Source organism: Pseudomonas sp. PME37.24/025 (genome assembly GCF_055556615.1).
The window spans coordinates 56,710-114,380 of record NZ_JBVHNK010000003.1; the positions used below are offsets into that span (position 1 = coordinate 56,710).

The window sequence follows — 57,671 nt, forward strand, 5'->3', positions numbered from 1 at the left end:
TGAGAACCCGGTGAATCGCAGCCCCCGCAGACTTAGGGATTTTCAGTGTTCTGAGCACACGATCCCAGTCATCAAGCGCCGCGAGGGTTTGGTCGATGTATTCATCAGGCTTGAGGTACTTGTAATCCTTGCACAGATCTCTGATGACCTTTCGTGTCGGTTTACCATGACCTGAAAATGCAGTGGAGTGCTCGCCCATCCCATCGGAAAAAGTAAGGTCGTACGCTGGAGACAGCGTCCAGGCTCCCTGCCCGTTTTTGTCCTGAGGTTCGTGATACAGAAACGCAAAGTTTTTGGTGTGATCGTCGTAGTTGTGGAACACCGCATTGAAGATCATGAGTCTTGCCATTTTCTCAACCTCGGCAGCGCTTTTCGTCAGTGCGCTTGTCAGCTTGAGTATCTGGCTGTAATCCATCGTCGGCGCCCGGAAGTCTGCGTAGACCAACGCTGAGAGGGTAATCATATGAATCTTGCGATCGCCATCACGATCGAAACGTTTGGCTGCGAAGAATCGCTCAAATCCTCCCTGACGCATCTGCACCTCTAGCAGTTCCGTATGCGCCATATTCACCCCAGCCTTTCTGGCCATCACTGCATACGCTTGCTCGATACCGCCAGTCTCCAAAGGCTCACTCAGAGCCCTGAACTTCACAAGCCAGTGAGCGTATCCAGGTGGAAGCCGGCCAAAAGCTGAAGTCGCAGCCTCAAGATCGTGTGACAGTGCGGCGATTGCTTTGGGGCGAGCACCACCGGGGGAGCCACCCGCCAAGCGTAACCCCTTGAGCACTCCTGGGGTGTCTCCTTGTTGTACCTCGACAGATGCCTCGAATAGGCGAGCAAGATTCACTGACTCGGCGGCGACCTTTTCTGTTTTGGGATGGTACTCAAAGATTCCCATAGCTCGATCACCTATGTAGGCCAGCCGATCTAGCGGACTGAGCGTCAGCGAGGTGCCAGCTCCAAAGGTCGCGTCGAAGAATCTATCCATCAGCAGAAGCCCCCAGCCGTCCGGCAAGGAATCTGCAAATGGGCCATGCAGGCCCTTGAACAAACGACTTTCACGAGCGAGTTGTGGCTTGTCATCGAATGTCATTGTCAGGGGAGAAAGGTCGAACCCCTTGGCCAGCCATTCTTTGTCGTACACAAAATAGATGCCTTTCCCCTCGACACGGCTCAATTCGCCAACCATTACACCATTGGCGGTGACGGTGAGCGATTCGGTGGGCTTGAACCTGGGGATAGGCGAGCTCATTTGGTGCCTCGTTTACGCTTAAGATTTTTTAGCTCGTCGATTGAGCCTGGATGCGAGGGTTTGAAAAGACTCATCACCGGCGTTAGCTCATCGAGCGCCGTGGCCAAGAGAATCATGGACTCAAGGGTAATCGAGCCTGAATGTTCGAACCGCTTGATGGAGGACTCAGACACTCCTGATTGCTCAGCCAAGGTTTTGCGAGAAAGGTTTTTGGACAAGCGTAACGATTCGGCATTTTTCCCCAATTCGCGTGCGATTTCCGCCGGGCTGTACAAAAAATGCATAAGCGACATAGCTTTCTCCGATCACACTATTGGTCATAGCTGATCCATTATGATCAATAACATCAAACAAAGGATCTATTCTGACCAATTGCATCAATAACAATATATGTAAATTACTATATTAATGGTCATATTTGACCAATTAACGTCAATAAACAACAATAAAAGGTCAAATGCGACCAATAGCATTGAAATATCTGGTCAGCTTATTTAGACGCGAAAGGTGCCCGAACCACAACCGAAGAAAGAGCTCGGAGGCGATCAAGAGTGGTGATCATGAATCTGCCCTCCATCAGGTCATAGCTCCTGACGAGTACGAACAAGCGAGAGGCAATGTCAGGCAGCTTGCCGCGACAGTGCCAGGTCGACAAGCGCCCTGAATCTCAGCGACGGGTAATCAGCCCTTGGCGAGCCACGCGAGTCAGTTGCCTGATCACTTCCGGCGCATCCTCGGCGTTGGGTGCCAGAATCACCGCCAGATCGAAACTGTCGTTGGCAAACCGTGCCAGTGACTCGCCGTCGTCGACAAACTGAATCAGGAAGGCAGCAGGCCCGCCGGTGCGACGTGGCCAGCCATCGAGGTAACGCAGAAGCGTCGGCTGATGTTTGCCGCCAAGCAGGATTTTTGGATTGCGCTGGGAGAGGTGTGCCGTGATCGGCGCGGGGCGTACAACGGGGCTTAATGCATTCATTGTGTCGTGTCTCTGCCTCAAAAGTCTGCATGGCAGGTGAGAGGCAACACCGAACCAGCGCTTTAGCGGTATTTCGAAGCCTGTTTCAAGCTTCTATCGGCAACTGAATGAGTCACCTGGCGCCCCGCAAGTAGCTGTTTAAATCGGCGCATGAGCAGCATCCTAGAGAAGCTGACCGGACAGTGTCAAGAATCACCAGCAACAAAAAAGGCCTGCACGGTGCAGGCCTTTTTGTTGAACCAGAGCGGTCAGTTGGTGATGGCGCGGTCGACCGATAGCTTGCCTGCACCTTCGATCAGCACCGCGAGGCTGCCACCAAGCAAAGCCAGGGCGAACTCATAACCGTTGTTAGCCATGAACAGACCGTTGCTGATGTGCACCGTGAAAATAGCCACCAGCGAGAGGAAGGTCAGCCCCAGCGCTGCCGGACGGGCCAGCAGACCGATGATCAGCGCCAGACCGCCGAAGAACTCGGTACCACCCGCCAGGATCGCCATCAGGTGACCAGGTGCCAGCCCGATGCTTTCCATGTACTGCGCGGTGCCGGCAATGCCGTAGCCGCCGAATGCACCGAAGAGTTTCTGTGAGCCGTGGGCCGCGAAGATGATGCCGACGAAAATGCGCAGAATCGTCAGACCGTAGCCCGCGCGAGTGAACAGTACCTTGTTGATCAGTGTGCTCATGCTGTGTTCATCCATTGTGAGTGTGTGTTGGTTGGCCGCTATATTAATCAGTAAAACTCATGTTAAAAGCGCAAAAAACGCACCATAACAATCAGCTTAGTCGATCATTTCCGCGAGACCACTTTTTGCCCCTGAGGCTCCAACGACTCCCGCTCCCGATCGAACGCCAAATAATACTTGTTCACGCTATTAACATAGCTGACAGCCCCCATTCCCACCTGCTCCATGGCGATGCGCTCGACCTGGAAAAACCACTGATTAGGATTCAAGCCGCGTCGTCGGGCTTCGGCGCGCATGCCTTGAACCCGCTCCGGTCCCATGTTGTAGGCCGCCAGCACAAACGCCATGCGCTCGCGCTCGTTGAGTTTGGGGCTGGCAAAAAACTTGCGGCGGATCATCGCCAGGTACTTGGCGCCGGCCTGCACATTGGCGTCGAGGTTTTGAATATTATTCACGCCAACCCGTTGGGCGGCAGACGGGGTAATTTGCATCAGGCCGGTGGGGCCACTGCCACTTCTGGCGCTGGGTTGCAGCGCCGACTCCTTGAAGGCCAGCGCCGCCAGATTCAGCCAGTCCATGCCTTGGGCTTCAGCGTGTTTCTGCAATACCGGGCGAAGTTTTTCCAGACGCTGCCGATCGGCCTTGGCCAAGGGATAGTGCACTTGATACAGGCGTCGATAGATCCGCAGGAACGCTGCATCCTGATCCGACGGTTTCTTGTAGGTAGTCAAGAAACGATCGATGCTCGAACGCAGCATCGAGGCGTCGCGGCGCACGAACCAGTATTCCTCGCCTGGCTCGCTGATAAGGACCTGACGATCGAAACGCAATTTTGGCAGGATCTTGCCCCAGCGTTCGGCAATCGGTTGCTCGACAATCGTCAGATGAAAGATCCCGCCCTGGACCATTTCCAGCACGTCCTCGACTGCCAGGCTTGGATCGACCCACTCGATCTTCACCGGAGGCAGTTTGTGCAGCGCGAGCTTCTGATTGATCTGACTGACCGCATCCCCGGCGGCACTGCCGGTGGGCAATGCCAGGGTTTTGCCTGAGAGTTGTTCGAGATGGGTGTAACGTCGTTCGCCTTTGATCCCCACCAGCAGCAACGGCACATCGCTGGCAATCGGTTGACTGGTGCTGACCGCGAGGCCCGATTGCGGATCAAGTAATTCCCCCGGCGCAACCAGATCACCCTCCCCGCGCTGTAACGCGCCGAGCAGTTGATCCTTGGCTTTGGGAATGATCTTGAGGGTGATTTCCTGGCCGTCACGGGCATGGCCGTTGAGGTATTGTTCGAAAGCGCGCAGGCGGTGATATTCGACGCCGATGGCCTGGCCCTGGACTTCGCCGGAGCTATTGCGGCTCTGGTTGACCAACACCCGCAACACGCGGCTGCTGCGAATCTCTGCCAGGTCGCGGACCTTGGCCGCCGGTACGGCTTGCAACGGCCCGGCCAGACGCGCAACCGCCGGCATAGGCAGCAGCAACGAGCAACACAGCAGCAACAAAACCGAGGGACGAATCATCCACTCTCCGGAAAGAATACTGGCCGACCTCATGGGTGATTTCATGACGTCGAGCGACAGAAACAGAGCGCGTGAAGCGCTGATAAAGTGCGTGAGAGTGGCACAGTGATGGCAAATCTACCAACCCAACCTGTCTCGCGGCCTCAACAGACAGCTTTAACTCGTTGTAGTTCTTGGTTTTTCTTATAAATCTACAGCTCTGATATGCTTTCCGGCCTTTGGTCCGAGGTAGCACCATGCAACTCATCGATATCGGCGTCAACCTGACCAACCCCAGTTTCGCCGACAAACACCAGGCTGTACTCGACCGTGCCTATGCTGCCGGGGTCTGCCAACTGGTGCTCACCGGGACCAGCGTCGAGGGCAGTGAACAGGCTCTGGAGCTGTGCCAGCAACTGGACGAAAGCGCTCAGCGGCTGTTCGCTACGGCCGGTATTCACCCGCACTCGGCCAGCGACTGGAACGCCGACAGTGCTCAGCGTCTACGCAGTTTGCTCAAGGAGCCGAATGTGGTGGCCGTGGGTGAATGCGGCCTCGATTTCAATCGTGATTTCTCGCCCCGCCCGCAACAGGAAAAAGTTCTCGAAGAACATCTGGCGATGGCGGTCGAGCTGCAATTGCCGGTGTTCCTGCATGAGCGCGATGCCAGCCAACGATTGCTGGAGATCCTGCGTGACTATCGTGACCAGTTACCGGCCGCCGTGGTGCACTGCTTCACCGGTGAAAAAAAGGCGTTGTTCAGCTACCTCGATCTGGATTTGCACATCGGCATCACTGGCTGGATCTGCGATGAACGCCGGGGCACGCACCTGCATCCGTTGGTCAAAGAGATTAAACGCGGGCGCTTGATGCTGGAGAGCGATGCGCCGTATCTGCTGCCCCGCAGTCTGCGCCCAAAGCCGAAGAATGGTCGCAACGAGCCGGCGTATCTGACTGAAGTGTTGCGTGAGGTGGCGTTGCATCGTGGGGAGACAGAGGAAGATTTGGCTGCTCACAGCACGGCTTGCGCACGAGCATTTTTCGGTCTGCCCTCAATCCCCCAATAACCACAAATCCCCTGTGGGAGCGAGCCTTTGTGGCGAGGGAGCTTGCTCCCGTTGGGTCGCGAAACGGCCCCAAAAAATGGGACTGCTGCGCAGTCCAACGGGAGCAAGCTCCCTCGCCACAAAGGCCTGCTCCCACAGGTTGGCGGTGGTGCCCGTTGATCCACATCAAGATTCGACGTCCTGAATAGCGGCACAATGCTGGCACCTTGCCAAAACTGTTTCCGCTATCAGAGAAGACCTCCATGGGTGCCTGGCTTAGCAACATCTCGCTGAAATACAAATTCTGGGCGGTCAACGCCGTCGCCTTCGTCACCACCCTGTTGCTGGTGCTATACGCCGTGCAGCTTGAACAACAGGCCCGCAGCCATGCCGCCCAGGCGTCGACCCAAGCCCAGGTACGGTTGCTCAATGCCTGGCCTGTCGGGCAGCCGCTGCCCAAGGCCGAGAACCTGCTGACCTTCAATCGCGGGCAGGCGCCGTTGCTGAATGGGCAACCGCTGCTGGAGCTGACCGATACCAACGGTTGGGTCGAAATCAACACCATGCCGCTGTTCGGTGAGAACCCATTGATGGGCGCCGAGGTATTCACTCGCCCTGACGGTCAACAGATCGCGGTGATTGCTTATGGCCCGAGCCTGAGCCAAGTGTTCGGCGAACGCTTCACCCACTACGCGGTAGCGGTGTTCATCCTGATGCTGGCGATGCTCGGTGCGTCGCAACTGTTGATCTGCTTCCTGCTCAGCCAACTCAACACGTTGAAAGACGTGATGCTCCACGTCGAGAAAACCGGTGACCTGTCGGCCCGTGTCCCGCTGGCCTGCAAGGATGAAGTCGGGCAGATGGCCAACGCCTTCAACGCCATGCAGGCCGGTTACCAGCGGGTAGTCAACACTGTCGCCAGCACTGCCCGGCAACTGGATGTCGGCGCCGCGCGGCTGGCGTCGAGCATGAACGAGGTGCGTCACGGCATGCTCGGTCAACAAAGCGAAACCGATCAGGCCGCCACGGCGATCAACGAAATGACTGCCACGGTCCATCACATCGCCCAACACGCCGGCGCCACCCGCGACCTCTCGCAAACCGCCGACACCTTGGCCGGCAGTGGCCAGGAAGTGGTCACTCGGGTGCAGAAGTCGATTGGCGGGTTGTCCACTGGCGTGCAGCAAACGGCCGAGATGATTCAGCGTCTGGCCGAGGACAGCCAGAAGATCAATGGCGTGGTCAGCGTGATCCATAGCATCGCCGAACAGACCAACCTGCTGGCCCTTAACGCCGCCATCGAAGCAGCCCGGGCCGGTGAAATGGGCCGTGGGTTTGCAGTGGTCGCCGATGAAGTGCGTAACCTGGCCAAACGCGTCCAGACGTCCACCGACGAGATCACCACCATGGTTTCAGCGCTGCAGGCCGGCACTCGGGACGCTGTGGACTTCATGCAGGAGAGCTCGTACAAGGCGGACGACTGCATGCAACAGGCTCAGGAAGCCAGCGTGGCCCTGGCCGAAATCACCACTGCGGTGGCGCAGATGCGTGAAAGCAACACGCAGATCGCAGTGGCGGCCGAGCAGCAGAGTCATGTGGCGGAGGAGATGAATCGGGCGGTGGTGAGCATTCGCGACGTGACTGAAAACACCGTGCAGCAGACCGTGAATTCGGCGATTACCAGCAATGAGCTGGCGATGTTGGCGGGGGAATTGAGCAAGGCCATCGGGCAGCTGAAACTGTGACGGCCCCATCGCGGGCAAGCCCGCTCCCACAGGATTAGCGCTATTTTAAAATTTGCGCATTACCTGTGGGAGCAGGCTTGCCCGCGAAGGCGTCAGACCGAGCAACATCAATCCTGACCATCACACCTATTGCGCCGATAGCCAGCCTTGATTCGCCGACGGCCCGCGCCAAGCCTATTCTTTATTCAAACGCCTCAACGAATCAAAGGATATGCATCATGGGCAAACGTCATCCCAACCTTCCCGCCTGGCAATGGCGAGCGTACCCGCATAATCACCAGCACCCGACCAATCTGGTGTTGCACCTGATTGCCGTGCCGCTGTTCATCGTGGCGTTTTTGCTGATGGTCTCGGGGGTGTTCAGCCTGGATCTGGCGAGCATCGCGATCGGTATCATCGGCCTGCTCGCCGCCCTTGGCTTGCAGCGTCAAGGTCACCGCCTGGAGGCGCAAGCATCCGAGCCGTTCAGTGATCGCAAAGATGCGGTATCACGCCTGATGGTCGAGCAGTTCCTGACCTTCCCACGGTTTTTCTTCAGTGGCGGCTGGTGGCGCGCCTGGCGTGAACGCCACCGTCGTCGTCACTGATCAGGCGAAAATCGTTACAGTCTGCCGGCTCATGGCGATCAACTGACCGTCTTCGCTCCACAGTTTTGCGGCTGCGTGCCCGTAGCCGCCAGCGGCATACTCGATTTCCACCAGGTACTTGCACCAGTCCAGCGTGCTCAACGCGAGCAACGGCTGGACGAATTCGATGGTCCAGGTCAGCGTGCTGCCTGCCGCCGGTTTCTTCAGATGCGACAACAAGGACGGCGGCCAGGCGTCGACCAGCGCCAGAATATGCGCCTCGTTGACCACCTCGTCCTTCATCTCTCCACGCAAGCGCACCCAACCACCCATATCGCGGGAGGTGTTGCCGGTGAACGGCAGGCCGCCGATGCTCCAGCGCATTGCCAAGTGACGCATGAATTCCGGGGTCACCCCTTTGATATAGGGCATTTCCTGGCAGTCGTCCCAGTGCTTCATCTCAGGCGCGGCGTTAGCCGTGACCGCCACTTCGGAAGGTCGCGAGGCACCAAAGCTGCCCTGGACCAACGTCACCACTTGGCCCTTCTGCATTGCCCGGCCCAGTACCTGGCTGACGGCTTTGCCTTCGCGCAAAACATCGACTTCAAAGCTGACCGGCACATCAGGCTCGACCGGGCCGACAAAGGTGATTGCCAGTGAACGCACCGGACGATCCGCCGGGACTTTTGCGCGCATGGCTTCGTATTGCAAGGCGGCTATCAGACCACCAAAACTCGCCCGCCCCTGACCCCATTCGGCCGGAATGGACAGCTCCTGCGGCTGGCTGCGGACAGCGTCAAGCAGATCGGAAAAGTGCATGGAAACCTCAGAGGCCGGAAAATGGATGGAACGATCTTAACCAGCCCGTAAAGCCGACACAGCGCTTATTCCGGCCAAAATCACTGACAGATGAGCCGTGCCAACATTGAACACACAAACTAATGTGGGAGCGGGCTTGCTCGCGAAAGCGGTCTGACATTCAACATTTTGATTGAATGTTATGCCCTCTTCGCGAGCAAGCCCGCTCCCACATTTGATCTTTGGGGTTTTCAGGATTTGAAGCAGGCGGCGCTGAGCTTATCGAGCACGCGGTCGGCGCGCGCTTCGGCCTTGGCCAAGGTGGTTTTCCAGACCGCGACACACGGCTGCAAATCGGGTTCTTCTTTGGCGCGGGCCAGCCACTGCCAGCTGTCGTGCCAATCGCCCAAAGCAGCCTGCGCCGATTTCAGTCTGGGCAGGGCCGCGTCCGGCAAACGATCCAGTTCAGGGTAGGCTTCAATGCCATAGCGCACGCGCTTGATCAGCAGACGCAGGCGATGGCGGTCATGGGCTGGGTCATGCAAGGCCTGGTCGAGTTTCTTCCATTGTTTGCCCAGGCGTTTTTCGATGCGTTTGCGCAAACCCTTGAGCAAGCCCTGACGCTGGGAAGCCCGCAGGAAACGCGGAAAGGCGTCGAGGATCATCAGCATCTGCGCCACTTCCGGGCTCGCCGCCACGAGGGGATAAGCCTCGGCCATCCGCGCCATGCGCCGGTGCGCGGCCTCGGGTTGATCGTGCTGGAGCAGGTACGCCGCCAGCACTTCGCGATCGCGCAACGGTGTGGTCAGGTCACCGACCCGGGACGCCGCTGCTTCCAGTTGCTCGACCCCGGGCAAACCGCGCAAGGGCCGCAGCAGGCTGCGCAAACGGCGCACGGTGGTGCGCAGATCGTGCAGCGCTTCAGAATCGGTGCGGGCACTCAAGCGTGCCTGACAGGCGAGCAGGCGCACGTCCAGGCCCAGAATATGAGCCACCAACCGATCAACCATGGTTTTCTCCGTAAACAACGCCAAGCTTCAGGCAGTAAGCCAAAAACCGGCACGACGCATTTGTCGCTTGCTGCTTACAGACTGTAGCTGCTTCTATCGGCCCGCGCGGGATTCACGAATGTAGAAGCGCGCCTTCTCGGCCTTCTTGGTACAGCCCTCGTATGCTTCGAACTGCTGCTGGGTCTTGGCACCGGTCAACAACGACAGCGCCTTGGAGTAGCTGACGGTCCCGGCAAAGCCCTCGACCTTGGCCAGGTCCAGTTCATGCCAGGCGGCATCGAGCTGGCTACCGCAGCTGTCACGGTAAGCGGTTTTACCGGCACAACCGGCGAGTGCCAAGGCAATCAACGGCACACAGATCCAGACTTTCATCACTCACACCTCAAAGATAGGTAAACATGCATGCACGTAAGACGGTCTGGCGCGTGAAAAGTGCCTTGGGCCGCAGTGGAAACCCGCCGTGGAAATCACAGCGCCCGCGAGAATACCCATTCGCCATCCCGGAGTGTCAAAAAACGACGCACTGGCCTCGCCGAACGACCATTGCGATTGAAGCTTGCCCCTCGATAGGTGCATTGTTGAACCTTGTCAGAGAGGTCGATTCATGAAAAAGCGTGTCGCACTGGTGTTGGGCTCGGGGGGCGCCCGGGGCTACGCCCATATCGGCGTCATTGAAGAGATCGAACGGCGCGGCTACGACATCGCCTGCATCGCCGGTTGCTCCATGGGCGCGGTGGTCGGCGGGATCTATGCCGCCGGTAAACTCAAGGATTATCGCGACTGGATCGAGAGCCTGGATTACCTCGACGTCTTGCGTCTGGTGGACGTCAGCTTTCGCCTGGGCGCGATTCGCGGGGAAAAGGTCTTCGGGCAGATCCGCAAGATCGTCGGCGAAATCAACATCGAAGACTTGCGCATTCCCTACACAGCCGTGGCCACGGACCTGACCAACCAGCAGGAAATCTGGTTCCAGGAAGGCTGCCTGCACCAGGCCATGCGTGCCTCGGCAGCGATCCCCAGCCTGTTCACGCCGGTGATGCAGGGCAATCGAATGCTGGTGGACGGCGGTATCCTCAACCCTTTGCCGATCGTGCCGGTGGTGTCGAGCCATTGCGACCTGATCATCGCGGTCAACCTCAACTCCACCAACCAGCGTCACTATCAACTGCCGGTGATCCAGCGCCCGGCCGCGTTCAAGACCCGCTTCGACAGTTTGATCAACTCGCTGGGCTCGAAATTGCCCTTCCGCCGCACACAGGCCGAACAATTGCTGCTGCTGGAAAAGGAAGCGTTGATGGCAGAAGGGGCCGAGATTAATCCGTGGATCGAGTCCGCCGCGCCGGAAGGCCAGCAACCGGCGGCGGCCCCGGAAAGCAACGGCGCACCGAAATCCGCCACCGGGTCGTTCATCATCGACAACGTGGGGCCGGCGTCTTTACTGGACCTGATCAACCAGAGTTTCGAGGTGATGCAGACGTCATTGGCGCAGTACAAGATTGCCGGGTATCCGCCGGATATCTTGATCAACGTGCCTAAGCGGGTGTGTCGGTTTTTCGAGTTCTACAAAGCGCCGGAGTTGATCGCGCTGGGGCGCGAGATCGCGCGGGATACGCTGGATCGGTATGAGAATGAGCGGGAATCTTGAGGTTCTCGGATGAATGAAAGGGCCTCATCGCGGGCAAGCCCGCTCCCACAGAGTTTTGTGGCGGTCACATGATCTGTGAACACCCGGAGCACTGTGGGAGCGGGCTTGCCCGCGATGGCGCAGGATCAGGCACCACAGAAACTAAAGGCTGCCCTCACTCAACAACCGATACCCAACCCCCGCCTCGGTGACGATGAACCGTGGTTGAGTCGGATCATCCGCCAGTTTCTGCCGCAAGTGCCCCACCACTATTCGCAGATAGTGGCTGTCTTCGGTGTGAGTCGGGCCCCAGATGTCCTTAAGCAGTTGCTGCTGGGTGATGACCCGCCCCGGATGCCGCGCCAGTTGCGCCAGTACCGCATATTCCTTGCGCGTCAGCGCCACTTCGGCGCCGTCCAATAGCACCCGGCGATACGCCAGGTCCACGGTGAGCGGACCGAAACTGAGCGCCGCTTCCTGAGCTTCACCGGTCGGCGCCTGACGCAGCAACGCGCGTACTCGGGCCAGAAACTCCTGGATGCCGAACGGCTTGGTCACGTAGTCGTTGGCGCCGCCATCCAGGGCTTGGACTTTCTGCCCTTCGCTGGCGCGCACCGAGAGCACCAGTACCGGCACCGTCGACCACTCGCGAAACTCGCGCAGCACCTGCTGGCCGTCCATGTCTGGCAGGCCGAGGTCGAGCACCAGCAGGTCGGGTTTGTTCAATGCGGCCTGGGCCAGGCCTTCCGTGCCGGTGCCGGCCTCCAGCACTTTGTAGCCTTGGGAAACGAGGCTGATGCGCAGGAATTTGCGGATCTGCGGTTCATCATCGATGACCAAAATGGTCGCGGTCTGGCTCATGAATTCACATCAACACAAAGAAGTGGCAAGAGAGTAGCGCAGGCGAGATCAGGCTTCACTGTCCAATCCCGGCTGAGTCTGCAACGGCAGGTGCAGCGTGATGCAGGTGCCGCGCCCTTCGATGCCATCGGCGACGCTGATCCGCCCGCCATGGGCACCGACCATGCCCTGACAGATCGCCAGCCCCAGCCCGGTGCCCTGCCCGCCGCGATCGCCGCGAGCGGCGGTGTAGAACATGTCGAAAACCTTCGCCCGCTCCTCCTCCGGAATCCCCGGCCCCTCATCGCTCACCGAAAAAAACAGCTCACTGTCAGTGGCCCCGGCACGCAATTCAAGACGCCCGCGGGGCGGTGAGAAACGCGCAGCGTTTTCCAGCACGTTGACCAGTGCTTGCTCGATCAACGCGGCATGCACGTAAAGCAACGGCAGTTCGGCCGGCACTTCGGTAATGACTTGCAACGACGCCAGCACCGCACGCAGACGGTTGATTGAACTGCCGACGATGTCTGCTGGCGACACCCAGTCCCGCGCCAGCTTCAGGGCGCCGTGGCCGAGGCGAGTCATGTCCAGCAGGTTTTGAATGTAACGATCCAGCCGTTCGGCTTCATCGCGAGTGCCTTCGAGCAGTTCGCGGCGGTCCTCCAACGGAATCGCCTCTCCCAGCGCCAACAGGCTGTCGATGCTGCCGCGCATGGAGGTCAGCGGCGTGCGCAAATCGTGGGACACCGAGGCCAACAGCGCACTGCGCAGTTGCTCGGTTTCACCATGCAAGCGTGCCGCCTCAAGGTCATCGGCCAGTTGCGCACGGGCCAACGCCTGGGCCAAAGGCTGGCTCAGCGCAGTCAGCAAGCGCCGACGCTGGCCACTCAGGCTCTGACCTTCTTTGGCGCATACGCCGAGCAGTGCCAACGGGCCATCGTCCACCGACAACGGCCACCACCACCAGCGCCCGAACGGCAAGGTGCCGGTGCCCGCGCCGGCCGGTTGGTCGTGTTGCCAGGCCCAATCGGCGGCGGCGCGCTCGGTTTCGGAGAACTCCAGTGGGCCGCCGGTTTCAACTTTCCAGCCGCTCTGGCCATCGCGATTGAGCAGGCACAGTTTCAGGTCGGTCCAGCCATTGAGGTGCTGCGCCGCGGCGCTGACCACGGCCTGACGGTCGGTGGCGGCGGTGAGTTTGCGCGACAGGTCGAGCAGTTCGCTGGTTTCTTCCTGGGTGTCGCGCAACGCCTGCAGTTGTCGCCGTTGCTGTGCCGCCAGGTTGCCGGTGAGAGCCGCCATCAGCAGAAAGAACAGTAAGGTCAGCACGTCTTCTTCACGCTGGATACTGAAAGAGAAATTCGGCGGAATGAACAGAAAGTCATAGGTCAGAAACGACAGCGCCGCGCAGGCCAATGCCGGGCCGAGGCTGCTGCGCACCGCCACCAACAACACTGCGGCGAGGAACACCAGCGAAATGTTGGGCAGCGGCAAGACGCTCGACACCGCCCAGGCCAAGGCACTGGCAAGCACTGTCGCCAGCAGCGCCAACGCGTAGTCGAACCAGACCAGCGACTGCGCCGAGCGTTGGCGCGGTTGATGCTGTTGGTGATCGCTGTCGAGCACGTTGATTTCCAGCCCGCGAGCATCGCGCAGCAAACGAGACGCCAGACCGCCGCCGAACAACCGTCGACGCAAACGCTGGCGCGACTGGCCCACCAACACCAGACTGGCGCGTCGTTCAGCGGCGTGCTGGATCAACGTTTTCGCCACCTCACCGGCGCGCAGCAACACCACTTCACCACCGAGGCGTTCGGCCAGTTGCTGAGCGCTTTGCAGGCGCAGGCGCGATTGCTCGTCGCGCACACGACCGTTGTCCACATGCACCAGGCTCCACGGCAGATGCCGGCGCTGGGCGACGCGACTGGCGTGACGCACCAGACGCTCGGCCTGAGCATCGCCATCGACGCCCACCAGCAAACGACCGCGCACGGCCGGTGCGGCCTGCCCCAGCTGGCGATACCCCTGGGCCAGATCGTCATCGACCTGAGCGGCTGCGGTTTGCATCGCCAGTTCGCGCAGGGCGGTGAGGTTGGTCTGGGTGAAGAACGCATCGATGGCCGCCCGCGCCTGCTCCGGCACGTAGACCTTGCCGTCGCGCAGACGCTCCAGCAACTCGCGCGGCGGCAGGTCGATCAGCAGCAGTTCGTAGGCTTCTTGCAGCACCCAGTCAGGCAGGGTTTCACGCACCTGTACGCCAGTGATGCCACGTACCTGATCATTGAGACTTTCCAGATGCTGGACGTTGACCGTGGTGAACACGTCGATGCCGGCGGCCAGCAATTCCTGGATGTCTTGCCAGCGTTTGGTGTGACGACTGCCGGGGGCATTGCTGTGGGCCAGTTCGTCCACCAGCACCAGTTTTGGCTTGGCTTTGATCAGACCGTCGAGGTCCATTTCTTCGAGCATCACGCCGCGGTATTCCGAGCGCACCAACGGCTGCTGCGGCAAGCCAGCCAGTAGCGCTTCGGTTTCGGCGCGACCGTGGGTTTCGACCACCCCGGCCATGACCTTCACGCCTTGGCGCAGTTGAGTGTGGGCGGCCTGCAGCATGGCGTAGGTCTTGCCCACTCCCGGCGCTGCGCCAAGGAACACCTTGAGCCGGCCACGGCCATCGCGGGGCAGGTCTGCTAACAGCGCGTCGGCGCGGCCGGAGTCACTCATGCTTGAAGTTCTCTCTCATTCTGATGTTGATGCAGTGACTGTCAGGGCCTCTTCGCGGGCAAGCCCGCTCCCACAGGGATCGATGGTGGTCACAAATTTTGTATCCCTCCTCGCCTCCTGTGGGAGCGGGCTTGCCCGCGATTGGCCGCGCCACCGATCTACAGTTTTTCCAGCGCCATATTCAGCGCCAACACATTCACCACCGGCGGCCCCACCAACGGCTGCTCGATGTGCGCGTCCATCAGTTGCTCAAGCGTAGACACCGGCAGATTGCGCGCCGCCGCGACACGCGCCAGTTGATAGGCAATCGCGGCCGGTGGCAAGTGCGGATCGAGGCCGCTGCCGGAGGTGGTCAACATGGCCAACGGCACCGGACCTTGGCCAGGTATCAGCAGTTTATTGGCCTCATCGATAACCCGGGTGGCCAACGCCGGATTGCTTGGCGAGAAGTTGCTGGCGCTGCTCGACACGGTGGCAAAGGCACCGGCCGATGGCCGTGGGTGGAACCAGGCGTCGCCGACGAAATCCTGGGCGATCAGCGACGAGCCGCGGACCTTGCCGTCGGCATCTTGCACCAGGCTGCCATTGGCCTGATCCGGGAAGGCAACCTGGGCGACGCCGGTGACCACCAAGGGGTAAGCGACGCCGGTGATCAGGGTCATCAGTATCAACAGGCTCAGGGCCGGACGTATCAGTGTGGACATTTCAAAATCCTCGAATTCAGTGGAGACACACACATCACCTGTGGCGAGGGAGCTTGCTCCCGCTCGGCTGCGCAGCAGTCGTAAACCCGGCAAATGCAGTGTGCCTGAATACATACGGTGGACTGGTTTGGGGCCGCTTCGCAGCCCAGCGGGAGCAAGCTCCCTCGCCACAAAAAAGCCCCTACTCCAGCGACAGCCGTCAAACCAGATGCAGCGCCGTCAACAGCATGTCGATCGCCTTGATGCCCACGAACGGCACCAGAATCCCGCCCAGCCCATAGATCAGCAGATTGCGCCGCAGCAACGCCGCCGCACTCACCGCCTGCACCCTCACACCGCGCAATGCCAACGGAATCAGCACCACAATGATCAACGCGTTGAACACAATCGCCGATAGAATCGCGCTCTGCGGACTGCTCAGGTGCATGATGTTCAGCACGCCCAGTTGCGGGTAGATCGAGGCGAACAGCGCCGGCAGGATCGCGAAGTACTTGGCTACGTCGTTGGCGATGGAAAAGGTGGTCAGCGCACCGCGGGTCACCAGCAATTCCTTGCCGATTTGCACCACGTCCAGCAGCTTGGTCGGGTCGCTGTCGAGGTCGACCATATTCGCCGCTTCCCGCGCCGCTTGCGTACCGTCGTTCATCGCCATGCCGACGTCCGCCTGGGCCAGGGCCGGGGCGTCGTTGGCGCCGTCACCGCACATGGCGACCAGGCGCCCGTCGTTCTGCTCGTGACGAATGCGCGCCAGTTTTTTCTCCGGCGTGGCTTCGGCCAGCACGTCATCCACGCCGGCTTCAGCGGCAATCGCCGCAGCGGTCAGCGGGTTGTCGCCGGTCACCATGACGGTGCGGATGCCCAGTTTGCGCAGCTCGGCGAAACGCTCGCGGATGCCGGGTTTGACCACGTCCTTGAGGTGGATCGCGCCGAGCAATTTACCGTCGGCGCACACCAGCAATGGCGTGCCGCCACTCTGTGCAATCTTGTCGATTTCCCGGGACAGCGGCGCGGCCAGATCGGCGCGTTTCAGGCCAACGAAGGCCAGCAACGAATCCACTGCCCCCTTGCGATACACGCGGCCCTGATAGTCGACACCGGACAAACGCGTCTCGGCGCTGAAGGGCACGGCGGTCAACAACTCGGTGGCCGGCTCAGGTTGTGGCTGAGTGCCGCGCAGGTACTCGACGATGGATTTACCTTCTGCCGTGTCATCGGCCAGCGAGGCGAACAATGCCCCCTCGGCGAGTTCCTTGGCGGTGACACCCGGCGCCGCGTAAACCGCTGTGCAGCGACGGTTACCGAAGGTGATGGTGCCAGTCTTGTCCAGCAGCAGAACATGCACGTCCCCCGCCGCTTCCACGGCGCGACCGGATTTGGCGATCACGTTCAGGCGCACCAGACGGTCCATCCCGGCAATCCCGATCGCCGACAACAAACCGCCGATAGTGGTCGGAATCAGCGTGACCAATAACGCCACCAGAAACACCAGCGGCAGGCTGCCATTGGCGAAGTGGGCGAACGGTTGCAGGGTCACCACCACCAGCAGGAAGATCAAGGTCAAGCCGATCAGCAGGATATCCAGCGCCACTTCGTTCGGGGTTTTCTGGCGTTTGGCGCCTTCGACCAGCGCGATCATGCGGTCGAGAGTCGACTCGCCGGGGTTGGCGGTGATGCGCACCAGCAGCCAGTCGGACACCAGTCGAGTGTTGCCGGTGACGGCCGAGCGGTCGCCGCCGGACTCACGAATCACTGGCGCCGATTCACCGGTAATCGCCGCTTCGTTGACCGCCGCGATGCCTTCGATCACCTCGCCGTCACCGGGAATCATCTCCCCCGCTTCGACACGCACCACATCGTCCTTGCGCAGGCTGCTGGCGGGCACGATCTGAAAGCTGCCATTGGCCGTTTTACGTCGGGCACTCAAGCCTTCGCTGCCGGCCTTGAGGCTGTCGGCGCGGGCCTTGCCGCGACCTTCGGCCAGCGCTTCAGCGAAGTTGGAAAATAGCACCGTGAACCATAGCCACAACGCGATTTGCGCGGCGACGAAAGTCGGCACGGCGTTGTCGGGAATGAAGCACAGCACAGTGGTCAGAATCGCGGTCAGCTCTACTACCAGCATCACCGGCGCACGCTGCAATTGCCGTGGGTCGAGCTTTACGAATGCTTGCACCAGCGCCGGGCGCCAGAGGGCCGAGATCGCGGTTTTCGGTTGTTCCGGCGCCTTGACGACAGCGGCTTTAGTTGCGGGCATATTCATCATCGTGCTCCTAAAAAAGCGGCTCAGAAGCCCAGGCTCAAGTGTTCAGCGATTGGGCCCAGCGCCAGCGTCGGCAAGAAGGTCAAACCACCCACCAGCAAAATGGTCACGGTCAGCAAGGTCACGAACAGCGGGCCGTGGGTCGGGAAGCTGTTCTGGCCGATCGGTGCGGTTTTCTTCATCGCCAGGCTGCCAGCCAACGCCAGAACCGGAAGGATGTAACCGAAGCGCCCAATCAACATGCCCAGCCCCAGCATCAGGTTGTGGAACGCGGTGTTCGCCCCAAATCCCGCAAACGCCGAACCGTTATTGGCACTGGCCGAGGTGTAGGCATAAAGCAACTGGCTGAAACCGTGAGCACCGGGGTTACTCACCGCCGCGACCGGGCCTGGCAGGCTGGCGGCAATCGCACCCAGCACCAGCACGCCGACCGGCATCACCAGCAAGGTCACCACCAGCAGTTGAACTTCCCGGGCCTGCAGTTTCTTGCCGAGGTATTCCGGAGTGCGGCCAATCATCAGGCCAGCGAGGAACACTGCGATCAGCACGTTGAGCAACATGCCGTAGAGCCCGGCTCCGACGCCGCCGAAGATCACTTCGCCGACCATCATGTTGATCATCGCGACCATGCCGCTCAGCGGGTTGAGGCTGTCGTGCATGCCGTTGACCGAACCGTTCGACGCCGCAGTGGTAGTCACCGACCACAGCACGGTGGCGGTGGTACCGAAACGCGCTTCCTTGCCTTCCAGCGGCGCGGTCTGTTCGACGGCGACGTTGGCCAGAGTCGGGTTGGGTTGATATTCAGCCCACAGCGACGTCGCGCCGCCGATCAAAAACAGCGCCAGCATGCAGGCGATGATCGCGCGGCTCTGACGCAGGTCTTTCACGTAATGGCCAAAAGTGAACACCAGCGCCACCGGGATCAGAATGATCGAGGAGACTTCGAACAGATTGCTCCAGGCCGTCGGGTTCTCGAACGGATGTGCCGAGTTGACGCCGAAGAAGCCACCGCCGTTGGTGCCCAGTTGCTTGATCGCAATCTGGCTGGCGGCCGGGCCGAGCGGGATTACCTGATCGACGCCTTGCATCGTCACGGCATTCACGTAGTGAGCGAAGGTTTGTGGCACGCCCTGCCAGACCAGAAACAGCGCCAGCAACAGGCACAACGGCAAGAGGCCGTAGAGGGTGGCGCGGGTCATGTCGACCCAGAAATTGCCGAGGGTTTTGGTGGATTTGCGACCGATACCGCGACACAGCGCAACCAACACCGCTAGGCCGGTGGCGGCGCTGACAAAGTTCTGCACGGTGAGGCCGACCATCTGACTCAGGTAGCTCAGGGTCGCTTCGCCGCTGTAGGACTGCCAGTTGGTGTTGGTCATGAAGCTGACGGCGGTGTTGAACGCTTGCGTCCACTCCTGACCCGGCAGGTTTTGTGGATTCAGCGGCAAGTGATCCTGAAACAGCAGGATCGCAAACAGCAGCAAAAAACCCGCGAGGTTGAAGGCGAGCAAGGCCAGGGTGTATTTCTGCCAACTCTGCTCGGCCTGCGGATCGACGCCGGCCACCCGATAGCAACCACGCTCCACCGGCCCGAGGATCGGCGAAAGCCAAGTGCGCTGACCTTCCATCACCTTGTAGTAGAAGCGCCCCAGAAACGGTGCCGGAATCAGCACTACGGCGAAGAAGGCGATGATCAGCCAATAGTCATAACTGTGCATAGCCGCTCCTAGTTCCGGTCCGCGCGCAACAGCGCAACCAACAGATAAATGAACAGTCCCACTGCCAATAGCAGTGACACTCCGTCCAGAACGCTCATGGAAGTTCTCCGTGTTACGGCGTATTGCCGCGTGTGGAGTGATTGTCTGCAGGGAGGCTGTAAAGGCGCGAGATCGAGGGGTGGGGCGGGGCATAAAAAATGCGTAAAGAGTGGGTTTATGGCTTTGTTACTGCGGTGTCCGGACGGGCCTCATCGCGGGCAAGCCCGCTCCCACAGTGGAATGCGTTCGCCCAGACACTCAAAAAACCTGTGGGAGCGGGCTTGCCCGCGATGGCGGCAGAACAGGCACCACTGCCCCTAGCTGGCGCACAAAAAGCACTCATCCAGCCGCGAACATCCCCGATACGACAGCTTTCAGCGCTTTACGACACGCACCTGCAAAATGGCACGCCCACTGCACACGCCCTCCCCGAACATTTTCAAACCGTTCAGGGAGCAACGCATGAACACACAACTCAAACCCACGCTGGGCACGCTGCACCTGTGGGGTATCGCGGTCGGGCTGGTGATTTCCGGTGAGTACTTTGGCTGGAGTTATGGCTGGGGCGTTGCCGGGACACTTGGCTTTCTGGTGACCTCGTTCATGGTCGCCACGATGTACACCTGCTTCATCTTCAGTTTCACCGAGCTGACCACCGCCATTCCCCATGCCGGCGGTCCCTTTGCCTACAGCCGCCGCGCCTTTGGCGAAAAAGGTGGATTGATTGCCGGGCTGGCGACGCTGATTGAATTCGTCTTCGCCCCACCAGCGATTGCCTTGGCCATCGGTGCCTACCTGAACGTGCAGTTTCCGGCCCTCGACCCGAAACACGCGGCAGTCGGTGCCTACATTGTGTTTATGGGCCTGAATATCCTCGGCGTGAAACTCGCCGCGACCTTCGAACTGGTGGTCTGTGTACTGGCGGTCGCCGAATTGCTGGTGTTCATGGGCGTGGTCGCCCCGGCTTTCAGCTTCAGTAACTTCGCCCTCAACGGTTGGGCCGGCTCTGATGTGTTCGGTGCGCCCGCGATTGCCGGCATGTTCGCGGCTATTCCGTTTGCCATCTGGTTCTTCCTGGCCATCGAAGGTGCAGCCATGGCCGCCGAAGAAGCCAAGGACCCGAAACGCACGATTCCCAAAGCCTACATCAGCGGCATTCTGACCCTGGTGCTGCTGGCCATGGGCGTGATGTTCTTTGCCGGCGGCGTCGGCGATTGGCGCACCCTGTCGAACATTAACGATCCGCTGCCGCAAGCCATGAAAGCCGTGGTCGGCGAAAGCTCCGGCTGGTTGCACATGCTGGTGTGGATCGGCCTGTTCGGCCTGGTGGCGAGTTTCCACGGGATCATCCTCGGCTATTCGCGGCAGTTCTTCGCCCTCGCCCGGGCCGGTTACCTCCCGGCATCCCTGGCCAAACTGTCGCGCTTCCAGACCCCGCACCGGGCGATCATCGCCGGTGGCGTAATCGGCATCGCGGCGATCTACAGCGACGGCTTGATCAACCTCGGCGGCATGACGCTGACGGCGGCGATGATCACCATCGCGGTATTCGGCGCGATCGTGATGTACATCATGAGCATGCTCAGCCTGTTCAAACTGCGCAAAACCGAACCGAACCTGGAACGCACCTTCCGCGCGCCCTGCTACCCGTTGGTGCCGTTCATTGCGCTGCTGCTGGCGGTGGTTTGCCTGGTGGCGATGGCCTGGTTCAACACCTTGATCGGGTTGATCTTCCTCGGCTTCATGGCAGTGGGTTTCGTGTACTTCATGCTCACCGCGCAATTGCGAGCCGATGCGCCGGCGGATGCGATGTTGACCGGGCTCTGACTTCACACACTGCCCCCTGTAGGAGCAGCCTTCGGCAGCTCCTACGGGGAATGTGCAAGTTTCGAAGACGTGGCGCAGATGAACGGGACATAACAGGCATAGAATGGAACCACTGCGAAAATTGATCGCTCAAAAGTGGTATGCACGATCGGTTGGCGAACCCCTTGCCCACCGGTCTGCCCTTAAGGAGAACTCCTATGCCTTGGTATGCCTGGTTGATTCTGATCGTTGCCATCGGCTCGATCGTTGGCGGTTTGATGATGCTGCGCGACACCGCCAACAAGGTCGAATTGACCGAAGAGCAACGTAAACGCGTCGCCGAACGCAATGCGCAAGCGGATGCCAAGGATGCGCAGGACCGCTAGCAAACAATTGTGGCGAGCGAGGGAGCTTGCTCCCGCTGGGTCGCGTAGCGACCCTTGAGGTTCCTCGCACATTTTTTGCGCCCGCTGCGCGGTCGAGCGGGAGCAAGCTCCCTCGCCACAAAAGCGGTTCTATTTCTCCCAATCGGCCTTGGCAATGTGCAAGCCATGCAGCCCTTTGTAAGCCGCACGTTCCGGCTGGCTCCAGCCCTCAAGCAACGAATCCTCCAACCGATAAATCTCCACCCCCAGCGGGCGACACACACTCAGCGGATCCTGCGCATCCGGCCCCCACATGGCCAGGGACAGATCGCCACCCGGACACGTCGACAGCGCGCACAGCAAATCAATCTCGGCAAAGAACTCCAGATAATCACCCTTCTGCGCCGGGCAGGCTTTCATGAAGTACATGTCGTCGTGATTCAGGCCGGTGCACTGGAAAATGTTCAGCACATCGTGCACGTCAAATTCAGTCAGGCCATGGGGCAACACTGCGCGAGTCAAATTCGAGTGGCAGTGATGATGGAAGTCTTCGCCCGTGAGCATTTTGTTCACATACGGATCGCACCGCGTCCCCAGCAAGTCGTGCAAACGCCCGCCATGTTCGTCGATGCCGTACCCGGCCAGGCTATCGTCGGTGATAGTCACCAGCGGTCGTAAGAAAGGCAGGTTCGACCAGAGCCGGTCATGGGTGCTGACATGCGCGCCCTGCAACTGCCGGGTCCGCGCAGCCCACAAGCGTTCGCGCGGGTCGTGGGCATTCCAGACATTGAAGTCCCCGACTTGCGGGCCGACAGGGGTCGTGACCCTGAACACATGCCCCGCCGGCACATTCCAGGCGCGCCCGGTGCGGATCGGCACTTCGAACTGTTCGATCAGCGTGCGCCCCTCTTTCTTGTCCCGGACTCTCTCGTAGAAAGCCGTGTCTACCTGCAAGGCCGAGCCTTTGCTGACTTGATAGGCCGCCGGATAGTCTTTGTACATGGCACAAATCCTCGATCAGTGATGGGAAGAAGGGGCAAGCATCTGCAACAGGAGGTGTTCGGAGTCGTCGAGATAAAGGCTCATGGCGTCGCCGGCCGCGCGCTTATCGCCGTCGGCCAGCAAGTCATGTATCTGCCGGTCACGCGCCAGCCAGGGCGCCTGAAAACGCGATTCATCGGGAGCGGTGCAAAACACCAGGCGCAATTGCGCGACGACGTTGGTGAAGAACTCATCGAACAATGGACTGCGCAGCAATCCGACGATGTGTTGGTGAAATGCCAGGCTGTGGGTGCCGACCGCGCGCCAGTCCTCACGCTCCCGGGCCAACTCGGTGGCCTCCAGCGCTTCGAGCATCCGGTCGGACTGATAATCACGTAGCGGCTGACTGGCGCTGATGGCTTGCAACTCCAGAGTGCGACGGACCTTGAACAGATCGCGCACATCATCAGATCCCAACCTGCGCACCATCACGCCTTTGTTGCGCACGTAACGGGTCAGCCCTTCTTGCCCCAGACGGTGCAACGCCTCGCGAATCGTGTTTCGCGAGGCGTTGTAGGCCGATACCAGATCGTTTTCCACCAACGCCATGCCGGGCAGCAAACGACCGCCGATGATGTCAGCGCGTAACTCCAATGTGATGTGGTCGGCCAGGGACAGTCCGCTGCTCATACTCAACGCCTCTAGATTGTTCAACAATCGTCAGCAAATGAGTAATCACTATTCGTGCCATCACCTGTCGTGAACTAGTCCTCCCAATATTTGAACAACACGCTGGCGTTCACGCCGCCAAATCCGAAGCCGTTGGACATCGCGTACTCGATCGTCATTGGCCGCGCCTGACCGTGAACAATGTCCACCCCTTGCGCCGCCGGATCCGGGTTATCGAAGTTCAGCGTCGCCGGCACCACCTGATCGCGGAGTGCCAACAGGGTAAAGATCGCCTCGATCCCGCCAGCAGCGCCGAGCAAATGCCCGGTCGCAGACTTGGTCGATGTCACGGCTATCTTGTTGTCCGAACCAAACAACGACTTGATGGCCGCCAATTCCCCCAAATCCCCAACCGGAGTCGAGGTCGCGTGAGCGTTAAGATGCTGCACCTGCGCCGGCGAAATGCCCGCCTGGGCTAACGCCAGCGACATCGCCCGACGCGCACCGCTGCCATCTTCAGGCCCCGCGGTCAGGTGATAAGCATCGGCACTGGTGCCGTAACCGACCAGTTCGGCCAACGGCTGAGCGCCGCGCGCCAAGGCATGTTCCAGGGATTCGATCACCAGAAGGCCCGAGCCCTCGCCCATCACAAAGCCATCGCGACCACTGTCGAACGGCCGCGAGGAGCGCTCCGGAGTGTCGTTGTAACCGCTGGACAAGGCTCTTGCCGCCGCGAACCCGGCGAGGCTGACACGATCGATCGCCGCCTCTGCACCGCCACACACTGCAATATCCGCCTCGCCACATCGAATCAGCCGCGCCGCGTCACCAATCGCCTGAACCCCGGCCGCACACGCTGTTACCGGAGCCCCCAAAGGGCCTTTGAAACCGTGCTCGATCGACACATGGCCCGCGGCGAGATTGACCAGAAACGAAGGAATGGTGAACGGTGACAAACGTCGCGGGCCACGGTTGTCGGTGGTGCGCACCGCATCGGCAATCGCGCCGAAACCGCCCACGCCCGAGCCAATAATGGTGGCAGTGCGCTCCTGGGAATTGGCGTCCTGCGGTTGCCAACCGGCCTGCTCCAGTGCCTGACGCGCCGCCTCCATGGCAAACATAATGAAGCGGTCCATCTTCTTCTGCTCTTTGGGCGGCGTCGCCCGATCCGGATCAAAACCCGCCTCGGGATCTTCCGTCAGAGTCTGCACCGCGCCACCGACCTTGGTGGACAGATCGGCAACTATCTCGTCCGGTAACGCCCGCAACCCGGAACGCCCGGCCAACAAACGCGCCCAAACCGCTTCGACGCCACTACCCAACGGCGACACCAGGCCCATGCCCGTGACCACCACTCGACGATTACTCATAACGCAAATACCTCAAGCCGATTCATGGTGCCTCACTTGTAACGCGTGGCGGCCGTGCTTCTGGACAGATTCGGCGCCATCGCATGACGCGCCGCTACATAGGACTCCCACTCAGAGAGATTCGGCAAGGAAGGAATGGTGATCAACTCACCCTGATCCAGCCCCGACAACGCCGCATCGACCATCTCCCCTGCCTCCATGACCATGTCCGCCGGAATCTGGGTCGCATCGATACCGGAGCGCTCCCAGATTTCGGTGCGTGTTACACCCGGCAACACCGCCTGGACCTGAACCCCGGTGCCCGCAAGCTCGGCGTTCAACGACTGGGTCAGACTCAACACATAAGCCTTGCTCGCGCTGTACGTCGCATTGAACCGTTCAGGAAACAACGCCACCACCGACGCGATATTAATGATCGTCCCGCGACCGGCCTTGGTAAAACTGGCCGCCGCTGCCGAGGCCAGCCGCGTCACCGTGGTGACGTTCAGCTGAATCAACCGCTCCAGCTGATCCATATCAGCGTTGGCCAGCAACCCATCTGCAGCAACTCCAGCGTTGTTCAGCAACAGGCTGATGCTCGAATCGCTGCGCAGACGCTGCTCAAGCTTCAACACATCTCCCTTCTGCGTCAGATCCGCCTTCAGCACCTCCACCTGAACACCATGCGCCGTACGCAGCTTGCTCGCCGCAGCCTCCAGCCGTTCTTGATCACGGGCAACAAGCAACAAATCAAAACCACGTGCCGCCAACCGCTCAGCGTAAACCGCACCAATGCCGGAAGAAGCGCCGGTGACAAGGGCCATACCTTGGTTCTGGACAGAATTCATGACTGTGCTCCTGGGAGATGCTTCAAGAAAGCGAGCGCCTGAAAGTCAGGGCGCTTCAGCGAATGATGAATTTATTATAGGCATAATTTTAACACCATATGATAGCCGTAATTTTTTACACCCCGATGAAAGGTGCCAGATCACCCTCCGCGGCAATAAGCAAAAAGGCCGGTCAGTGACCGGCCTCTTGGCGTGGATTTACAAGCTTAGTTCACTTCCAGCTTCTCGCGATTCTTGTCCAGAATGGCTTTGCCGATCCCTTTCACTTCCAGCAATTCGTCGACGGACGAAAATGGCCCATTACTCTCACGATACGCAACAATCGCCTTGGCTTTCGCCTCACCAATCCCGGACAGCTCGCGCTGCAGAGTCGGCGCATCAGCCCCATTGAGATCGACCTTACTCGTTTGAGCCTTGGCGGCAACGTCCAGCATCAAGGGTGCCTTGGCAGCCTCCGGCGCCGCTGCCGGCGCGGCAATGGCCGCAATAGAGGCGCTGGTGAGCAGGGCAAAAACCAGAGAATAGAAATAGCCAGTACGCATAAATGAAGCTCCATGACATCGATTGAGAAAGCAGCTTTTCCGAAGCTGCCTCCCAAACTTAGGCGATGTGGTGGAGCTGTCAAAAGTGTGTCAGTTACAGGATGTGAAACAATCAGGGTTCGAGGCGGCGTTGCTGGTGGATCCAGTCGACGATCTCCCCGTCGGGGGTGTAGCCGCTGACCGTTTCGCGCAAGAGCTGGCGCACGCGGGAATAATCATCCTGCTCGACCGCCAACAACAGCTCAGCCAAGCGGCCCTTGAGCACGTCCCAGGGTAAATGATCTTCGTTGGCGGTCATGATCATCGGGTGCGGTGTCGCCGCGACGTTATCGCCGATCAGCAACTCTTCGTAAAGCTTCTCGCCCGGACGTAGCCCCGTGAACTCAATCGAAATATCGCCCTGGGGATTTCGCTCCGAACGAATGCTCAAACCGGACAGGTGAATCATCTTCTCCGCCAGTTCGATGATCTTCACCGGTTCACCCATGTCCAGGACGAATACATCACCGCCCTGCCCCATGGAGCCGGCCTGAATCACCAGTTGCGCGGCTTCAGGGATAGTCATGAAGTAGCGGGTGATTTTCGGGTGCGTGACCGTCAATGGACCACCGGACTTGATCTGACTGTGGAACAACGGAATCACCGAACCGGACGACCCCAACACATTGCCAAAACGCACCATGGTGAAACGGGTTTTGTTGACCCGGGATACATTGGCCTTGTCGCCAAACAGTACCGGGGCAACTTCACGACTGAGGGCCTGAAGGGTCAACTCCGCCAGACGCTTGGTGCTGCCCATGATGTTGGTCGGACGAACGGCTTTATCGGTAGAAATCAGCACGAAGTTGGCGACACCCGACTGCAATGCAGCCTGAGCAGTGTTCAACGTGCCAATGACATTGTTGAGCACGCCTTCGGCAATGTTGTGCTCGACCATCGGCACATGTTTATAAGCCGCCGCGTGATAGACGGTATCCACGCGCCAGGTCTTCATCACATCGAGCAGTTTGTGCGGGTGACGAATGGAACCGAGGATAGGCAGCAACTTGACCGACACTGACTCACGACAGCCCCGCTGCTCCAACTCCGACAGAATGCTGTAAAGGTTGAACTCACTGTGCTCAAACAGCAAAAGCGTGGTCGGGCCGAGGGAGAAAATCTGCCGACACAGCTCCGAACCGATCGACCCGCCAGCGCCAGTGACCATCACTGTCTTGCCTTTGATACAGCGTTCGAGCAAATCAGCCTGGGCTGGCACGGCATCACGGCCCAGTAAATCGGCGATATCCACTTCCTGAATGTCTTCAACCTTGACCCGGCCGCTGGCCAGATCGGTGAAGTTCGGGACGCTTCGTACGTGAAGGGGGTAAGCCTCCAACAGATTGAGAATTTCCCGGCGTCGTGCACGGGTAGATGACGGCAGGGCCAGGAGGATCTCCTGGGCGCCGGTGACGTCGATCATTTGCTGGATGTGTTTGGGTTTGTAGACCTGGAGGCCTGAAATAGAGCGATCGGCGATGCTGGAATCGTCGTCGATGAATGCCACTGGGCGCATGACTCGCCCCATGCGCAAGGCAGCAACCAACTGATTGCCTGCCACGCCTGCGCCGTAGATGGCGACTTTGGTTAGGCCGTCATCGCGGCTGGTGAACGGTACGTGTTGGGCGGCGGTGAACCAGTCGCCCATGAAGTACTGGCGCATGCACAGACGCAGGCCGCCGATGATGACGAGGCTTAGCCACCAGTAGTTGAAGATGATGGAGCGTGGGACGACGGTTTGGTGGTTGCTGTACCAGTAGACAACTAATGCGAGAATAAGCGAAGAAAGGCTGACTGCTTTGATAATGACAACGAGTGCGTCGTTGCCGAAATAGCGCATCACCGCCCGGTACATACCGAAACGGATGAAAAGGGGGATGGCGACAACTGGAGCACAGAGAAAAAGCCAGAGGTGAACCTTCAGTGGGTTGACCATTTCGTCGATCCCCAATCGGACGATAAACGCCAGCCACAAGGCTACCCAAACGAGAACGACGTCCGTCAGAACCTGAATCAATCGTTTCTGGCGCCGCGGCAGACCCAGCAAGAACTCGCGCAGTCTACCCATATTCCCCTGCTCCAATCTGGCCTACTCCTTTGGTTGAACCGGCGAAAGACATTGTACTTACGTACGGCGCGTCATCACAGAAAAAATGCCGCACTGGTAATGCGTGGAAAATCGGCCCGGTGTATGGGTCGTAATCTAGTAGATTGCCGCACAGAACGAACAAGGCTGCTGAGCTTAGGAGAGTTCTGCCTGCAACGCAGGCTCATCGCCGTGAAATAGCGCCTGAAGCGGAATAATCATGAACTGAAGATAGCCTGATTTTCGGCCGTGTCAGCTTTTGAGTGTGACGCACGGAAGGCATAAAAAACGGTGGGGACTTCGGGCCTCCTCTCTAAGACTGGCAAATGTGGTGTGGCGTGAGGGGTTAGATCGATTTGTAGGGTATCGCCATCAGGCTTGATGGTGACAACAGAAAAGCCCTCCCAAAAAGGAAGGAAAGTATTAATATCGCATAAGAACGCCGGTTTGTTAGATGTGTTTGCCCGCACGAACATCATCAATCAAATCGGCGTTCTTGTTTCTGTGTTTCCCGGGATTCCGTGAAGAACCTTTTTTACTATAGCGCCAATGCAGAACGCTGACTAAAAGTGGTAATCATCTTATGCGGCTTCCAAAACCTGGCGTGAAAATAAGCTTTTTGCGCGAATATGGCCTCTCTTTCGAAGAGGTTCCTCCACAAATCTGTAATTTAGTTCGGCGAGTGAAAAAACAAGTACCAGCGCAGTCAGCGCAAATTGTAACGTGTATGTCTCGTTTAGCTCGGTACCCTGAGGCTCAATCCACGCCCATATTTCACGAGTGAACCAAAATGACGGGATGTGAACAAGATAGATCGCATAAGAGCGTGCTCCTATCCACGCAAGAAAGTCTCTAGTCGGTGAGGGCTTGAAGAAATAACCCTTATCGTACGAACACAGCCACAAAATTACTGCACAAACGACTGCTGCTAGCCCAGTGTAGAAGCTAACGATCTGAAACCGAGTAGTTGCAAACAGGCTAAACAACAGAAGAGCAGGAATTACGAGACGGAAACGAGAAGAGTTGAGGCTGGGCTCCAGTGCTTTATAGATGGGCGTATTGGAAAATATTGCAATCAGAACCCCAAGTAAAATAGCATCCGTCCTGATAAACGAAAGGACTCCATTCCATTCATGTCGGGTAATGAAAAGTTGAGCGAAAACTAAGCATACAAGTACAAGAGAAAGTCGTTTTCGAAAGAAAAAAACAATAAATGGCAACGCAATGTAGAATTGCTCCTCTAAAGACAACGACCAATAGAGTGCAAAAACTCCACATTGGCCACTGCCAATTGTGCAGTTGTAGAAATGCAAATTCTCAACATGCAGGACGGCTGCGGCAATGTCTGCCAAATTCTGGGAATTGAATTGTGCGGCTTGCGTATGGATCATTAGTGGTCCAAGTGCCATAGGGATCAGTAGCCACAACCAAGCAGACGGCGTAATGCGATAGAGCCGTTTCACCCAGAACGCTCCGCACTCCTTCCAAAACGCTATACCTGTTTTGTCTTCTAGCTTTGGTAGCAGTGCTCTCGCAATCACGAATCCTGACACACAGAAAAACAGATCTACTCCAACATACAACCCTTGCCCCACCTTTGACCATTTTGTCACGTCCCAAACAAACAGGCCCGCTAGATGGTGTACGATCACAGCTAGGACCGCGATGGCACGTAACACTTGTATCTCTTGGTTTAGTCGACCCTCAGGTGGAAGCCCTATTGCGCTTTTTTTCTGTTGTGTGATGCACATGCTTTCTTGTGTCTCCATGAGCTTAAGGCGCAGTTTTCAAGCCGATTTTTCAACCTACTGGCCTGTTCTGCGTTTTTGGGGCCGATTTCTACCCTCATTTTACTGATAAGCGGGCCAGCCCCGCCTTTCAGACGGATTTACCCCGCCGCCCGTTTGTAGTGGTCAACTAATCCATCATGGCGATAACCGATGCCTGCATCGACTGCTGGAGCAGCAATTTGAAGATGTCGAGCAAATGGCGTTGGTACGAAAGTGGTCCGATAGAATCCACAAGCCACTGTAGGCCTTTGTTACTGGTGGTCTTAGGTTAGTAGGTCCACGATCAAATCGTTTGTGATCAGTCGTAAGAACCGGCTCTTCCCAAGGTGCAACCGCTAGTTCGCAGATTTACGGTATGGTCGAAACCGCCTAAACCAACGGCTAGGTCGCTTAAGCCCCGATTATACCCAACTACGCGACAAATCGCAGTGTCAAAACCTGATGCGGAAGGCTCCTCCACAGGTCAAAACCATCCAGCAGCCAATTCAACCGTAAGCGATCCATCACCTGCGCGACCGCTTGTTCGGGCGCAAGTCCGAACAGACTGTCGAGCCCAACACGCCGCAACAGGCGCTGTTCAACGAGCCCGAAAGCGAGCCGATAGCGCTCGTTGATGCCCCTGACGAAGGGGCCACTGTCGGCCGATCTGCCGCGTATAGAAGTCATCCACGAACTGCCCGAACACGAACTGACCTGTACCTGCGGTTGCCGCAAACACGCCATCGGCGAAGAGACCAGCGAGCAGCTGGACATCGTGCCGATGCAGATCCGAGTGAACAAAAAGGATTCAGAAACGAACTTACCCTCTTTGTTGCCCCTTGGATCAACCCATCCACAGATCACTATTCATATCAATAGCCAGCATTTGGATAAAGCAAGAAACGCTATGGCGTTCACGCTTGGAGCTTTAATTGCTTTAGCCACAATCTGCTGGATTATCTGGCACTCCACAATTCTCGAGTATAGTCAGCCAGCGCTCATTCCGATTCTGCCCTTCCCGCTTGATATTTGAACGCCAGAAGCACTAAAGGTGCATAGGCAAGGAAAACCCCTATCACCCCGCCCAGTCGGAATCGGGTGACACATATGGCGATCGGCAGCAACCACAGCAGATTGATTAAACCTACCGCGATCGTGACCGGCCAATGCTTGCCATATCGCCGTGAAGCAAACTGGTAGGCATGACTTCGGTGCGCCTCATAGACCTTTTCGCCGCGGAGCAATCGACGAAACAGTGTGAAAGTCGCGTCGACAATGAAGACTCCCAGAAGTATCAACCCCCCCCAAAACAGTTCGAACGACGCCCAGGCTGCCTGGAGCGTGAGGATTCCCAGAATCAAGCCAAGAAACCCACTGCCGGCATCGCCCATAAAGATACGCGCCGAAGGGAAATTCCAGACCAGGAACCCGCCCACAGAGGCTGCGAGCAACAGGGATGGCCAGATCAGGTAGTCATTGGCGCCCAGCCCATACAGCACACATGCCCCCAGACAAACAGTGACCGCCTCGACACCGGCAATACCGTCAATACCGTCCATGAAGTTATAGAGGTTGAGCATCCAGACAAGATAAAAAGCGGCCAGTACCGATCCCGGCCAACCCAGATTGATCACTTGGCCAAATGCATGAACAGGCGCCAGACCTCCTAGCCAATAGAGCGCCCATGCAGCCGCAGCGAAATGCCCCATCAACCGCCAGCGTGCAGCGATGTGGCCATGATCATCCATAAAACCAATGATCGCGACCAACGCTCCCGCACCCACCCCGGACAGAAAAAGATCAGCCGGGATCAGCCCTCCGATGAACAACAGGCAAAGTGCTGCCAGAAAGCTGACAACGATGGCCACCCCTCCACCTCTCGGCGTTGGAATGGAATGAGAGCTACGGTCATTGGGAATATCGATAAGACTTTTGGACAACGCATAACGGCGCAAGAGCGCCGTTAAAATGAAGGTACTGGCGAAAACCACTGGCACAAACCAAACGCTACTCATAATCCCAGTGGCTCCTTTGCGAAACTCTAATTCGACACTGCGTCAAAAACACTCTGAAAACCCTCTTGCCACTTGAGCTGTTGTCACACGGCAAGAGGGAACAACTACTCAGTTTTTATGAATATCCACAATTTCATGCAGAGGCCGCTTGGACAGCATTCTCTTGATCTTCTGACGCAGACCGTACGGGACAGCATTGCTGATGCGCCGCATGCCAGGCTTGCGATAAAGCGTCCAAAGAGCAAGAAGTGCGATTTCTTTGGTCGTCAATGGCACTTCGTATTCCTCCGCCGACGCATTCGATGCTGGAAGCTCGATAACGGCGACCTGATCCTGGCGCGGAACCCCGCTATTGGTCATCTGCACATACGCGACATTGTAGAAATCGTGGTTCAGCAAACTGTTACTGTGCTGCGGCGCCAGTATGACTTCTCCGGCAGCTGACGAATTCAAAAATTTGCCCATCTCAACCAGAAGCTCATCAGGCTCGATACCATACTGGTACACGAGAGTATGCTCCCGATTGGAAAGTCGCTCGGGGAATGCACCGATATCCGGAGCGATGATCGGCAGTCCCGATGCCAGCGCGTAACTCAGGGTATAGCTGTAAGTTTCTGGCCACTGGCAAGGAAACAGGATCAAGTCGAGATCATGCTCTGACATCAGCCGCTTCAAGTCATCTGCATCATATCGCCCAGTGGTGAAAACCCCTTTCAATTCTCTATACGCGAACCCAAGAAGCTTGAAGTCGAATGGCAAATTACCTGCCGCCGCCTTCGCCGCCATTTGCTCAAGGTAATCAGCCCCTTTTTCTTTCCCCAGCGCACCTAGCACACCCACGGTGTAACGCGGTTTTTGACTGATCGGCGTCACCGAAGCTGTTGCAACCCGCTTGTCCTCGACATGCAAAGCCACAACCGGACTCTGCAACGCGTAGTGCTGCTGGTAGAGCGACAACGTGTACTCAGAAGGGAAAACCACAGTTTTCGCGCTTTCGATGAATGCTCTCAACTGATCGCGCCAAGCCAGAGCTGAAACACCTTCCGGCAGAGGGAACGCAGGATTGAGCAAATCGTCGGCGTACTGGCCTGGGTAAATCCCATTCTGATTTGTCAATGTCGGGTTGCCACCGAGCCAATAGAAGTCGTGAACCGTCAATGCGTATTCAGTGCCCAGCTGCGCCGGCAGTCCAAACAACAACGGGTTCAAGCCAAGGGAATGATGGAAATGGACGAACCCGACGCCACACCCTTTAAGCAAAGCCACCAGCATCGGATATTCTTCCGGAACCCGGAACACCAACTCGTCCGCTCCTGGGAAAGTGCCCATTCTCAGAGTGACGGCACCCGTGCCCTTGAAAGGAGCAAGGATAAGATTGTAGGCGTTCGCCTGGAGTGCTTCGCTCAACTCCTCGACATGCTGTTCGACCCCACCACCGGCCTCATGTGACACCTGCAGAACCTTGGGGCGATCAAGTGTCGAAAGCAACTGAGCCAGGCGGTTGACTCGCACCGTTTTGATCGGATCTTCGGCGATGAACTTCTGAATATCCAGGTGATAGTCGGGGTGAAGTTCAACAATGGCTTTGAACGCGTTTTCAATCAAGGCTTGCTTCGTTGAGGAGAAACTGACGCCACCCTCATGGAATGCGTACAGGTTCGGCGTTATGACATTGAACCAGCCCGCCTTGAGCGCGCGCTGGCATAAGTCGTTCTCTTCGCCGTAACCACGCCCGAATTTTTCTTCATTCAACAGGCCGACAACGTCGAGGCAGTCGCGGCGCACATACATGCAGAATCCGACACCGGTGGGTGCCTTCACATTTGGCAGTCGCGCGCCCGCGAAGACTTTATCGATCTGGTGGACATCCAGCCCGAAAGCCTGTTCATTTTCGTACAGGAAGGCTGGAAAACTGCAGATGGTTGCGTTATTGGAAAACGGGGTGACTGTACCGATATCAGGGGCAATGTAGGCTTCTGCCGTGAGTCGCTCCAGCCAGTTTTCCGGAACGATGACATCGCTATTGAGGAAAACGATGTCATCCTCGGCAGCCTGGCGCATCCCGCGATTGACCGTTTTGACGAACCCCAGATTGACTTGGTTTTCCAGAACAGTCAGCACGCCAGGCCATTTCGACTCGAGCTCGAGCAGCATGTCCTGCATGCCGGCATCCGGACTGCAGTCGTTGATCGCAATGATCTTCGAATCGGCAAGGGAAAGGATTCCCGGCATCGCGGCTTCAATGCACCGCTTCGTCATCTCGATGCCTTTATAGACAGGCAGGATCACAGTGACGGATCTAGCACGCTTAATGGGTGCTTCAACTACGTAACTCTTGGCAACTGGATCAGAACCTTTCAAGTCCTGTTTACGCAGATAAGCAGTCGCCGCGCGCTTGCCACTTTCCAGGTTGGTGCGAAAGACCCCTTTCCCGTTACGCAGTGAACGAACAAGAAAGCGAATTGGCTTGGTGATAAACCAGGAGTTCGAATGGATCACATCGTTGTAGGCGGCCTGACTCTCAGCCAGCCGCACAGACAACCGATACCTTTCCGACTGAAGACTCTCAAGTTCGGATTGAAGTCTATGCGACTCAGCCTCAACTCTTTCAATTTCCTGCCCGGCAGCGCCCAACGCTGCGGTTTCAGATGCCAGAGAGGCCTGCGACTTGTTAAAAGCCGTCAGCAGGTTATCGCTGACAACCAATCGGTCTTCATCCCACGACAGGAATTCGCTAGGTTTGCGGCCATTGATAGCACTCTGGACTAACGCTTCCAATGACAGGAATTGCCGAACGTCATCCTCATTGATTGGATAACCACCCGCCTCGCAGGCGGAGAATACAAACTCTTTATAAGTTGCCGTTGCGAATTCCGCGCTTCGATTGAAGCGTGTCACCGATCCGAGCAATTGACGTAGTGCTCTGAACAACAGGAATTCGATCCGCAAATCGACAGTCAGCGACCACTCCTTATCAATCAGATGAGGTCTGCCCGCTTGATCAATCAGGATGTTCTGAGGTACGGCATCGAACAATTGACCAGACAACAAGCCGTCAGCGCCTGGTTGGCCGCTGGAAATATCTTTCAATATGTCCACGTAGTCTTTCAAGAACTGGCCGACCTTGGCATAGGCCCAGCCTTCGGTATTGATAATATCGATCAACTTTGTTGAGAGCACATAACCCTTGATATAAGGTTCGGAGGCAGTCAATTTAAATTCAATGATGGCGTCTACGGCAGGCGTTTGGTGAGCCTCAGCCAATTTTTCGTAGTGAACAATGATTGTGTTTTCAACGCATTTTTTGAACGACGAGCTTTTGCAAAATTCGGCCCGTCTATCACTGCTGTAGTGTACAGCCAGCGTTCCGTCGTCCAATGTTTTCCGGGCAACCGGCGAGGCGCCGATGAGAAAGGAGTTGGACATGTCCATGCCAAGACCATTTTTACAGATCTGCGGCCACGCCAACTCAAGAGAGAACGTGCAGAGCTCAGGTAGCTGTGGATCGCGCTGAGCGCTCTGCCACGCAAAAGCTGCTGCATCAAAATCAGGATCGTCAAACCCTTGTTCCGTGACAATCGAAACCGGCAGTTTGTAATCCGGAAACGGTGCGAAAAACTCATTCGAGGTAAAGCCGGCGCTGGCGAGCAACGAAGCCAAAGCCTGCTTGCCATAAGTCTGCGGTGTTGCACTGTTGTAGCGACCTTCAACACCAAACATCGGCGTGACAACATGGTCTTCTGGCGCACCCGCAAAGTACTTGAGACCCAACTGGTTCTCGATGGCGATGATCAACAACCCGTCGGGTTTCAAGAGGGAGCGGACCTTTTTAAGCATATTCGCGCCCGGATTTTCACCCGACACAAACAGATTGGCATATTCAAATACGCCAATCAGCGTGATGACATCAAACTGCTTGTCAATCTGGAAGCTTTCGAATGATTCGGCCAATACCGACACATTCGACAAATCTCGGGTACGCGCTCTGGCAATGCTCGCTCGACGGGTACTGCCCTCCAGCGCAAGCACGTTGCCGCCTTGTTCTCCCAGATAGCGGGTGATCGCGCCGCAACCAGCGCCAATTTCCAGGACATCACCGCCAAGATCTGCGTCAAACACACGCAGCAAATTTGCCCGAGTACTGGACAGGTAGTACAGGGATGGCCAATCCGTACACCAGCCCCGTAGCTCATCGGAAAAAACACTTACATCACGCGCTTGGTCAATCAAGAATTTAATGCGCAGTTCGGTGGTATCACCATCACTATAATTGATACTCGCATAATCCGGCCGCGACCAGATTTTGAGTTCTTCGTTTAGTTGATAGCCCGCTTGCATCAATAAAGTATTCAATTTGCAACCTTTTTGGCACGAATGCTCGAATCTAGATTTACCAGCCCAAAAAACTTGTCTGTTGGCCGAACTTGAAGGTGAATCGAATCGTAACGTCGATCCCTCGGGGTCACCTCTTCACCGTCTTTGGTCGACACACCCAAGGATATAAAGTAATCACCCGGCGCCAACTCACAGGCGATCCCTAACTCAACCTCGACAATGTCACCTTTGCGGCCAAAGGCCCGGAAATCCGGACACTCAAGGGTTTCACTGTTCACACCGTAAACAGTAACGCCTTCCTTGGTTTTTATGGTCATGCCGAGGATAGGACATACCAGCTCGGTATCGAACCTGACGAACACCGAAAGCTTGATTTTCGAACCGGTATCGACTGCAACGGGATAGTCCATCCCACTCGCACTCAAGTGGAAGTCAATGATCGTTGCCGCTCGATCGCCCCACCGGTACTCATTGGGATTGTAGTTAGGGTGTGTATCAAACACATCCATACCACCCTCAGGCGTGTGGTACGTTTCTGGCGCTTCGTCGATTTGTTCGACTTCAGTCGAAACGGAGTTCTGGGTCTTGCCGAATAGCAAGTCCAAATAACGATTCACGACCTTTCGTGGTTCACCCTGCTCCAGCTGCACACCGTCATTCAACAGGAATGCCTTGTCGCAGTGAGTCACGATCTGCTCACTTGAATGCGTCACCAGCAAGATGCTGGTGCCACTTTCCTTCAACTTCTTCAAGCGATCAAAACAGCGCGCCTGAAACTTCGCGTCGCCAACGGCCAACGCTTCGTCGACAATGAGAATGTCCGGTTCGACTTGAGCCTGAACGGAAAACGCCAGACGTACCAACATACCACTGGAGTAGGTTTTTACCGGCTGATTGATAAATTCGCCGATGTCCGCAAACTCGATGATTGCATCGTACTTCTCATCGATTTCCTCTTTGCTCAAGCCGAGGATAGTCGCGTTCAAGTAGACATTTTCGCGCCCGGTGAACTCAGGATTGAATCCCGAACCCAGCTCCAGCAAAGCAGCAATCCGGCCACGCGTTTCCACGGTACCAGCGGTAGGGTTGAGGGTGCCGCACAGTATCTGCAACAACGTCGACTTTCCGCTGCCGTTTTTGCCGACAATACCAACGGTCTCGCCCTTGCGGATTTCGAACGAAACATCGCGTAGCGCCCAAAATTCCCGGCAGTACCTTTTCTTGCCACGGCTGAGCATTTGCAGCAAACGGTCGCGCGGCTTGTCATAAATCTCATAACATTTGCTGAGATTCTGAACTTTGATTGCAATCTCAGATGACATCAGCAAATCCTTTTCGAGTTTTCTGGAACCAGGCGAAGCCCAGCCAGGCGACCACTACCGAACCCACCAAGTAGATGCCGAGAATATTAAAATCAGGCATCCGTCCCCAAAACAGCACTTCGCGTGCGTATTCGATGGTCGGCGTGAGCGGGTTCAACATCAGCAGATGCTGGTACTTTTCGGGAAGAGCACTCGCCGGGTAGAAAATGGGCGACAGGAACATCAGTACTGTGGTCAAAATCCCTATAAATTGCGCCACATCTCTCAAGTAAACGCCCAGCGATGCCAGCGCCCAGGTCAATCCCATGATCAACAGCACAAGCGGCAAAATGATCAGTGGAAAGAGCAATACCGTCAGATGAGGAGTACCAAATAGAAAGACGTAGGCAATCAGCCAGACGATCAGACTGATTACCATATGAAAGAGTGCCGAACCGAGGGTTACCCAAGGCAGGATCTCCAACGGAAATACCACCTTCTTGACGTAGTTTGCATTGGAAAGAATCAGGGTCGGACTTCGATTGAAGCACTCGGCGAACAGGTTGAATACGATCAGCCCGGCGAACAGGATGAGCGCGAACTCTGTCTTCGAATCGCTGCCACCGCTCCAACGGGCCTTGAATACGACGCTGAATACAAATGTGTAGACGATCAGCATGAACACCGGATTGAAGAAAGACCAAAGAATTCCCATGAACGATCCGCGATATCGCCCGACGACCTCTCGCTGCACCAGAGCCCTGATCATGCCGCGATTGCGCCAGAAACTGGCAACCAATTCCCTTGGGGTTATAGAAAAATTACGCATTAAGCACACACCTAAAAAAACTGAGGGAGATGAACCTCATCAGAAAATTCTCTTGTTCAAATACTGCTTCAGTGCCCCGAAAAACTCCAAAGGAGTCTTCCGTGCTCGACTAACTATCAGATTCTATTCAGGACTGCCGCCAGGATCAGGCCCAGATTGCCCCAGCGGGTCTGTCGATAAACTCTGGAGCGGCTCAGCCAGATGAACCGTGCCAGCCCCAGGGACTTTCGGGCTTTCTGGAACATATCCAGGGTCAATTGGCTCTCCTCGCTGAGCCGTGAGCGGACAGATTCCAGGGCGATGATGTTTCTCTGGTTCCACCCCTTGAAGCGTCCGCTGAACATCATGCGCAATCTAACCAAACGTGCACGCGCGCCCATGTCTGATCCAATCAAGTTAGCGTCGTGCTGCCTGTAAAGGATGGTCGGCGCGCGATCATAGATAACCCGACCTCCTGCACCGGTAATCAGCAGATAGGCCCACCAGTCATGGGAAACGATATCAAGATGCGCTCCCGCCGCTCTAAAGAGCGCCCGAGCAGCACCGTTGAACACCATCGTGTTACCTCCGGCGATACTCTGCACCAATGCATTCGAAAAACTGGCCGGACGGGCAAACAAAGGGGAGCAGCCGATAATCGCTCCTGTATCGTCAATTAATTCGGTACGCGCACAATACAACGCTGGAATATCCATCGGCAGGTGTCGCAGCGACTTGAGAGCAACCTCAAGCTTGATGTCCTGCCAGATATCGTCCTGATCCGCCCACGCATAGAACCCGGACTGCGCCGGTGCATCACAGGCGAGTGACATGAAGTTTGCGGCGAAACCTCGCTTCGGGCCCTGCCGAACGGTTAGCTTGCCCTCACCCCAGGCTTCCGAATATTGGCGCAATATTTCCAGCGTGGCATCCGTCGAACCATCGTCCGATACCACGACATCCCAATTGCGATAGGTCTGACGAGCGATCGAGTCCAGTTGTTGGGACAGGAAACGCTCACCATTATAAGTACACATCAAGATCGTGACACGCGGCGCGTGGACACCCTGGCCCTGGATAGTGGCCGCTTCACGGGAAGGTAAATCGCCTTTCTGAACATCTAGCGGAAGAGGGGCTACCACCGAGCACTCCATTGCGTTATAGATAAAATAATGACGGTGTTGGTCTGCCCAACATCAGATTGCGTGTGATCAGCAGGACAAGCCTTACATGCTCTTCTCATGAACCGCTCCCGACTGCGCAAAATTTGTCATTATAACGATTAGCTAAACCCATTTGATAGCCCAGTGATATCACTACCTCAAATACGTTCAGGCAACGTTAAAGGCGGGAAAATGGAAAATCCATCTACGTGGATTGAACATTGATAGCCCAGTAAAGCCGCATGGAGCAAGGGGTTGCGTAGGGTATCAAGCGCCCTGCATTGGCAAAAGGGTGGCATTCTGCCAATTGCCGATTGCCATTTGTTAGATCAGCCATACAACGTGTAAATTTTCCTCGTCAGGCCCGAAAAACGGGCTCCAACTCGAGCGTAGACCGGCCTCGCTAATGATTCAGGTAGTGCGCCGCCGTGACTTTCAAAGCCTTGTCCACATTGACGGGAGGCGACCACTGCAAGAGCTCGCGGGTTTTCTCTATATCGACCTGCAATGAACCGCAAAGCCTGTGTGCCACTTCGCTCTTGCCCACTACTCGCGCAGCACTGCGCAGAACCACTTGCGGCACTGGCAGCAGGAACGCAGGTTTACCCAATGCCACGGCCATGCGCCGGAGTAGCTGGGTGGTAGACAAATCATCACCATCGCTGACCAGGAATGTCTGATTGGCAGCGGCGGGATGAGCAATGCAGGTGACGATCAGATCGACGAGGTTGGCGATGGCTACCAGACTGCGTTGGTTTTTCAAAGCACCCAGTGGCAACGGCAAGCCTGTGCGCAGCCAACTCATCATGCTGAGAAAGTTGGCTTTCACGCCCGGGCCGTACACCAGAGGCGGACGAATGATGACAATCTCCATCCCTGTCTCTCGGCCGATTTCACGAAGGACATCTTCCGCTTCACACTTTGAAACACCGTATGGATCAGCCGGTGCAGGTTGATCGTCGGCCTTGAAAGCCATCCCGGGCAATGTAGCCTCACCATTGACCTTGATCGAGCTGATGAAAACGAAACGTCTGACGCCCGATTCCGCTGCATTTCGAGCCAGACGCGCTGTACCCTGGACGTTCATTTGACGGAATTTTGTCAGCGGATCCGCGGCAGACTCATTCATCACATGCACTCTTGCGGCACAGTGAATCACTGTATCGATCTGCGCGAGTTCGGGCAGCGCAACGCTTTCGCTCAAGTCAAACGGCACCACATCACAGAGACCGCTCAACCGGGTTTCGCCACGCACCGCCGCGACGGGTGCATACACCTTGTCCAGCAGCATGCGAAAGACGACGGCCTCACCTACAAAACCGGTCGCCCCGGTCACTAAAACCCGAGAAGCTGTCATCCGGCCTTTTTCCCAATCGCAGCAGTGGCACAACAAATACAGAAGAAAAACATTTTATCTCTCGTCCGCCGTCGGCAGTGCCTGGCGCTTAGTGATAATTTCAACAACTGCCTGCGACCCAGCGGCAACCACTGTCGCACAAAAGCATCATCTTCAACTCCCACCAGACGAGCGATCATCCGGACCTGGGAAAACCACCAGCCATCGTGAATCGTTTTATAACGCTCGATCAACGAGCTGATACCGGTGTTCGCCCCCACTTGATTTTGCTCGTGCTGGCGATATTGCATGGATGAAAGCGGATCTATGAACCAGCTGAAACCGTGACTGCGGGCGTAGGCGTAACAATACCAATCATGCAGGCTGACCTTCTGTAGCTCGTCCCAACTGGCGAGTATTGAAGCCTTCAACTGCGTCATCAGTCGACGCTTCATCACGTACGTGCAACCCGGGCCTGCCGCTTCAAACAAGTAATCCCAGGCAACTTGAGGCTGCCCCTTGTCGAGCAAGCAGGTTCGCCCATCAGCCCAAAAAGCGGTTACGTTGCTGGAATAAGCATCCACCTTGCGCGAATCGATCGCATGAGTCGCACGCTGGAGCTTATCGATATCCCAGACATCATCCTGATCGGCGAACGCGACAAAATCGTACTCGTCCAGAGAGACATCGCGGATCAGACGGAAGAAGTTGCGCGACGCACCGCCGAACCTGCCCGCGTCGGGTAGGACAATCACTCGAGAGTGGCCCGCGGCATAACCCGCACACCAAGCTTCGGTACCGTCAGTGGAAGGATCAATACTGATATAAACGGTTACGTCGACAGCTGACTGGTCGAGGATCGAGACCAACTGTTCCTCGATCCACCGCATGCCATTGTAGGCAGCCAGCAAAACCGCAACCTTGGGATGTTTTACTGGCATGCCATTCCTGCCTGGACCGATTAAACGCTACTGTTCGAAAGGATTGAGCTTTCGAATCAGTGGGAGGGCGAATCCAGTAGTTTCTGCAGATACTGACCGTAACCCGTCTTCTTCAGGGCATCAGCCTGAGTACCCAACTGCTCGGCAGTAATCCAGCCATTGTGGTACGCGATCTCTTCCAGGCAAGCCACTTTCAAGCCTTGACGCTGTTCAATGGTGTGCACGAAGTGACTGGCTTCCAACAGCGAATCATGGGTACCGGTGTCCAGCCAGGCGAAGCCACGGCCAAGCATTTCGACGTTGAGAGTCTTTTGCTCGAGGTACGCACGGTTAACGTCAGTGATTTCCAGCTCGCCACGTGCGGATGGCTTGATGTTCTTGGCGATTTCGACAACCTGGTTGTCATAGAAGTACAGACCAGTCACCGCGTAGCTGGATTTCGGCTTTAGCGGCTTCTCTTCGATGCTCAAGGCGCGGCCGGCAGCGTCGAATTCGACTACACCAAAACGCTCTGGGTCGGATACGTGATAACCAAATACAGTCGCGCCGTGCTCTTGAGTGGTGGCGGAACGCAGGTTTTCCGAGAAGTGCTGACCGTAGAAGATGTTGTCGCCCAGGATCAGGCAGCAAGGGTCCTTGCCGATGAATTCTTCGCCGATGATGAAGGCTTGTGCCAGACCATCCGGGCTAGGTTGCTCGGCGTAGGTCAGCTTGATGCCGTACAGGCTGCCGTCACCCAGCAATTTTTGAAAACTTGGCAAGTCTTCAGGGGTGGAGATAATCAGGATTTCGCGCATACCGGCGAGCATCAGCACCGACAGCGGATAAAAGATCATCGGCTTGTCGTAGATCGGCAGCATCTGCTTGGACACGCCGAGGGTCAACGGGTGCAGACGAGTGCCCGAACCGCCAGCGAGGATGATGCCTTTACGATTTGTCGTGGTCATTTGTTCAGAACTTCCGTAAGCATTCGGGTGACACCACTTTGCCAATCCGGCAAGTGTAGAGAAAAATTGTCGCGCAGCTTTTCAGTGTTCAACCGGGAGTTCAGAGGGCGGCGCGCCGGTGTTGGGTAGGCAGTTGTATCTATCGGATTGATCGACGTGACGGCGAGTTCTTCACCGCTGGCCTTGGCAAAACCGATCACATGGCTGGCATAGCCGTGCCAGGACACTTCGCCGGCGGCCGCCAGATGATACAGGCCCGCCAGTTCAGGACGCTGCAAGACCTGCTGAATGGCCAATGCCGTCACGTCGGCAATCAAATCTGCGCCGGTCGGGGCGCCGATCTGGTCGGCGATGACGCTCAAGGTTTCGCGGTCCTTGGCCAGACGCAGCATGGTCTTGGCAAAGTTGTTGCCGCGCGCGCCATAGACCCAGCTGGTGCGGAAGATCAGGTGCTTGCAGCCCGAGGCAGCAATCGCTTGCTCGCCGGCCAGTTTGCTCGCGCCGTAATGATTCACCGGGGCGACGGCATCTGTCTCTTGCCATGGCTTCAGGCCTTCACCGCTGAACACGTAGTCGGTCGAGTAGTGAATCAGCCAAGCGCCCAGGGACGCAGCTTCTTCAGCCATGACCTGACTCGCCTGACCGTTCACACGGTCGGCCAGCTCCGTCTCGGACTCGGCTTTATCGACGGCGGTGTAAGCCGCTGCGTTGACGATGACGTCGGGCTTGACCTGACGGATCGTCGCACGCAGTGCATCGAGATCAGACAGGTCGCCGCTCAAACCATCGACCGGGTGACGGTCCAGAGCGATCAATTCACCCAGCGGCGCAAGGGAGCGTTGCAGCTCCCAGCCTACCTGGCCATTTTTTCCCAACAGGAGGATTTTCATGCTTTATCCGAACGATCCGTGTAGTTCTGGTCAATCCATTGCTGGTAGCTGCCGCTCTTCACGTGAGCGACCCATTCAGTGTTGTTCAGGTACCACTCGACGGTTTTGCGAATACCGGTTTCAAAGGTTTCTTCCGGCGTCCAACCCAGCTCGCGCTGGATTTTGCTGGCGTCGATTGCGTAGCGCTGGTCGTGGCCCGGGCGATCCTGAACGTAGGTAATCAGGCTGGCATGTGGACGATGAGCGGAGTCAGGACGCAGCTCGTCGAGCAGTGCGCACAGGGTATGCACCACTTCGATGTTTTGCTTCTCGTTATGGCCGCCGATGTTGTAGGTCTCGCCGATCACGCCTTCGGTCACGACTTTGTACAGTGCGCGGGCGTGGTCTTCGACGTAGAGCCAGTCACGGACCTGATTGCCTTTGCCGTAAACCGGCAGCGGCTTGCCTTCCAGTGCGTTGAGGATGATCAGCGGGATCAACTTCTCAGGGAAGTGGCAGGGACCGTAGTTGTTCGAGCAGTTGGTGACCAGGGTCGGCAGGCCGTAAGTACGAGCCCAGGCGCGAACCAGGTGATCGGAACTGGCCTTGCTGGCCGAGTACGGCGAGCTTGGCTGGTACGGCGTGGTTTCGGTGAAGAGGTCTTCCGGACCTTCGAGGTCTCCGTAGACTTCGTCGGTGGAAATATGGTGGAAGCGGAAGTTGGCTTTACGCGCATCATCCAGTGCCGCCCAATAATGGCGTGCAGCTTCCAGCAAGGTGTATGTGCCGATGATGTTGGTCTGGATGAATTCAGACGGACCGGAGATCGAGCGATCAACGTGGGACTCTGCGGCCAGGTGCATGATGGCATCCGGTTGGTGTTCACGCAGGACATGATCGACTTGATCGCGGTCGCAGATGTCGACACGTTCGAATACATAACGCGAGTTCTGGCTGACTTCGGCCAACGACTCAAGGTTACCGGCATAGGTCAGTTTATCGACGTTAACGACAGAGTCGTTAGTGTTGGAGATGATATGACGAATGACTGCCGAGCCGATAAACCCGGCGCCGCCGGTAACTAGAATTTTCACGCGAAACCATACCCTTAAGTTGCTGACAGGGCCGCCAATTGCGCGCTGTCAAATCCATGAATGCAAAAGCCATCAAGTTCGCCGAGGCTTCTGACAGAGTCAGTCTGAACCGATTCGGGAATGCCCTATCGATCAAGCGCAGCATTTTACAGCTTAATGAAGGTTTTACTAATGGATATGGACAAGCTGTGACACAAACTCGATACACACAACGGGCTTGTCGCAGTCAGGCAAGGCGCTTGCGTGAGGCTCTGGACGTACGTCCCAGAAACCAGCCGAGAATCGGCCCGATCACCATGCCAACCAACAGCGCAATCACCATGATCAGCGATACTGGTAACTGTGGACCCGACCAGCCCAGGAATAGCAGTGCAACGCCTTGCTGGTTCTCAAGAACGAACGCCAGGATCGCCAGAACGAGCAATAGGACAAATACAGCGAGAAGTACGCGCTTGAGGTTATGCATCAGCGGTTCCTTGAAGTGCAGCAGCTGTCAAAGCCCTTCCTCCTCGTCCTCGTTCACGCGATCGCGCAGTTCTTTGCCTGGCTTGAAATGCGGAACGAACTTGCCGTCGAGGCTGACGGACTGACCGGTTTTCGGATTGCGACCTACGCGCGGCGCGCGATAGTGCAGGGAGAAGCTGCCAAAACCACGGATCTCGATTCGATCACCAGTGGCCAGACATTGGGACATTTGCTCAAGCATGGTCTTGATGGCCAACTCCACATCCTTGGATGAGAGCAGCCCTTGATGGGTGACAATTCGTTCGATCAACTCCGACTTCGTCATATTTTTCCCTTCTTTTTCAAGCAGCTAGGAAAAGCGCTTCAAAGGTTTTAGCATGCCCGGAGAAATTTGAACAGCTCGAGTTTTGACATATCTTTCCTTGTAATGAGGAGCCCGATTTCAGAACATCGGAACATTGCTCAAACCCGGCATTCATCTACAGATAACCAGCATGGTGCGTGTCAGATAACCCGCGGGATTGAAGCCAAAAGGGAATTCATCTTCCTCTTTCGCGTCATCGGACCTTACGACGACTTTATAGCCTGCGCCCTTGCATTCCCTGGCAGCTCTTTTGTGACACCTCTCCCATCCGGAACCCAACCCTGAACAATCGACCTCTATGCCACTGACTCCGCGTACCGCATGAGTCTTGGCATTGGTGGTACAGCCCGCCAATGTCAGTACTGCTATCACGACAATGAGCTTGTTCATTTATTTCCTTATGCCGGGCACATAGCCCGGCAGTCGTTCACTTCAGACTAAGCCTAGCCTTGAATAGACGATTGACCTGTATGAAGTTACAGACAGCTTATGTAGATCATTGGTTTCACGAAAGAAATATCGCAGCGTCAGCACGCCCGGGATTCACCAAATCGCAGACACAAAAAAGGGCGACCGAAGTCGCCCTTTTTCTATGGTCTGACAGAACTTAGTTCTGTTTTTCCATTTGTGCACGCAACAGGTCGCCCAGAGTGGTAGGACCAGCAGCGATGCTATCCGAAGGCTTGTCTTTCAAGCTTTGGATGGCTTCTTTCTCGTCTTCAACGTCTTTCGACTTGATCGAGAGCTGGATTACGCGGCTCTTGCGGTCAACGCTGATGATCTTGGCTTCTACTTCTTCGCCTTCTTTCAGAACGTTGCGCGCGTCTTCAACGCGGTCACGGCTGATTTCGGAGGCTTTCAGAGTCGCTTCGATATCGTCGGCCAGAGTGATGATGGCGCCTTTAGCGTCAACTTCTTTCACGATGCCTTTAACGATGGCGCCTTTGTCGTTCTCTTGAACGTACTCGGAGAACGGATCGCTTTCCAGTTGCTTGATACCCAGGGAGATGCGCTCGCGCTCTGGGTCAACCGACAGGATAACGGTGTCCAGCTCGTCGCCCTTCTTGAAGCGGCGAACGGCTTCTTCGCCCACTTCGTTCCAGGAGATGTCGGACAGGTGAACCAGACCGTCGATGCCGCCGTCCAGACCAATGAAGATACCGAAATCGGTGATCGACTTGATGGTGCCGGAGATTTTATCGCCCTTGTTGAACTGGCCAGAGAAATCTTCCCATGGGTTAGATTTGCACTGTTTGATGCCGAGGGAGATACGACGACGCTCTTCGTCGATGTCCAGAACCATAACTTCCACTTCGTCGCCGACTTGTACGACTTTCGAAGGGTGGATGTTCTTGTTGGTCCAGTCCATTTCGGAAACGTGTACCAGACCTTCAACGCCTTCTTCCAGCTCAGCGAAGCAGCCGTAGTCGGTCAGGTTGGTTACACGAGCGGTAACGCGAGTGCTTTCTGGGTAACGGGCTTTGATAGCAACCCATGGATCTTCGCCCAGTTGCTTGAGGCCCAGGGAAACACGATTGCGTTCGCGATCGTACTTCAGAACCTTGACATCGATCTCGTCGCCAACGTTGACGATTTCGGAAGGATGCTTGATACGCTTCCAAGCCATGTCGGTAATGTGCAGCAGGCCATCGACGCCACCCAGATCGACGAATGCGCCGTAATCGGTGAGGTTCTTGACGATACCTTTGACTTGTTGACCTTCCTGCAGGGATTCCAGCAGAGCTTCACGCTCGGCGGAGTTCTCGGCTTCGAGGACACTGCGACGGGAAACGACAACGTTGTTGCGTTTCTGGTCGAGCTTGATGACCTTGAATTCCAGCTCTTTGCCTTCCAGGTGCGTGGTGTCGCGCACTGGACGAACGTCAACCAGAGAACCTGGCAGGAACGCACGGATGCCGTTAACGTCGACAGTGAAGCCGCCTTTAACCTTACCGTTGATAACGCCCTTGACCACTTCTTCGGCTGCGAAGGCTGCTTCCAGAACAATCCAGCATTCAGCGCGCTTGGCTTTTTCACGGGACAGCTTGGTTTCACCAAAGCCGTCTTCAACCGAGTCCAGAGCAACGTGAACTTCGTCACCGACGTTGATAGTCAGTTCGCCAGCATCGTTGTAGAACTGCTCAAGCGGGATGAGTGCTTCAGACTTCAGGCCAGCGTGAACGGTTACCCAGCGAGCTTGGTAATCGATATCAACGATAACACCGGTGATGATGGAGCCTGCCTGAAGGTTCAGGGTTTTTAGGCTTTCTTCAAAGAGTTCCGCAAAGCTTTCGCTCATTTTAATTCCTGTTGAATAAGGGCGAAGGATACGCCCATCTCCACATCCCAGACGATGTGGGTTACGTTCATTTAAAGAAACGACTCAGGACTATGACTGGTCCCCTGGGTCGTTTCTTGGTCACCCGGCGATATCGCGAATGGCGATTTCACTCATGATGCGTTCCAGCACCTGATCGATGGATAATTCCGTGGAATCCAGCTGTATGGCGTCAGCCGCCGGTTTGAGCGGGGCTACCGCTCGCTGGGTGTCACGCTCATCGCGCGCACGTATCTCATCTAGCAGACTCGACAGACTAACACCATCGACTTTGCCCTTCAACTGCAAGTATCGACGGCGCGCACGCTCCTCGGCACTGGCGGTCAGGAAAATCTTCAATGGCGCGTCGGGAAATACCACCGTGCCCATGTCGCGGCCATCGGCCACCAGACCCGGTGGTTCCTGAAAGGCCCGCTGGCGCTGTAGCAGCGCCTCACGAACGGCGGGCAACGCAGCGACCTGCGAGGCGCCCGAGCCGATACTTTCGGTGCGAATGATATCGCTGACTTCGTCGCCTTCCAGAATAATGCGCTGCAGCTGACCGTCGGTCGCTGCGATGAATTGCACATCCAGATGAGCGGCAAGTTTTTTGAGCAGCTCTTCATTCGTCAGGTCGACGCCATGGTTATATGCCGCGAACGCCAGCAATCGGTACAGCGCACCGGAATCCAGCAAGTTCCAGCCCAGACGCTTGGCCAGCATCCCGGCGACAGTGCCCTTGCCAGAGCCGCTTGGCCCATCAATGGTGATGACCGGTGCGATGACTTTCACGACTGAGCCTCTTGTGCAACACGGATACCGACCTGCGCGCACAGCGCGAGGAAGTTCGGGAACGAGGTCGCAACGTTGGCGCAATCGTGGATGCGGATCGGTGCGCTAGCGCGCAAAGAAGCCACGCTGAAAGCCATGGCAATCCGGTGATCGCCGTGACCGTGCACTTCGCCGCCGCCGATCTGGCCGCCGTCGATGATGAGACCGTCCGGGGTTGGCTCGCACTTGACGCCCAGCGCCAGCAGACCATCCGCCATCACCTGGATCCGGTCCGACTCCTTCACGCGCAGCTCTTCGGCACCGCGCAGCACGGTGCGCCCTTCGGCACATGCAGCAGCCACGAACAGCACCGGGAACTCGTCGATAGCCAGTGGAACCAGCGCCTCAGGGATCTCGATACCTTTGAGTTTAGCTGCCCGCACGCGCAGATCCGCTACCGGTTCGCCGCCGACTTCACGCTGGTTTTCCAGGGTGATGTCAGCGCCCATCAGGCGCAGGATGTCGATCACGCCGGTACGGGTCGGGTTGATGCCGACGTGCTCAAGCACCAGCTCCGAACCTTCGGCAATCGACGCCGCCACCAGGAAGAACGCCGACGACGAAATATCGCCCGGCACTTCAATGTGGGTCGCGGTCAACTTGTGGCCGGACTCGACCGAGGCAGTCGCGCCGTTGACGGTCACCGGGTAGCCGAAGCCACGCAGCATGCGCTCGGTGTGGTCGCGAGTCGGTGCCGGCTCGGTGACGGTGGTCTTGCCTTCGGCATACAGACCCGCCAGCAACAGGCAGGATTTAACCTGGGCGCTGGCCATTGGCATGGTGTAAGTCAGGCCCTTGAGCTTGTTGCCGCCACGAATGGTCATCGGTGGACGACCTTCAGCGGCGGTCTCGATCACGGCGCCCATTTCACGCAGCGGATTGGCCACGCGATTCATCGGACGCTTGGACAGCGAAGCGTCGCCGGTCAGGGTGCTGTCGAAGTTCTGCGCAGCCAACAGGCCAGACAGCAGACGCATCGAGGTGCCGGAGTTACCCAGATAGATCGGGCCCGGCGCAGGCTTCAGGCCATGCAGGCCGACGCCGTGGATGGTCACGCGACCGTGGTGCGGACCTTCGATGACGACACCCATGTCGCGGAAAGCTTGCAGGGTCGCCAGAGCGTCTTCGCCCTCGAGGAAACCTTCCACTTCGGTGACGCCTTCAGCCAGGGAACCGAGCATGATCGAGCGGTGGGAAATCGATTTGTCGCCCGGTACACGAATCCGCCCAGTCAGGCGGCCACCAGGTTGTGCCAGGAAAATCAGATCGTTGGAATTCATAGCGTCCACATAGGCCCGGCGGGCCAGGATTTTACTGAAATGCTCGCGGGCAACCCGGGCGCGAGTGAACACGCCCAACAATTGGTGCCCATCCCCTGCATCGACCGCGTCGCGCAAGGCGTCGAGGTCGCTGCGAAATGTATCGAGTGTGCGCAGGACAGCTTCGCGGTTGGCGAGGAAGATGTCGTGCCACATGACCGGGTCGCTACCGGCGATTCTTGTGAAATCGCGGAAACCGCCCGCAGCGTAACGGAAGATCTCAAGATTTTCATTGCGTTTGGCCAACGAATCGACCAAACCGAATGCCAGCAAGTGCGGTAAATGGCTGGTCGCCGCCAACACTTCGTCGTGACGCTCGACCTGCATGTGCTCGACGTCGGCACCCAGTTCACGCCACAACCGGTCAACCACTGCCAACGCGGCCGGATCGGTCTGATCCAGCGGCGTCAGAATCACTTTATGGCGGCGGAACAGTTCGGCATTGGAGGCTTCCACCCCGCTCTGCTCGGAACCGGCAATCGGATGCCCCGGCACGAAACGCGCCGGCATGCCGCCAAACGCCTCGGTCGCCGCGCGCACCACGTTGCCCTTGGCGCTACCGACGTCGGTCAGAATCGCTTGCCCCAGGTCCATGCCCGCCAACAGCGCGAGCAATTTCTCCATGGCCAGGATCGGCACCGCCAGCTGAATCACGTCAGCACCTTGGCAAGCCGCCGCCAAGTCTTCTTCGCAGCGATCCACCACGCCCAACTCGACCGCCAGCTTGCGCGACTGCGGATCGAGATCGACCCCGACCACTTCGCGGCACAGACCACTTTCACGCAGGCCTTTGGCAAACGAACCGCCGATCAACCCCAAGCCGACCACCACCAGGCGACCGATCATAGGTTGCGCAGATTGCAGTGCAGTGACATCAACCACGAGCCATAACCTTGGTCAGCGCCTCGAGGAAGCGGCTGTTTTCAGCCGGCAAACCGATGGTGATACGCAGGTGGTTCGGCATGCCGTAGTTGGCCACCGGACGCACGATCACGCCTTCGCGCAGCAACCCCTCGAACACTGGCGCCGCAACGCGACCCAGATCGACACAGATGAAGTTGCCTTTGGATGGAATCCAGCTCAGACCCAGCTCGCGGAAACCCGCTTGCAGCTGCTGCATGCCGGACTCGTTCAGGCGACGGCTTTCGGCCAGGTACTCGAAGTCTTGCAACGCGGCACAAGCGGCAGCCAGCGCGAGGCTGTTGACGTTGAACGGCTGACGTACGCGATTGAGCACATCGGCGACGATGGCCGAGGACAAGCCATAACCGACCCGCAGCGACGCCAGGCCATAGGCCTTGGAGAAAGTGCGCGAGACCAGCAGGTTCGGATAAGCGGCCAGATAATCCAGGCCATCCGGCAAGTCGCTGCCTTCGGCGTATTCGATGTAGGCCTCGTCCAGCACCACCAGCACGTGTTCCGGTACGTCCTGCAGGAATTCGTCCAGCGCTTCGGCGCCAAACCAGGTCCCGGTCGGGTTGTTCGGGTTGGCGATGAACACCACGCGAGTATCGGCATCGATCGCGGCGAGCATGGCCGACAAATCATGACCCCAGTCTTTGGCCGGGATCACTTTTGCCTGGGCGCCGACGGCCTGGGTGACGATCGGATAGACCGCAAACGCATGAGCGCTGAACACCGCGTTCAGGCCTGGCGCCAGATAGGCGCGCGCCACCAGCTCCAGAATGTCGTTGGAGCCGTTGCCCAGCGTCACCTGATTCAGCTCGACGCGGCACTGATCGGCCAGCAGAGTCTTGAGCGCAAAACCGTTGCCGTCCGGATAGCGGGTCAGCTCGGTCAGCGCTTCGCGAATCGCTGCCAGCGCCTTGGGGCTGGCGCCCAACGGGTTTTCGTTGCTCGCCAGCTTGACGATATTGGCCGGATCGAGGTTCAGCTCACGGGCCAGTTCGTCCACGGGTTTGCCCGGAACGTAAGGCGAAAGTTGTTGCACGCCCGGCTGTGCCAGAGCGAGGAAGTTGCCACTCATTTGCTACCGCCCTTAGAGAACTGCTTTCGGGTAGGAACCCAGCACTTTGAGTGCTACTGCTTCCTGACTGATCTTTTCCAGCACACCTTTAATCAGCGGATCGCGATGGTGGCCGACGAAGTCGATGAAGAACACGTAGGTCCATTTACCGCTGCGCGACGGACGGGTCTCGATGCGCGTCAGGTCGATGCCGTTGTCATGGAACGGCACCAGCAGCTCGTGGAGCGCGCCGGGTTTGTTGCTCATGGAAACGATGATCGAGGTCTTGTCGTCGCCGGTCGGCGGCACTTCCTGGCTACCGATCATCAGGAATCGCGTGGAGTTGTCCGGGCGATCCTCGATTTTTTCGGCCAGACGAGTCAACCCGTACAGACCGGCGGCCATGTCGCCGGCGATCGCCGCCGAGTTCCACTCACCCTTGACCCGCTTGGCCGCTTCGGCGTTGCTCGAAACCGCCACGCGCTCGACATTCGGGTAATGGGCGTCCAGCCACTTGCGGCACTGGGCCAGGGACTGGGCGTGGGAATAGATGCGGCTGATGCTGTCGGTCTTGGTGTTTTCACCGACCAACAGGTGATGGTGAATACGCAGCTCGACTTCGCCACAGATCACCATGTCGTGTTCGAGGAAGCTGTCGAGGGTGTGGTTGACCGCGCCCTCGGTGGAGTTTTCCACCGGGACCACGCCAAAGTTCACCGCACCGGCCGCGACTTCACGGAACACTTCATCGATTGCTGCCATCGGCTTGCTGATCACTGCATGGCCGAAGTGCTTCATGGCTGCAGCCTGAGTGAAGGTCCCTTCAGGGCCGAGGTAAGCCACTTTCAGCGGCTGCTCAAGAGCCAGGCACGAGGACATGATTTCGCGGAACAGCCGCGCCATCTCTTCGTTGCCCAACGGCCCCTGGTTACGCTCCATCACACGCTTGAGCACCTGAGCTTCACGCTCAGGACGATAGAACACCGGCACTTCGCCTTCGGCCAGCGAGGCCATCTTTACTCGCGCAACTTCCTGGGCGCAGCGTGCGCGCTCACTGATCAGCTCCAGGACCTTTTCGTCCAGGGCATCAATGCGCAGGCGCAGTGCCTTGAGTTCTTGCTCAGACATTAGCCGTGTTCCTTCTCGAACTCTGCCATGTACGAAATCAGTGCGTTGACCGCAACGATGTCGACGGCGTTATAGATGGAGGCACGCATGCCACCCACGGAACGGTGACCCTTGAGGTTCAACAGGCCACGCTCTTCGGCACCGACCAGGAATGGCTTGTCGAGACGGTCGTCAGCCAGACGGAACGGCACGTTCATCCACGAGCGATCCGACTTGTTGATCGGGTTGCTGTACAAGCCGCTGGCGTCGATGAAGTCGTACAGCGTGCGCTGCTTCACTTCATTGAGCTTGCCGATGGCTTCAACACCACCCTGCTCTTTCAGCCACTCGAACACCAGACCGGACAAGTACCAGGCCAGGGTTGGCGGTGTGTTGTACATCGAGCCGTTGTCGGCCGCGACCTTGTAGTTGAGCATGGTCGGGCAGATGGAACGGGCGTTACCCAGCAGGTCTTCGCGAACGATGTTCACGACGATACCGCTCGGGCCGATGTTTTTCTGGGCGCCAGCGTAGATCATGCCGAAGCGTGAGACATCCACCGGACGCGAAAGAATGTCCGAGGACATGTCGGCAACCAGCGGCACATCACCGGTTTCCGGAATCCATTGGAATTCCAGGCCGCCAATGGTTTCGTTCGGTGCGTAGTGAACGTAGGCCGCGTCTTTGGACAGGCTCCATTCATTCTGACCGGGGATAGCGAAATAGTCGTAAGGCTTGGCGGTCGCGGCAACATTGACGTGGCCGTAGCGCGAGGCTTCTTCGATGGCTTTCTGCGACCAGATACCGGTGTCGATATAGTCGGCCGTGCCGCTTTCCGGCAACAGGTTCAGAGGAATCTGAGCAAATTGCTGGCTGGCGCCACCTTGCAGAAACAGCACTTTATAGTTCGAGGGGATATTCAGCAGATCACGCAGATCCTGCTCGGCCTTGGTGGCGATGGACACGAACTCATCACTGCGATGGCTCATTTCCATGACCGACAGGCCCTTGCCGTGCCAATCAAGGAGTTCACCCTGGGCGCGCTTCAGGACAGCTTCGGGAAGCGCCGCAGGACCGGCACAGAAGTTATAGGCTCTCTTGCTCACATCCAATCTCGCTCTGATTTGGTGGTATCACGCAGTAAATCATCAGCCGACACAGACCTCATGGGGACAGGCCTTTGTGGGAGCTGGCTTGCCTGCGATGGCATCACCACGGTCTACAAGATACACCGCGGTGCCTGCATCGCGGGCAAGCCCGACTCCCACAAAAGCCCTTCCACACAAAAATATTCTTAGGTGTCGAATTTTCAAAAGGGACAAACAACAAGGGGGCGAATTTTCATCCGCCCCCTGCTTGCCCGCTTACTCTTGTGGCTCTTCGTCAGCGGCGGCGTCGAGTTGCTGGTCTTCGGCAACGTCGTCGATCACGACTTCACCGTCGAACACTGCACCCTCTTCACCTTCGAGCCCTTCGCCTTCCAGCTCTTCGCCTTCGACTTCCGATGGCTCCTGAACCCGCTCCAGACCAACCAGTGTTTCATCGCTGGCCAGCTTGATCAGGGTCACGCCCTGGGTGTTACGACCCAGACTGGAGACTTCGTCGACACGGGTACGAACCAAAGTACCCTGGTCGGAAATCAGCATGATTTCCTCGCCGTCGAGCACCTGGACTGCGCCGACCAGACGGCCGTTACGCTCGTTGCTGACCATGGCGATAACGCCCTGACCGCCACGCTTGTACTCAGGGAACTCGGTGATCGCGGTGCGCTTGCCGAAACCACGCGCCGAAGCGGTGAGGATCTGGCTGCCTTCTTCCGGGATCAGCATGGAAATCAGCTTCTGGCCTTCCGGCAGACGCATACCGCGGACACCGCGAGCGGTACGGCCCATGGCGCGAACGTCGGTTTCCTTGAAGCGAGTGACCTTGCCACCGTCGGAGAACAGCATGACTTCACGCTCGCCATCGGTAATGGCGGCAGAGATCAGTACGTCACCTTCGTCCAGTTCCAGCGCGATCAGACCGACGCTGCGTTGACGGCTGAAGGATTCCAGCGGGGTCTTCTTCACGGTGCCTTTAGCAGTGGCCATGAAGATGAAGTGACCTTCGGTGTATTCCTCGACCGGCAGCATGGTGGTGATGTATTCATCACTGTCCAGCGGCAGCAGGTTGACCAGCGGACGACCACGGGCAGCGCGGGACGCTTCCGGAATTTCGTAGGTTTTCAGCCAGTACACTTTGCCTTTGCTGGAGAACAGCAGCAGCGTGGTGTGGCTGTTGGCGACCAGCAGGTGAGCAATGTAGTCCTCATCCTTGACGCCGGTGGCCGACTTGCCTTTACCGCCACGACGCTGAGCCTGGTACGCAGCCAATGGCTGGGTCTTGGCGTAGCCACCGTGGGAAATGGTCACGACGCGCTCTTCTTCCGGGATCATGTCGCCCAGGGTCAGGTCGAGACGGGCATCGAGAATCTCGGTGCGACGCACATCGCCGTATTCGGCGCGGATCACTTCCAGCTCTTCGCGGATCACTTCCATCAGGCGCGTGGCGCTGCTGAGGATGCGGATCAGCTCGCCGATCTGGTTGAGGATCTCTTGATACTCGGCCAGCAGCTTTTCGTGTTCCAGACCGGTCAGACGGTGCAGACGCAGTTCCAGAATGGCTTGCGCCTGCTCTGGCGACAGGAAGTACTTGCCTTCGCGCAGACCGTATTGTGGGTCCAGGGTCTCTGGACGGCACGAGTCGGCACCGGCACGCTCAACCATCGCAACTACAGCGGAAGATTCCCACGCAGTCTTGATCAGCGCTTCCTTGGCTTCCGACGGCGTTGGCGAGGCCTTGATCAGGGCGATGACCGGGTCGATGTTCGACAGGGCAACCGCTTGACCTTCCAGAATGTGGCCACGTTCGCGCGCTTTACGCAGCTCGAACACGGTACGGCGGGTAACCACTTCGCGACGGTGACGAACGAAGGCTTCCAGCAGGTCCTTGAGGTTCAGGATCCGCGGACGGCCGTCGATCAGCGCGACGATGTTGATACCGAACACCGCTTGCAGCTGGGTCTGGGCGTAGAGGTTGTTGAGGATCACCTCAGGCACTTCACCGCGACGCAATTCGATCACGACGCGCATACCGTCTTTATCGGACTCGTCGCGCAGCTCGGTGATGCCTTCAAGCTTCTTCTCTTTTACCAGCTCGGCGATCTTCTCGATCAGACGCGCCTTGTTCAGCTGGTAAGGGAGTTCGGTGATGACGATCTGCTGGCGACCACCGACCTTGTCGATGTCTTCGATCATCGAGCGGGCACGCATGTAAATGCGCCCGCGACCGGTGCGGTAGGCTTCGATGATGCCGGCGCGACCGTTGATGATCGCAGCGGTCGGGAAGTCCGGACCAGGGATGTATTGCATCAGCTCATCGACGGTCAGTTCCGGGTTGTCGATGAGTGCCAGGCAACCGTCGATGACTTCACCGAGGTTGTGCGGCGGAATGTTGGTCGCCATGCCCACGGCGATACCGCTGGAGCCGTTGACCAGCAGGTTGGGAATACGGGTCGGCATGACCGCCGGGATCATTTCGGTGCCGTCGTAGTTCGGCACCCAGTCCACGGTTTCTTTGTGCAGGTCAGCCAGCAGCTCGTGCGCCAGCTTGGTCATGCGCACTTCGGTGTATCGCATGGCTGCGGCGTTGTCGCCGTCCACCGAACCGAAGTTGCCCTGACCGTCTACCAGCAGGTAACGCAGCGAGAATGGCTGCGCCATCCGAACGATGGTGTCGTACACCGCGGTATCACCGTGAGGGTGATACTTACCGATCACGTCACCGACAACACGGGCAGATTTCTTGTACGGCTTGTTGAAGTCGTTGCCCAGCTCGCTCATCGCGAACAGCACACGCCGGTGCACGGGCTTCAAGCCATCGCGCGCATCCGGCAGTGCCCGCCCGACAATTACGCTCATCGCGTAGTCGAGGTAGGACTGCTTCAGCTCGTCTTCGATATTGACCGGGAGGATTTCTTTGGCCAGTTCGCCCATGAGAAGCCTGATTCCTTTTTCTGGTGAAACTTCGTCACATCCATATGGGACGAACGAAGCTCGCCGCTGCAGGCTGAGTGCCATGCACCGACTTACGACAAATCAACGAGTTATGCCATGGATCTGCGCAGTAAAGGCAGCCACATCAGGCTACCCTGGAAACCGCCGGATGTTATCACAAGAGCCGCCACGCACCTATCCCCCAGATGCGCATGGAGCATAGTTAGTTGACCGGTGACAGGCTTGAAAGGGACGAGAGGGGCTTAGAGCCGTGTTGAATGGAGAATTCAGGGCAGATTCGGCTTGTTTCATTGACATTCAGGGCCTAATCGCGGGCAAGCCCGCTCCCACAGGGATCGCTGCACGCCCCGAGATTTTCGGTTCGACACAGATTCCTGTGGGAGCGGGCTTGCCCGCGAAGGCGATTTATCAGGCGCCAGATATCTTTAATGCAGGCGCTTGCGGCACATCAACTGCGCCATTTTCGCGGTGTCCGGCCGTTCGACGATGCCTTTTTCGGT

The 57,671-nt window shown here is 57.4% G+C and carries 48 protein-coding genes and 2 pseudogenes (2 of these 50 only partly in view); 8 read left to right on the top strand and 42 right to left on the bottom strand.

Going from position 1 to position 57,671, the window contains the following annotated elements:
- The 5 genes from ACZ3HH_RS06290 to ACZ3HH_RS06310 form a co-directional block, all read right to left on the bottom strand.
- Positions 1–1,252, bottom strand: the 5' portion of a protein-coding gene (locus ACZ3HH_RS06290; RefSeq protein WP_465803471.1) for a type II toxin-antitoxin system HipA family toxin. 53 nt of this gene lie to the left of the window's left edge; the window shows 1,252 of its 1,305 coding nt (coding positions 1–1,252); the start codon lies at positions 1,250–1,252; its stop codon lies off the left edge, out of view.
- Positions 1,249–1,545, bottom strand: coding sequence for a helix-turn-helix domain-containing protein (locus ACZ3HH_RS06295; protein WP_465803473.1), 297 nt, complete (start codon positions 1,543–1,545; stop codon positions 1,249–1,251). The genes ACZ3HH_RS06290 and ACZ3HH_RS06295 overlap by 4 nt, the downstream gene beginning before the upstream one ends.
- Before the next feature lie 374 nt (positions 1,546–1,919).
- Positions 1,920–2,228, bottom strand: a complete 309-nt coding sequence (locus ACZ3HH_RS06300; RefSeq protein WP_460145129.1) for a class I SAM-dependent methyltransferase — start codon at positions 2,226–2,228, stop codon at positions 1,920–1,922.
- A gap of 248 nt (positions 2,229–2,476) precedes the next feature.
- Entirely contained in the window at positions 2,477–2,911 is a 435-nt protein-coding gene (locus ACZ3HH_RS06305) for a DoxX family protein (protein ID WP_007899846.1), read from the bottom strand.
- Between the two features lie 104 nt (positions 2,912–3,015).
- The gene (locus ACZ3HH_RS06310) at positions 3,016–4,437 is read right to left on the bottom strand and encodes an MltF family protein (RefSeq protein WP_465803475.1); all 1,422 of its coding nucleotides are present in this window, start codon (positions 4,435–4,437) and stop codon (positions 3,016–3,018) included.
- Positions 4,438–4,673: 236 nt separating this feature from the next.
- On the opposite strand from ACZ3HH_RS06310, the gene ACZ3HH_RS06315 reads away from it, so the two are divergent.
- From ACZ3HH_RS06315 to ACZ3HH_RS06325, 3 genes are all read left to right on the top strand, one after another.
- Positions 4,674–5,483, top strand: a complete 810-nt coding sequence (locus ACZ3HH_RS06315; protein WP_465803477.1) for a TatD family hydrolase — start codon at positions 4,674–4,676, stop codon at positions 5,481–5,483.
- A gap of 242 nt (positions 5,484–5,725) precedes the next feature.
- Complete coding sequence (locus ACZ3HH_RS06320; protein WP_465803479.1) at positions 5,726–7,207, top strand: methyl-accepting chemotaxis protein; 1,482 nt, start codon at positions 5,726–5,728, stop codon at positions 7,205–7,207.
- Positions 7,208–7,425: 218 nt separating this feature from the next.
- Positions 7,426–7,794 (top strand): terminase, encoded by a 369-nt coding sequence (locus tag ACZ3HH_RS06325; RefSeq protein ID WP_465803480.1) that lies wholly within the window; start codon positions 7,426–7,428, stop codon positions 7,792–7,794.
- Here ACZ3HH_RS06325 and ACZ3HH_RS06330 read toward each other — a convergent pair whose 3' ends face one another.
- The 3 genes from ACZ3HH_RS06330 to ACZ3HH_RS06340 all read right to left on the bottom strand — a co-directional run bounded on the left by ACZ3HH_RS06330 (position 7,795) and on the right by ACZ3HH_RS06340 (position 9,953).
- Complete coding sequence (locus ACZ3HH_RS06330; RefSeq protein ID WP_465803482.1) at positions 7,795–8,592, bottom strand: acyl-CoA thioesterase; 798 nt, start codon at positions 8,590–8,592, stop codon at positions 7,795–7,797.
- 230 nt (positions 8,593–8,822) lie between these two features.
- A complete protein-coding gene (locus ACZ3HH_RS06335; RefSeq protein ID WP_465803484.1) occupies positions 8,823–9,581 on the bottom strand; it encodes a CHAD domain-containing protein in 759 nt (252 codons plus the stop codon).
- A gap of 93 nt (positions 9,582–9,674) precedes the next feature.
- Positions 9,675–9,953, bottom strand: a complete 279-nt coding sequence (locus tag ACZ3HH_RS06340) for a hypothetical protein (RefSeq protein WP_052964059.1) — start codon at positions 9,951–9,953, stop codon at positions 9,675–9,677.
- Between the two features lie 232 nt (positions 9,954–10,185).
- Here ACZ3HH_RS06340 and ACZ3HH_RS06345 point away from each other — a divergent pair, with 232 nt between their 5' ends.
- Entirely contained in the window at positions 10,186–11,226 is a 1,041-nt protein-coding gene (locus tag ACZ3HH_RS06345; protein ID WP_465803486.1) for a patatin-like phospholipase family protein, read from the top strand.
- Between the two features lie 141 nt (positions 11,227–11,367).
- On the opposite strand, the gene ACZ3HH_RS06350 is transcribed toward ACZ3HH_RS06345, so the two are convergent.
- From ACZ3HH_RS06350 to kdpF, 6 genes are all read right to left on the bottom strand, one after another.
- Entirely contained in the window at positions 11,368–12,066 is a 699-nt protein-coding gene (locus ACZ3HH_RS06350; protein ID WP_305502774.1) for a response regulator, read from the bottom strand.
- Positions 12,067–12,114: 48 nt separating this feature from the next.
- Positions 12,115–14,766, bottom strand: coding sequence for a DUF4118 domain-containing protein (locus tag ACZ3HH_RS06355; RefSeq protein WP_465803487.1), 2,652 nt, complete (start codon positions 14,764–14,766; stop codon positions 12,115–12,117).
- A 158-nt stretch (positions 14,767–14,924) separates the two neighbouring features.
- Positions 14,925–15,470 (bottom strand): potassium-transporting ATPase subunit KdpC, encoded by a 546-nt coding sequence (gene kdpC / locus ACZ3HH_RS06360; protein WP_465803489.1) that lies wholly within the window; start codon positions 15,468–15,470, stop codon positions 14,925–14,927.
- 199 nt (positions 15,471–15,669) lie between these two features.
- Positions 15,670–17,727, bottom strand: a complete 2,058-nt coding sequence (gene kdpB, locus ACZ3HH_RS06365) for a potassium-transporting ATPase subunit KdpB (RefSeq protein WP_465803491.1) — start codon at positions 17,725–17,727, stop codon at positions 15,670–15,672.
- Between the two features lie 23 nt (positions 17,728–17,750).
- Positions 17,751–19,445 carry a potassium-transporting ATPase subunit KdpA gene (kdpA, locus tag ACZ3HH_RS06370; protein WP_465803493.1) on the bottom strand — a complete coding sequence of 565 codons (1,695 nt, stop codon included), beginning with the start codon at positions 19,443–19,445 and terminating at the stop codon, positions 17,751–17,753.
- An 8-nt stretch (positions 19,446–19,453) separates the two neighbouring features.
- Positions 19,454–19,543 (bottom strand): K(+)-transporting ATPase subunit F, encoded by a 90-nt coding sequence (gene kdpF, locus ACZ3HH_RS06375; RefSeq protein WP_007899818.1) that lies wholly within the window; start codon positions 19,541–19,543, stop codon positions 19,454–19,456.
- A 403-nt stretch (positions 19,544–19,946) separates the two neighbouring features.
- Here kdpF and eat point away from each other — a divergent pair, with 403 nt between their 5' ends.
- Together eat and ACZ3HH_RS06385 are read left to right on the top strand one after the other, a co-directional pair.
- Entirely contained in the window at positions 19,947–21,311 is a 1,365-nt protein-coding gene (gene eat, locus ACZ3HH_RS06380) for an ethanolamine permease (RefSeq protein ID WP_465803501.1), read from the top strand.
- Positions 21,312–21,508: 197 nt separating this feature from the next.
- On the top strand, positions 21,509–21,676 hold the full coding sequence (locus ACZ3HH_RS06385; protein WP_111450692.1) for a DUF2897 family protein: 168 nt from the start codon (positions 21,509–21,511) through the stop codon (positions 21,674–21,676).
- A gap of 129 nt (positions 21,677–21,805) precedes the next feature.
- Here the strand turns inward: ACZ3HH_RS06385 and ACZ3HH_RS06390 are convergent, their stop codons facing one another.
- The 7 genes from ACZ3HH_RS06390 to ACZ3HH_RS06420 form a co-directional block, all read right to left on the bottom strand.
- The gene (locus tag ACZ3HH_RS06390) at positions 21,806–22,657 is read right to left on the bottom strand and encodes an urea carboxylase-associated family protein (RefSeq protein WP_320393764.1); all 852 of its coding nucleotides are present in this window, start codon (positions 22,655–22,657) and stop codon (positions 21,806–21,808) included.
- Between the two features lie 15 nt (positions 22,658–22,672).
- Positions 22,673–23,326, bottom strand: coding sequence for a GntR family transcriptional regulator (locus tag ACZ3HH_RS06395; protein ID WP_465803503.1), 654 nt, complete (start codon positions 23,324–23,326; stop codon positions 22,673–22,675).
- Positions 23,327–23,400: 74 nt separating this feature from the next.
- Positions 23,401–24,675: a beta-ketoacyl-ACP synthase II gene (fabF, locus tag ACZ3HH_RS06400; protein WP_465803505.1), complete on the bottom strand. Its 1,275-nt coding sequence runs from the start codon at positions 24,673–24,675 to the stop codon at positions 23,401–23,403.
- A gap of 32 nt (positions 24,676–24,707) precedes the next feature.
- Positions 24,708–25,502 carry an SDR family NAD(P)-dependent oxidoreductase gene (locus ACZ3HH_RS06405; RefSeq protein WP_465803506.1) on the bottom strand — a complete coding sequence of 265 codons (795 nt, stop codon included), beginning with the start codon at positions 25,500–25,502 and terminating at the stop codon, positions 24,708–24,710.
- Positions 25,503–25,708: 206 nt separating this feature from the next.
- On the bottom strand, positions 25,709–26,044 hold the full coding sequence (locus tag ACZ3HH_RS06410) for a ComEA family DNA-binding protein (protein WP_465803507.1): 336 nt from the start codon (positions 26,042–26,044) through the stop codon (positions 25,709–25,711).
- A gap of 112 nt (positions 26,045–26,156) precedes the next feature.
- Positions 26,157–28,151, bottom strand: a complete 1,995-nt coding sequence (locus tag ACZ3HH_RS06415; protein ID WP_465803508.1) for a polysaccharide biosynthesis protein — start codon at positions 28,149–28,151, stop codon at positions 26,157–26,159.
- 599 nt (positions 28,152–28,750) lie between these two features.
- The gene (locus ACZ3HH_RS06420; RefSeq protein ID WP_465803510.1) at positions 28,751–29,848 is read right to left on the bottom strand and encodes an acyltransferase family protein; all 1,098 of its coding nucleotides are present in this window, start codon (positions 29,846–29,848) and stop codon (positions 28,751–28,753) included.
- A 618-nt stretch (positions 29,849–30,466) separates the two neighbouring features.
- Between ACZ3HH_RS06420 and ACZ3HH_RS06425 the strand changes: the two are divergent.
- Together ACZ3HH_RS06425 and ACZ3HH_RS06430 are read left to right on the top strand one after the other, a co-directional pair.
- A pseudogene (locus ACZ3HH_RS06425) lies at positions 30,467–30,613 on the top strand (hypothetical protein); the annotation flags it as partial.
- A pseudogene (locus tag ACZ3HH_RS06430) lies at positions 30,588–30,740 on the top strand (IS66 family transposase zinc-finger binding domain-containing protein); the annotation flags it as partial. The pseudogenes ACZ3HH_RS06425 and ACZ3HH_RS06430, both read left to right, overlap by 26 nt.
- Positions 30,741–30,936: 196 nt before the next feature.
- Here the strand turns inward: ACZ3HH_RS06430 and ACZ3HH_RS06435 are convergent.
- The 21 genes from ACZ3HH_RS06435 to mtnA all read right to left on the bottom strand — a co-directional run.
- A complete protein-coding gene (locus ACZ3HH_RS06435) occupies positions 30,937–31,953 on the bottom strand; it encodes an MraY family glycosyltransferase (protein WP_465803511.1) in 1,017 nt (338 codons plus the stop codon).
- A 108-nt stretch (positions 31,954–32,061) separates the two neighbouring features.
- Positions 32,062–36,306, bottom strand: coding sequence for a glycosyltransferase (locus tag ACZ3HH_RS06440; protein WP_465803513.1), 4,245 nt, complete (start codon positions 36,304–36,306; stop codon positions 32,062–32,064).
- Positions 36,303–37,613, bottom strand: coding sequence for an ABC transporter ATP-binding protein (locus ACZ3HH_RS06445; RefSeq protein ID WP_465804026.1), 1,311 nt, complete (start codon positions 37,611–37,613; stop codon positions 36,303–36,305). Before ACZ3HH_RS06445 ends, ACZ3HH_RS06440 begins: the two co-directional genes overlap by 4 nt.
- Positions 37,600–38,418, bottom strand: coding sequence for an ABC transporter permease (locus ACZ3HH_RS06450; protein WP_465803514.1), 819 nt, complete (start codon positions 38,416–38,418; stop codon positions 37,600–37,602). The genes ACZ3HH_RS06445 and ACZ3HH_RS06450 overlap by 14 nt, the downstream gene beginning before the upstream one ends.
- Positions 38,419–38,534: 116 nt before the next feature.
- Positions 38,535–39,539, bottom strand: coding sequence for a glycosyltransferase family 2 protein (locus ACZ3HH_RS06455; RefSeq protein WP_465803516.1), 1,005 nt, complete (start codon positions 39,537–39,539; stop codon positions 38,535–38,537).
- 424 nt (positions 39,540–39,963) lie between these two features.
- Positions 39,964–40,917, bottom strand: coding sequence for a UDP-glucose 4-epimerase family protein (locus ACZ3HH_RS06460; RefSeq protein WP_465803518.1), 954 nt, complete (start codon positions 40,915–40,917; stop codon positions 39,964–39,966).
- Entirely contained in the window at positions 40,914–41,837 is a 924-nt protein-coding gene (locus ACZ3HH_RS06465; protein WP_465803519.1) for a glycosyltransferase, read from the bottom strand. Before ACZ3HH_RS06465 ends, ACZ3HH_RS06460 begins: the two co-directional genes overlap by 4 nt.
- 56 nt (positions 41,838–41,893) lie before the next feature.
- The gene (gene rfbA, locus ACZ3HH_RS06470; protein WP_465803521.1) at positions 41,894–42,784 is read right to left on the bottom strand and encodes a glucose-1-phosphate thymidylyltransferase RfbA; all 891 of its coding nucleotides are present in this window, start codon (positions 42,782–42,784) and stop codon (positions 41,894–41,896) included.
- A complete protein-coding gene (gene rfbD, locus ACZ3HH_RS06475) occupies positions 42,781–43,674 on the bottom strand; it encodes a dTDP-4-dehydrorhamnose reductase (protein WP_465803523.1) in 894 nt (297 codons plus the stop codon). Before rfbD ends, rfbA begins: the two co-directional genes overlap by 4 nt.
- Positions 43,671–44,747, bottom strand: a complete 1,077-nt coding sequence (gene rfbB / locus ACZ3HH_RS06480; RefSeq protein ID WP_465803524.1) for a dTDP-glucose 4,6-dehydratase — start codon at positions 44,745–44,747, stop codon at positions 43,671–43,673. Before rfbB ends, rfbD begins: the two co-directional genes overlap by 4 nt.
- A gap of 226 nt (positions 44,748–44,973) precedes the next feature.
- The gene (locus tag ACZ3HH_RS06485; protein ID WP_465803526.1) at positions 44,974–45,213 is read right to left on the bottom strand and encodes a LapA family protein; all 240 of its coding nucleotides are present in this window, start codon (positions 45,211–45,213) and stop codon (positions 44,974–44,976) included.
- 27 nt (positions 45,214–45,240) lie between these two features.
- Positions 45,241–45,537, bottom strand: coding sequence for an integration host factor subunit beta (gene ihfB / locus ACZ3HH_RS06490; RefSeq protein WP_003369729.1), 297 nt, complete (start codon positions 45,535–45,537; stop codon positions 45,241–45,243).
- Positions 45,538–45,687: 150 nt separating this feature from the next.
- Positions 45,688–45,966: a hypothetical protein gene (locus tag ACZ3HH_RS06495; protein ID WP_465803529.1), complete on the bottom strand. Its 279-nt coding sequence runs from the start codon at positions 45,964–45,966 to the stop codon at positions 45,688–45,690.
- Positions 45,967–46,183: 217 nt separating this feature from the next.
- Complete coding sequence (gene rpsA, locus ACZ3HH_RS06500; protein ID WP_008005961.1) at positions 46,184–47,875, bottom strand: 30S ribosomal protein S1; 1,692 nt, start codon at positions 47,873–47,875, stop codon at positions 46,184–46,186.
- A 120-nt stretch (positions 47,876–47,995) separates the two neighbouring features.
- Positions 47,996–48,685, bottom strand: a complete 690-nt coding sequence (cmk, locus tag ACZ3HH_RS06505; RefSeq protein ID WP_465803530.1) for a (d)CMP kinase — start codon at positions 48,683–48,685, stop codon at positions 47,996–47,998.
- On the bottom strand, positions 48,682–50,889 hold the full coding sequence (locus ACZ3HH_RS06510; RefSeq protein WP_367375765.1) for a bifunctional prephenate dehydrogenase/3-phosphoshikimate 1-carboxyvinyltransferase: 2,208 nt from the start codon (positions 50,887–50,889) through the stop codon (positions 48,682–48,684). Before ACZ3HH_RS06510 ends, cmk begins: the two co-directional genes overlap by 4 nt.
- A 28-nt stretch (positions 50,890–50,917) precedes the next feature.
- Positions 50,918–52,030 carry a histidinol-phosphate transaminase gene (hisC, locus tag ACZ3HH_RS06515; RefSeq protein WP_465803531.1) on the bottom strand — a complete coding sequence of 371 codons (1,113 nt, stop codon included), beginning with the start codon at positions 52,028–52,030 and terminating at the stop codon, positions 50,918–50,920.
- A gap of 12 nt (positions 52,031–52,042) precedes the next feature.
- Positions 52,043–53,137, bottom strand: a complete 1,095-nt coding sequence (gene pheA / locus ACZ3HH_RS06520; RefSeq protein ID WP_030128742.1) for a prephenate dehydratase — start codon at positions 53,135–53,137, stop codon at positions 52,043–52,045.
- A complete protein-coding gene (serC, locus tag ACZ3HH_RS06525; protein ID WP_465803533.1) occupies positions 53,137–54,222 on the bottom strand; it encodes a 3-phosphoserine/phosphohydroxythreonine transaminase in 1,086 nt (361 codons plus the stop codon). The genes pheA and serC overlap by 1 nt, the downstream gene beginning before the upstream one ends.
- Before the next feature lie 258 nt (positions 54,223–54,480).
- Positions 54,481–57,150 (bottom strand): DNA gyrase subunit A, encoded by a 2,670-nt coding sequence (gyrA, locus tag ACZ3HH_RS06530; RefSeq protein ID WP_123723139.1) that lies wholly within the window; start codon positions 57,148–57,150, stop codon positions 54,481–54,483.
- 446 nt (positions 57,151–57,596) lie between these two features.
- On the bottom strand, positions 57,597–57,671 hold the 3' portion of the coding sequence (gene mtnA / locus ACZ3HH_RS06535; RefSeq protein WP_123357749.1) for an S-methyl-5-thioribose-1-phosphate isomerase. 1,002 nt of this gene lie beyond the right edge of the window; 75 of the gene's 1,077 nt are visible here — the last part of the coding sequence; the start codon falls outside the window, past its right edge — the gene reads right to left on this strand; its stop codon occupies positions 57,597–57,599.

Coding starts and splice junctions, on each gene's coding strand:
- ACZ3HH_RS06315 (WP_465803477.1), top strand. CDS start 4,674: ATGCAACTCATCGATATCGGCGTCAACCTGACCAACCCCAGTTTCGCC.
- ACZ3HH_RS06330 (WP_465803482.1), bottom strand. CDS start 8,592: ATGCACTTTTCCGATCTGCTTGACGCTGTCCGCAGCCAGCCGCAGGAG.
- kdpC (WP_465803489.1), bottom strand. CDS start 15,470: ATGTCCACACTGATACGTCCGGCCCTGAGCCTGTTGATACTGATGACC.
- rpsA (WP_008005961.1), bottom strand. CDS start 47,875: ATGAGCGAAAGCTTTGCGGAACTCTTTGAAGAAAGCCTAAAAACCCTG.
- ACZ3HH_RS06405 (WP_465803506.1), bottom strand. CDS start 25,502: ATGAATTCTGTCCAGAACCAAGGTATGGCCCTTGTCACCGGCGCTTCT.
- ACZ3HH_RS06410 (WP_465803507.1), bottom strand. CDS start 26,044: ATGCGTACTGGCTATTTCTATTCTCTGGTTTTTGCCCTGCTCACCAGC.
- ACZ3HH_RS06450 (WP_465803514.1), bottom strand. CDS start 38,418: ATGCGTAATTTTTCTATAACCCCAAGGGAATTGGTTGCCAGTTTCTGG.
- hisC (WP_465803531.1), bottom strand. CDS start 52,030: ATGAGTGGCAACTTCCTCGCTCTGGCACAGCCGGGCGTGCAACAACTT.
- ACZ3HH_RS06395 (WP_465803503.1), bottom strand. CDS start 23,326: ATGAGCAGCGGACTGTCCCTGGCCGACCACATCACATTGGAGTTACGC.
- ACZ3HH_RS06325 (WP_465803480.1), top strand. CDS start 7,426: ATGGGCAAACGTCATCCCAACCTTCCCGCCTGGCAATGGCGAGCGTAC.
- ACZ3HH_RS06350 (WP_305502774.1), bottom strand. CDS start 12,066: ATGAGCCAGACCGCGACCATTTTGGTCATCGATGATGAACCGCAGATC.
- ACZ3HH_RS06385 (WP_111450692.1), top strand. CDS start 21,509: ATGCCTTGGTATGCCTGGTTGATTCTGATCGTTGCCATCGGCTCGATC.
- ACZ3HH_RS06390 (WP_320393764.1), bottom strand. CDS start 22,657: ATGTACAAAGACTATCCGGCGGCCTATCAAGTCAGCAAAGGCTCGGCC.
- ACZ3HH_RS06300 (WP_460145129.1), bottom strand. CDS start 2,228: ATGAATGCATTAAGCCCCGTTGTACGCCCCGCGCCGATCACGGCACAC.
- eat (WP_465803501.1), top strand. CDS start 19,947: ATGAACACACAACTCAAACCCACGCTGGGCACGCTGCACCTGTGGGGT.
- kdpA (WP_465803493.1), bottom strand. CDS start 19,445: ATGCACAGTTATGACTATTGGCTGATCATCGCCTTCTTCGCCGTAGTG.
- ACZ3HH_RS06340 (WP_052964059.1), bottom strand. CDS start 9,953: ATGAAAGTCTGGATCTGTGTGCCGTTGATTGCCTTGGCACTCGCCGGT.
- ACZ3HH_RS06355 (WP_465803487.1), bottom strand. CDS start 14,766: ATGAGTGACTCCGGCCGCGCCGACGCGCTGTTAGCAGACCTGCCCCGC.
- kdpF (WP_007899818.1), bottom strand. CDS start 19,543: ATGAGCGTTCTGGACGGAGTGTCACTGCTATTGGCAGTGGGACTGTTC.
- ACZ3HH_RS06465 (WP_465803519.1), bottom strand. CDS start 41,837: ATGCCAGTAAAACATCCCAAGGTTGCGGTTTTGCTGGCTGCCTACAAT.
- ACZ3HH_RS06305 (WP_007899846.1), bottom strand. CDS start 2,911: ATGAGCACACTGATCAACAAGGTACTGTTCACTCGCGCGGGCTACGGT.
- ACZ3HH_RS06460 (WP_465803518.1), bottom strand. CDS start 40,917: ATGACAGCTTCTCGGGTTTTAGTGACCGGGGCGACCGGTTTTGTAGGT.
- pheA (WP_030128742.1), bottom strand. CDS start 53,137: ATGTCTGAGCAAGAACTCAAGGCACTGCGCCTGCGCATTGATGCCCTG.
- ACZ3HH_RS06485 (WP_465803526.1), bottom strand. CDS start 45,213: ATGCATAACCTCAAGCGCGTACTTCTCGCTGTATTTGTCCTATTGCTC.
- ihfB (WP_003369729.1), bottom strand. CDS start 45,537: ATGACGAAGTCGGAGTTGATCGAACGAATTGTCACCCATCAAGGGCTG.
- ACZ3HH_RS06310 (WP_465803475.1), bottom strand. CDS start 4,437: ATGATTCGTCCCTCGGTTTTGTTGCTGCTGTGTTGCTCGTTGCTGCTG.
- gyrA (WP_123723139.1), bottom strand. CDS start 57,150: ATGGGCGAACTGGCCAAAGAAATCCTCCCGGTCAATATCGAAGACGAG.
- ACZ3HH_RS06320 (WP_465803479.1), top strand. CDS start 5,726: ATGGGTGCCTGGCTTAGCAACATCTCGCTGAAATACAAATTCTGGGCG.
- ACZ3HH_RS06495 (WP_465803529.1), bottom strand. CDS start 45,966: ATGAACAAGCTCATTGTCGTGATAGCAGTACTGACATTGGCGGGCTGT.
- kdpB (WP_465803491.1), bottom strand. CDS start 17,727: ATGAATATGCCCGCAACTAAAGCCGCTGTCGTCAAGGCGCCGGAACAA.
- ACZ3HH_RS06415 (WP_465803508.1), bottom strand. CDS start 28,151: ATGGGTAGACTGCGCGAGTTCTTGCTGGGTCTGCCGCGGCGCCAGAAA.
- ACZ3HH_RS06435 (WP_465803511.1), bottom strand. CDS start 31,953: ATGAGTAGCGTTTGGTTTGTGCCAGTGGTTTTCGCCAGTACCTTCATT.
- ACZ3HH_RS06335 (WP_465803484.1), bottom strand. CDS start 9,581: ATGGTTGATCGGTTGGTGGCTCATATTCTGGGCCTGGACGTGCGCCTG.
- ACZ3HH_RS06345 (WP_465803486.1), top strand. CDS start 10,186: ATGAAAAAGCGTGTCGCACTGGTGTTGGGCTCGGGGGGCGCCCGGGGC.
- fabF (WP_465803505.1), bottom strand. CDS start 24,675: ATGAGTAATCGTCGAGTGGTGGTCACGGGCATGGGCCTGGTGTCGCCG.
- rfbA (WP_465803521.1), bottom strand. CDS start 42,784: ATGACCACGACAAATCGTAAAGGCATCATCCTCGCTGGCGGTTCGGGC.
- ACZ3HH_RS06510 (WP_367375765.1), bottom strand. CDS start 50,889: ATGATCGGTCGCCTGGTGGTGGTCGGCTTGGGGTTGATCGGCGGTTCG.
- rfbD (WP_465803523.1), bottom strand. CDS start 43,674: ATGAAAATCCTCCTGTTGGGAAAAAATGGCCAGGTAGGCTGGGAGCTG.
- ACZ3HH_RS06295 (WP_465803473.1), bottom strand. CDS start 1,545: ATGTCGCTTATGCATTTTTTGTACAGCCCGGCGGAAATCGCACGCGAA.